The sequence below is a fragment of the Pseudoalteromonas sp. S554 genome, from assembly GCF_005930865.1.
In the GTDB taxonomy this organism is placed as follows: Bacteria; Pseudomonadota; Gammaproteobacteria; order Enterobacterales; family Alteromonadaceae; genus Pseudoalteromonas; species Pseudoalteromonas marina.
Genome location: NZ_PNDV01000035.1, coordinates 1 through 57,671, shown reverse-complemented (window position 1 = coordinate 57,671; position 57,671 = coordinate 1). Strand labels below are relative to the sequence as shown.

Here is a 57,671-nt window from a genome sequence, read left to right as displayed (position 1 = left end):
GGTTGTGAGGTACGCAGAACAGCTTGAACCATTACTTAAATTTCAGACACAAAAAAACCTTGGCACTTTCGTACCAAGGTTTTTTTATTAAAGAACTGTTGCTTACTTAGCGGTAAAGCTAACTGGGCGACGTTCTTTACGAGGTCCGCTACGCTTATCACCGCGTGGGCCATCGTTACGTTTTCTATCACCAGATGGGCGTTCGCCACGTGGTTCAGCTGGGCCTTGATCTTGTGTAATTGTCATACCCATTGGGCGTTTACAAATAAACACTTTTTGGAAATGATCCAGTACATCTTTAGGCATGTTTTGTGGTAACTGAACAGTGCTGTGTTGATCGTGTAAACGAATGTCACCAATAAACTTGCTTGAGATATCAGCTTCGTTAGCAATTGCGCCAACAATGTTCTTAACCTGAACACCATGCTCACGACCTACTTCGATACGGTAAGTATCCATAGGGCCTGCATCACGGCTGTTACGCTCGCGCGGTTTACGTTCAGAACGTTCACCACCACGTTCGTTACGACGTCCGCGATCACCACGGTCATTGCGTGAATTGCGTTCATTACGCTCACGTGGTTGAATCTTAACTTCTTCAACTTTAATTGGCGACTGTTGCTGTGCCAAACACAGTAAAGCACCCGCTAAGTTTTCAAGAGGAAGGTCAAGCTTTTCAGCCATGTTAGTAGCCACTTCGTTAAAGAACGTAATGTCTTTGTTTTCAAGCGCAATACTTAATTTTGCTTGTAACGCAGCGATACGTTTTTCTTCAACAACTTTAGCTGTTGGTAATTCAACCTGAGCAATTTCAGACTTGGTATGACGAATGATATTTTTAAGTAAGTAACGTTCGTTATGCTTAACAAATAAAATTGCTTTACCAGTACGACCTGCACGACCTGTACGACCAATACGGTGAACGTAGGCTTCAGAATCTTGTGGAATGTCGTAGTTGATAACTAAGCTTAAACGGTCTACATCAAGACCACGAGCTGCTACGTCTGTTGCAATAACAACGTTCAGCATGCCACTTTTTAAGCGGTCAACAGTGCGTTCACGTGCTTGCTGGTTCATGTCACCATTAAGCGGAGCTGCCGAGAAACCTTCGCGCTCTAATAATTCAGCAAGTTGAACGGTATCGTTACGTGTACGTACGAAAACAATAGCACCTTCGTATTGCTCAGCTTCTAAAAAGCGAACAATCGCTTTGTTTTTATGTACGCTTGCGTTCCAAAACACTTGCTCAACAGAAGATACTGTCGAGTTACGCGCAGAAATATGAACCTGTTCAGGGTTATTCATATATTTGCTGCTGATGTTTTGAATTTGCTTAGGCATGGTCGCAGAGAAAAGACATGTTTGCTTTTCGCGCGGTGTTTTTTCCATGATGTTTTCAACATCATCGATAAAGCCCATACGTAACATTTCATCGGCTTCATCAAGTACAAGTGCTTGAAGAGCATCAAACTTGATAGTGCCACGATTAATATGATCGATTAATCGACCCGGAGTAGCAACAATGATTTGAGCGCCACGACGAAGTGCGCTTAATTGAATGCTGTAGCTTTGGCCACCGTATAGTGCTAATACTTCAACACCACGAGTACCTTTTGCATATTGTTCAAATGCCTCAGCAACTTGGATCGCAAGCTCACGTGTAGGTGTGAGTACAAGGATCTGTGGCTGTTTCACAGACGGGTCAATATTGTTTAGTAACGGCAGTGCAAATGCTGCGGTTTTACCTGTACCCGTTTGTGCTAGTCCCAGTACGTCCTTTCTTTCTAGCAATAACGGTATACATTGAGCTTGGATTTCAGATGGTGTCTTGTAACCCAACTCTTCAACTGCCTTCAAAATTGCAGGAGAAAGATTTAGAGATTCAAACGTGACTGGTTCTGACATTAATACGCCTCAACGAATTTAAAGAGGCGCGCATTATATAGGATTAGCGAGGCAAATGCTTGTATAAATTAAAACTAATTTGTATGTGCTTGATGTTGGTTGAAATTTAACCAGCCCAGTTGTGGGATTATTGAACTGGTTAACAAATTTAATACACGACTACTTGTACAAGCCTAGGTTTTCTTTTGCATAAGCTTCAAATTCGGTAAAACCGCCAATGTGGTTTTGATCAACAAAAATTTGCGGGACAGTAGGGCAAGGTTTACCTGCTGACTTTTCTAAATCGGCTTTGCTTATGCCTTCTTTTATGATGTCGATGTAACGAAATTTAAAATCATCGCGCTCGTTGGCAAGTTGCTCTGCAACATCTTTGGCACGAACACAAAATGGGCAGCCTTCACGGCCAAAAATTACTGTAAGCATAGTGCTCTCCTTTATTTGATTGAATTTAGTTTAAATGATTAAAAAATATAATAAAGCGCAAAAAAGTGATTGTGCCATTCTATTATTGCGATGAACATTAATTTGACCGAGTCATGGACGGCATAATTCACCACGTCCTTGCCGCTATTCCTAATTGGGTTGAATAGCCCATTGCGTGTGCTGTTATCTGTAAATTTGCATTTATTACGTAGTAAGTTGGAAAAGCGCTTACTTTATAATTTGATTGGGTATATTGATTACCAAGAAGTATGGGCATACTGAGGTTTAAGTCATCAATAAATTGAGTAACTTGTTGCTCATTTTTATAATCAAGGGCAATACCGATTACATTAATGTCTGAGTTTATTAAGGTGCTTTGTAAGTTGGGCATGCTGTAGCGGCATATTGTGCACCAAGGAGCAAAGAAATACACAATGGTTGTTCTCCCTTCAAGCTCTGCAATACTAAATCTTTCGTTATTTTTATTTAAAATAGGCAAGTTAAAATAAGGGGCAGGAGTGTGGCTTGTTTCAAGTAAATTACGCGTTTGGTAGGCACTTGCTAAGTAAAACACGAGTATTGCTAAACTTAAATTTATTAACGTGCTACGTATTAATGCCATTGATTTTATCTGACCTATTTATAATTAAAAGCCAACCCTAACATAAATGGCTAAGCAGCCACTGTTATTTGATAGGCAGAGCTTTAGCGTTTGCTTGTGTATCAAGCCCAGTTGCTAATAAAGCCTATGTTAAAGTTTCACTGCTTTACACAAATCAGGCCTTTAGCTAATAAGGTTTGCTGATTACGTTAGAAATTTCCTGATTACATTTTAATGGTTGAATTTATAACTTTAACCCTAAGCTCTATATTTGAGACGAACATATAGAATATGTTTTTTAACTGCAAAGGAGATCAAGATCATGAGCAATTATTTACAACCAGCAATGAAAATGCCTTCACTTAAAGTTAAAGATAATGAGAACAACCTTGCTGACGTGTCGGCTCGACAGACAGATTTACCCTGGAAAATGATAGTAATCTATCGCGGAAAGCATTGTCCATTATGTACTAAACAACTTAATGCACTTGCTAAAATGAATGATAAATTTAAAGATGCAGGGGTAGAGATTGCCGCTGTTAGTGGTGACAGTCACGCACAATTTACAGAGCATCTAAACGATTTACACGTTAATTTTCCTCTTTATAGTGGGTTATCATTAGCTCAAATGACTGATTTAGGCCTGTATATTAGTGAACCACGCAGTGAAAAAGAAACCGCTCACCCATTTGCTGAACCTGCTATTTTTGTAATTAACGAGCATGATCAAATTCAGATACTAGATAAATCAAATGCACCTTTTTCACGCCCTGATTTAAATGATTTGTTGGCTGGCATTGAATTTATTCGCGAAAACGATTATCCAATTCGTGGCACATTAACACACTAATTAGCGATGAATACTTAGCGCTAATCTACAATACTGGACAACCATTTTGAGGAATTAAAAGCATTTGACTTTTTAATGCCTCAAAATGGGTTACTAATTTCACTAGTTTATAAAATGAGGAATTTTTTTAAATATTTTAATTTATTTACTTGAAAACATTTTTACCGTCCATATATAGTTTAGTAGGACGCCTGATGGGTCCTAAACTAAACTTAAACAATTGAAATTTATATTATTAATTTATATTTGTTAGCGCTTGTTCAAATGAAAAGTGCAGACAAAATATCGCTTAAATATGAGGATATTACTATGCGTACAGTAGACTTATCACCACTTTATCGTTCATTCATTGGATTTGATCATTTAGCGTCTTTAATGGATGCTGCGGCGAATACAGACAAACAGCCGAGCTTTCCTCCTTACAACATTGAAGCACTCGATCAAGACAGATACCAAATCACTATGGCTGTTGCCGGATTTAGCGACAACGAGCTAAGCATTGAGTCAGAAAATAACACATTAAAAGTAGCGGGTATAAAAGCTAATAAAGATGAAAACAAAGAACGTAAGTTTATTCATCAAGGAATTGCAGAACGCAATTTCGAGCGAAAGTTCCAGCTAGGTGACCATGTTAAAGTCCTTGGCGCCGACTTAGCAAACGGCTTACTTACTATAGAGCTTAAGCGCGAAATACCTGAAGCATTAAAACCACGCAAAATTGAGATTGGCCAAGGACGCTTACTAGAAGATAGCTAATCTGGTTATTAACAACATTTTTTTCCCTGATTATTTAGCCGCCTCTTTTGAGGCGGCTTTTTTGTGTCATAAAGACTCAATGTTATTTATGTAGTGTGTAGCTTGATTAAGTGTGTCTTCGCGTAAATCATCGCTTTGCTTATCCCAATTTCTATAAACCATGCCTATTCGTGGGTTTTTCTCTAGTTTTTCGCGGTGTGTTTGCATAAAACGCCAATATAAACTGTTCAGTGGGCAAGCTTTATCCCCCACTTTTTGTTTCACGTCGTATTGACAATTTTTGCAATAGTCGCTCATTTTATTGACGTAATTACCACTTGCAGTATAGGGTTTAGTGGCAATAATTCCATCGTCTGCAAATTGGCTCATTCCACGTGTGTTAGGCATTTCAACCCACTCAATGGCATCTATATAGACACCTAAGTACCAGTTATCAACTTCGTCAGGGTTTATTCCGCTGAGTAAACAAAAGTTACCAATGATCATCAAGCGCTGTATATGATGAGCGTAGGCAGTATCTAAGCTTTGCTTTAATGAGTGGCTCAAACAGTTCATTTTTGTATTACCATCCCAAAAATATTGAGGGAGCTTATTATTGGCTTTTAGTTGATTTTTAGTCGCGTAGTCGGGCATGTTTACCCAATAAACAGCACGAACGTATTCTCGCCAACCGAGTATTTGTCTGGTAAACCCTTCAACTTGTGAAAGAGATATTTCGTCAGGCCGTTGCTCGAATTCAGATATTACACGTTTGATTACATACAAGGGGTGAAGAAGTTTAGTGTTTAGGGCAAAAGAGAGCCTGCTATGGTAAAGACTAGTATTGTCTTTACTTTGGTCTGTCATTGCATCCTGAAACTTACCAAAATTGACAAGTAAATGCTCACAAAAGTATTCAAGAGATTCTTTGGCTTGCTTACGTGACGTAGACCATTCAAGTTTTCCTTCTTTAATTTCTCCAAAGTAAGCGATGTTGTGTTTTTTTAAACGAGCGAGGATATGACTTACATCGTTTTTAAATAATTTAGGCTCTGGGATAGATTTTAAGTCTTGCTTAGAGAATTTATTGCGGTTATTACTGTCGTAGTTCCATTTACCGCCAGCTGGTTTATCGTCCTCCATTAATAAATCATATCGTTTACGCATAGCACGATAAAAGTGCTCCATGGTCACATGCTTATCTTTCTTGAATCGATCTTTAATATCGTTAAAGGGCAGTAAAAAATGCTCTGAGTCATATGCTGATACATTTATTTCGGATGATTGTTCAAAATCAGCTAATTGCGATTTTAACCTAAATTCGTCTGGGTATAAGTATTCTATGCAGGAGCAGTTATATTCCTTAGCAACACGATTTAGTAGTGCGGGTAGGTGTTTATCTTCGTGTGTGTCGTCTAGGGTTAAGTGCAATACATTGAAACCTGCAGATTTTAACGCAGTTGCAAAGTTTTCCATCGCATTAAAAAAAGCACAAAGCTTTTGCACATGGTGTTTAACGTAATTGGTTTCTTGTTTTAATTCTGCGATAAGGTAGAGAACACCGTCCTCTTTACTTTTAAACCAAGAATGAGAAGGATTGAGTTGATCGCCTAAAATGAGTCTTAGGGTTTTGTAAGTCGCCATGATTAAACCAAAATTGAAATTTGTACGAGGGTGTCTGCTTAATCGATCGCTGTAATTTTAATAACAAATTGTATAATTTGAGCTTTATTTAAATATTCGCTAATGAGTGTATAAACACTCATCAAGCATCAAATTTGATATGAGTAGGCTCAATTAAAAGCGCCTTAATTATTATTGCTTTGCTTTTGTTTAGAAAGTTGGGTTAAGCAAACTACGTTAGAAACGTTAAACAGCGTATCATTCGTATAGCGTTCAAAGTAAGTAAGCACTTTGCGCCATGCTAAATGACTTTCTTCATTAAAAAACCGACCTAAATGTTCAACTAATGTTACATAAAATATATCAGTCAGAGGTTTAATATCACTCTGCTGAATATTTAATTTTTTTAAAAACTGTAAGTGATGGCTCAGAAATGGCGCAACAGATGATGGCTTATCAATATTTTTGATTATGCGCTCTAAGGTACAATATAAAATATAACTTTTTTCGTTAAACTGTTCAGCTGTTAGCGTGTTCATCGAAATATCTGACTCTACAAGCTTTCTATGAAAACGCGCGGTAAATGCATGAAAGTTTGGTTTTATGATGCCAATACTTTTTAATAAAACAGATTTATGTGAATTCATCAGAGCCTCACAGAAGATTAAAAACTTATTTTTATTATTTTTATTATTATAGCTCGCGTAACAAAAATTACACGTTTTTTGATATAAAAGTATTAATTAATTGATAACTTTTTGAGTTCTATTGTTTTTTTAAATAAAAGTGAGAGTAGTTATTAATTCCATTATTGTGATTTCACTAGGCTTAAACAGCAAATGGTTAGCCGTTTAAAATAGTTTTATACCCATAATAGGTATAATGTTTTATTTCCTTACATCTGATTTGAACTGTATTTCTAAAGTTATTGGTTATTATGGTTGCTAATTATCCCCAACATCCATATAATAGCGGCCATTGTTTAGTCTGTTTTAAAACAGCTAACAGCGATGTTAAATCAAGGTTTGATATCTATTGGCGCGGGATGGAGCAGCCTGGTAGCTCGTCGGGCTCATAACCCGAAGGTCGTCGGTTCAAATCCGGCTCCCGCAACCAATTCTACTAATAAGTGAAAACTTATTATTTTATATCGCGCATTCTATGTAATGCGCGTTTTGCGTTTAAGCTAATGTAGTTTAATTTGGTCAGTTACTGACTCGCAACCAAGCTCGGCCCTAGGCCACACAGTTTTATGCTTTATTGGTGTGACGCCCCGCTTGGTTCGGGGCGTTGTTGTATCTGCACCTTTCTTAATTTATGGCGGTTGTCATTAAATTAAAATTTAAACTCAGTATTTTAGGGCTATAAGCCCTTTTTTTGTTTGTATGGAGGATTTTCGTGACAAAACTTGAACAAGATTTAGTAACCATGTTAACGCCTGCGGTAGAAATGTTAGGCTTTGAGTTACATGGTCTTGAATTTGTACAAGCGGGTCGCCATTCTACCTTAAGAGTATATATTGCTCATGAGGATGGGATCTCAGTTGATAACTGTGCGGACGCTAGTCGCCAAATTAGTGCGATTTTAGATGTCGAAGACCCAATTACAAATGAATATGATTTGGAAGTGTCGTCTCCTGGTGTTGATCGTCCATTATTCAAACAAGATCACTACGAGCAGGCGCAAGGAGAGGAAGTACGCGTGCGTACTAAACTTCCACAAGACGGTCGTCGAAATTTTAAAGGCGACTTAATAGCAGTTAGCAGCGATATGATCACACTATCTAGTGATGGTGTAGAGCATTTGATCATGCTTAGTAATATAGAACGTGCGAATTTAATCGCAAAGTTTTAAATTCGAGTGCGAAGGAATAGGGCAAGCGAGGCATTACCCATGGCAAAAGAGATATTATTGGTTGCTGAAGCCGTTTCCAATGAGAAAGCGGTTCCAAAAGAAAAGATTTTTGAAGCATTAGAGTTCGCATTAGCGACTGCGACAAAGAAAAAACACGATGGTGAAATTGAAGTACGTGTATCAATTGACCGTAAAACAGGTGATTACGATACGTTCCGCCGCTGGCAGATTGCTGAAGTATTAGAGGATGGTTCATTAGAAAATCCTTACAGCGAAATAACATTAGAAGCTGCGCAGGTTGAAGAGCCTGACTTACAGCTAGGTGATTTTGTTGAAGAGCAAATTGATTCAATCAAATTTGACCGCATCACAACACAAATGGCTAAACAAGTAATCGTACAAAAAGTACGTGAAGCTGAGCGCGCTTTAGTTGTTGACGCATATAAAGACCAAGTGGGTGAGTTAGTAACAGGTGTTGTGAAAAAAGCAACGCGTGATTCAATTGTACTTGATTTAGGCAACAACGCTGAAGCAGTTATTTACCGTGATGACATGCTACCACGCGAAAACTTCCGTCCAGGCGACCGTATTCGTGGTCTTTTATACGAAGTTAAGCCAGAAGCACGCGGCGCACAGTTATTTGTAACGCGTTCTAAGCCAGAAATGCTGATGGAATTATTCCGCATTGAGGTGCCAGAAATTGGCGAAGAAATGATTGAACTTCGCGCTGCTGCACGTGATCCTGGTTCGCGCGCTAAAATTGCTGTTAAGTCAAACGACAAGCGCATTGATCCAATTGGGGCATGTGTTGGTATGCGTGGAGCTCGTGTTCAAGCTGTTTCGTCTGAACTTGGTGGTGAGCGTGTTGATATTGTTCTTTACGATGACAACCCTGCACAATTTGTTATCAATGCAATGTCGCCAGCTGAGGTTGCTTCAATAGTAGTAGATGAAGACACTCATTCGATGGATATTGCTGTAGAAGCCGATAATCTAGCACAAGCGATTGGTCGTAATGGTCAAAATGTTCGTTTAGCAAGCCAGTTAACTGGTTGGGAACTAAACGTTATGACTGTTGACGAAATGCGTACTAAAAATGAAGCAGAATCAGATAAGTTACTTAACTTATTTACTGAAAATTTAGATATCGATGATGAGTTTGCAACCTTACTTATCAACGAAGGTTTCTCAACACTTGAAGAAGTGGCGTACGTGCCAGCCTCTGAGTTTTTAGAAATTGACGGTCTTGACGAAGAAACGGTGGATGTTTTACGTTCACGCGCTAAAGATGCATTAACAACTAAAGCACTTAAAACGGAAGAAAGCTTAGAAGGCGCAGAGCCAGCTGAAGACTTACTTGCGCTTGAAGGCTTAGAGCGTCATCTAGCATTTGTAATGGCAAGTAAAGGTGTTGTAACACTTGAAGACTTGGCTGAGCAAGGTATTGACGAGCTAGTCGATATCACAGAGCTTTCATCTGAACAAGCAGGTGAGCTGATTATGGCTGCACGAAACATTTGTTGGTTTGCAGACGAGTAATTTATTAACGGAGGTATTACACACTATGGCAGAAGTAAATGTTGAAAAACTAGCCGGCGATATAGGTACAACTGTTGATAAATTGCTACAGCAATTTTCGCAAGCGGGTATCACTAAGCAGGCAACTGATAATGTAACTGAAGCTGAAAAAGCAACGTTACTTGATCATTTAAGCAAATCACATGGCGGCACGGGCTCTGAAGGCCCTGCACGCATGACTTTACAGCGTAAGAGCAAAAGCACATTAAATGTGACTGGCTCTACAGGTAAAGCGAAGGCGGTTCAGGTTGAAGTTCGCAAAACACGTACATACGTGAAGAAAAGCGCGATGGAACAAGAGCAAGAGCAACAACGCTTAGCCGCTGAAGAAAAAGCCCGTCTTGAAGAGCAGCAAAAAGCTGAACAAGCTGCAGCTGAGTTAAAGGCAAAACAAGAGGCAGAACGTAAAGCGAAAGAAGACGCTGATCGTAAAGCCAAAGAAGAAGCTAAACGTAAAGCAGACGCTGAACGTAAAGCGAAACAAAAGCAGATGACCCCAGAGCAAAGTGCTAAGTCTGAGAAAGATCGCATCGAAGCTGAGCGTCTGCAAAAAGAAGCAGAAGAGGCCGCATTGAAGAAAGCTGAAGAAGAAGCGAAACGTCAGGCAGAAGAAGCAAGAAAACTAGCTGAAGAAAACTCGGCTCGTTGGAAGAAAGAAGAGGAAGAGCGTAAGAAGCGTGAAGAAACAGCAGATCACCACCTTACGACTTCAACTTACGCACGTGAAGCAGAAGATGTAGCTGATGCTCGTGAAGAGCAAGGCTCTCGCCGTGCAAAGAAAAAGAAAAAAGCGCCAGCAAAAGATAAGTTTGCAGCGTCTAAGGGTAAAAAAGGTAAGCTAAAAGCACCTGCATCATTGCAACATGGTTTCCAAAAACCAACAGCTGATGTAAAAAATGAAGTACGTATTAGCGAAACAATTACAGTTGCTGAGCTTGCATCACGCATGGCTGTTAAAGGCGCTGAAGTTGTAAAAACAATGATGAAAATGGGTGACATGGTTACAATTAACCAAGTTATTGACCAAGAAACTGCGCAACTTGTAGCAGAAGAAATGGGCCATAAAGTTATCATCGTTAAAGAAAACGAATTAGAGCAAACAGTACTTAACGACCGCCATGAAGATGGTAAGTCAGAGCCTCGTGCGCCAGTTGTTACTGTAATGGGTCACGTTGACCATGGTAAAACATCAACGCTTGATTACATTCGTTCAGCAAAAGTTGCTTCAGGCGAAGCCGGTGGTATTACGCAGCATATTGGTGCATACCATGTTGAAACAAATGGCAACATGATCACATTTTTAGATACTCCGGGTCACGCCGCGTTTACATCAATGCGTGCTCGTGGTGCTAAAGCAACTGATATTGTAATCCTAGTAGTTGCAGCCGATGATGGTGTAATGCCACAGACTAAAGAAGCGGTACAGCATGCTCGCGCAGCGGGTGTTCCTTTAATCATTGCTGTGAACAAAATGGATAAAGAAGGCGCAGATCCAGATCGCGTTAAGAACGAGCTAGCACAGCTTGACGTTATCCCAGAAGAATGGGGCGGCGACACGCAGTACGTTCATATCTCAGCTAAAACAGGCTTGGGTATTGATGAACTACTTGAAGCAGTACTTATGCAATCTGAGCTATTAGAACTAACTGCACCAAGTCAAGGTATGGCTGCAGGTGTTGTAATTGAATCACGTCTTGATAAAGGCCGTGGTCCAGTAGCGTCTATCCTTGTTCAGTCAGGTACACTTAACCAAGGTGACATTGTATTATGTGGTCTTGAGTACGGCCGTGTTCGTGCTATGCGCGATGAAAACGGTAAAGATATCAAGTCTGCAGGTCCTTCTATTCCAGTAGAGATTTTAGGCCTATCTGGTATCCCTGCAGCCGGTGATGAAGCAACGGTAGTTAAAGACGAGCGTAAAGCGCGTGAAGTTGCATTATACCGTCAAGGTAAATTCCGTGATGTTAAATTAGCACGCCAGCAAAAAGCGAAACTTGAAAACATGTTTACTAACATGGCTGAAGGTGACGTTTCTGAAGTTAACGTGGTACTTAAAGCAGACGTTCAAGGTTCTATCGAAGCGATTTCTGATTCACTAACTAAGCTTTCTACTGACGAAGTAAAAGTGAAGATTGTGGGTTCTGGCGTTGGCGGAATCACAGAAACAGATGCAACGCTTGCTGCGGCGTCTAACGCGATTGTTGTTGGCTTTAACGTTCGTGCTGATGCATCTGCACGTAAAGTGATTGATTCTGAGAACCTAGACTTACGCTACTACAGCGTTATTTACGCCTTAATCGAAGAAGTTAAGCAAGCGATGTCAGGTATGCTTGCACCAGAATTTAAGCAAGAAATTATTGGTCTTGCTCAGGTTCGTGACGTATTCAAATCACCAAAAATTGGCGCAATTGCAGGTTGTATGGTGACTGAAGGTGTTATTAAGCGCAGCGCGCCTATCCGTGTACTACGTGATAACGTGGTTATATACGAAGGCGAACTTGAATCGCTTCGTCGCTTTAAAGACGATGTGCAAGAAGTGCGTAATGGTATGGAATGTGGTATCGGTGTTAAGAACTACAATGACGTACGTGTTGGTGACCAAATCGAAGTATTTGAAACAGTTGAAGTACAACGTACTTTATAACTGTTAGCTCACTAAACAAATAAATGGGGGCTTAGCCCCCATTTGTGTATCTATCACTTAATTAGCTTATTATTAAATTTCAATAAGTTACATTTTTAGGACAAGTTTCATGAGAGAATTTTCTCGCACTGATCGTGTTGGCCAGCAAATCCAAAAAGAAATTGCTGTGATTTTACAACGCGAAATTAAAGATCCGCGCTTAGGCATGGTGACAGTGTCTGCGGTAGAAGTATCGCGCGATTTATCTTATGCAAAAATTTTCATCACTGTGTTTAACACAAAAGATGAAGATGCAGCAAAGCAAAGCGCAAAAGTACTTAACGAAGCTACGGGCTATATTCGTTCGCTTTTAGGCAAGCGTATTCGTGCTCGTATTATGCCAGAGCTAAAGTTTGTGGTTGATAATTCATTAATGGAAGGGATGCGTATCTCTAACTTAGTGGACACAATCATCAGAGAAGATAACGCAAAACACGTCAATGAAGACGATAGTAGTGTTGATGATGCGTCGAACTCAGATGACAACATTAAACAAGCAGATGATAAAGATAGCTAAGAAGGCATATAGCGATGGCAAGACGCAGTAAAGGCCGTGCAATAGACGGGATTTTGTTGTTAGATAAACCCAAAGGTATTTCGTCAAACAAGGCATTACAGCAAGCAAAAGGTATCTATTTTGCCCAAAAGGCGGGGCACACAGGTGCACTCGACCCGCTTGCTACCGGTATGCTGCCAATCTGTTTTGGTGAAGCGACTAAGTTTACTCAGTTTTTACTTGATACCGATAAAACCTATGTTGTGCGTGCTAAGTTAGGTGAAAGAACAACAACATCTGACTCTGATGGTGAAATAGTTCAGACACGAGATGTAAACGTAACTGTTGATCAATTAAAGCAAGAAATTTCAGCGTTTTTAGGTGAATCTGATCAGTATCCATCGATGTATTCTGCGCTTAAGTACGAAGGGAAACCTTTGTATAAATATGCGCGTGAAGGGATTGAAGTTCCTCGAAAATGCAGAAAAATAAATGTATTTAGCTTAACGCTTGATGAGTTTGATGAAGCGAATAATGAAGTACAAATGACAGCTCACGTTTCTAAAGGGACTTACATTCGTACTATTGTTGATGACTTAGGTGAAAACTTAGGCTGTGGTGCCCATGTGATCATGCTTCACCGCTCGGCTGTTGGCCATTACCCCGCAGATAAAATGGTATCGATAGAGCAGTTAGAATCGTTATTAGCTAAAGCAAAAGACGAAGAAACCGTTCCGTCAACCTACCTTGACGAACTGCTTTTGCCAATGGACACCGCTCTAGTTGATTTACCGGTTGTGGAAATCACTAAAGAGCAGGGTGTTTCATTTAGCCACGGGCAAGCTGTAGTTCTTGGTAAAGAATTACCTGATGGTGCAATAAAGGTATTAGCCGATGGTGTGTTTATAGGCACAGGCGAGAAAAACCCTGATGGCCATTTAAAATCAAAACGCGGTCTATCAAACCAGCAGGCGGAGTAAAGTTTAACTTGTAGTTATTATTATACTTGGTAGAATACGCCCGCTTAATCGTTTTGGCTGAATTAGTGATCGGCTAAGACACCTTTTAAATTTAATTTTTGGAGTTACTATGTCACTAAGCAATCAAGAAAAAATCGATATCATTGCTAAATTCGCACGTGCTGAAGGCGACACTGGTTCACCTGAAGTACAAGTAGCACTACTTACTTTTGATATCAACAAGCTTCAAGGTCACTTTGCTGATCACAAGCATGACTTCCACTCACGTCGTGGTCTGCTTCGTAAAGTAAGCACTCGCCGTAAATTGCTTGATTACCTTAAAGGTAAAGATATCTCGCGTTATACTGCACTAATCAAAGAACTTGGCCTACGTCGCTAAGAACTTGATTACGAGAAAAGGAGCTTTTTAGCTCCTTTTTTTGTGCCTGAAATTTAACAAATTACATCGCAAAGTCACCTTTAAAGCTATCTGTAGTCGCTCTCATTAATTCGAGCCAGTCAGATGCCAAACACACAAACTAAAACTGTTTGCTGGACTCGCATTTTTACGTGGCTTTGGTATATACTGTGCGCGTAGATAAAAAGGTTTATCTACGGTTATTAACATCATTGCCAATTGTAGTACTTAATTGATTTCCAACTGAATACAATTATGTACTGTAATTGGTACTTTGATGGAACACTTATTTAGATTTAAAGGATATTTTAAGTGCAAGCAATTATAAAAGAATTTCAACTAGGTCAACACACTGTAACCCTAGAAACAGGTGCAATCGCACGTCAAGCAGACGGCGCAGTACTAGCAAGCATTGGCGATACGTCAGTACTAGTAACGGTTGTTGGTAAGCGTGAAGCACAGCCAGGTCAAGACTTCTTCCCACTAACAGTTAACTACCAAGAGCGTATGTACGCTGCAGGTCGTATCCCAGGTGGTTTCCTTAAGCGTGAAGGTCGTCCTAACGATGGCGAAACACTAATTGCACGTCTTATTGACCGTCCAATTCGTCCACTTTTTCCAAATGGTTTCGTAAACGAAGTACAAGTTATTGCAACTGTTGTATCTGTAAACCCTGAAATCCAACCTGATATGGTTGCGATGATTGGTACATCAGCAGCACTTGCTATCTCTGGCATCCCGTTCAGTGGTCCAATTGGTGCAGCTCGTGTTGGTTACATTGGTGGTGAATACGTTCTTAACCCAACGTTAAAAGAACTTGAAGAGAGCCAACTTGATTTAGTTGTTGCTGGTACTGATAACGCAGTACTTATGGTTGAATCAGAAGCAGACGTACTTGCTGAAGACGTAATGCTAGGCGCGGTTGTATACGGTCATGAGCAATCACAGTCTATCATCAATGCTATTAACGAATTTAAAGCAGAAGCAGGCAAGCCTACTTGGGATTGGACTGCACCTGAGAAAAACGTATCGCTTGAAGAGAAAGTAGCTGAACTTGCTGCTGATAAAGTAGGCGAAGCTTACCGTATTACTGATAAAGTAGCGCGTAAAGAAGCACTTGGCGTAGCTAAAGATGCAGTTATCGAAGCACTTTCAAGTGAGCTTGCTGAAGGCGAAACGCTTGATAAGCAAGAAGTGGGTAAAGTATTCGGTTCACTTGAGAAGAAAATTGTTCGTGGCCGTATCGCTGCAGGCGAAAAACGTATCGATGGTCGTGAACCAGATATGATCCGTGCACTAGACGTAATGACTGGCGTATTACCGCGTACTCACGGTTCTGCTATCTTCACACGTGGTGAAACACAAGCATTAGTAACAGCAACGCTTGGTACAGAACGTGATTCACAGTTAATCGACGATTTAACGGGCACGCACAAAAACCACTTTATGCTTAACTACAACTTCCCTCCATTCTGTGTAGGTGAAACTGGTTTTGTTGGTTCTCCTAAGCGTCGTGAAATTGGCCACGGTAACCTAGCTAAGCGTGGTATCCAAGCAGTAATGCCAACATTGACTGACTTCCCATATTCAATCCGTGTTGTATCAGAAATCACTGAATCAAACGGTTCATCTTCAATGGCATCTGTGTGTGGTACATCACTAGCACTTATGAACGCGGGTGTTCCAATTAAAGCTTCTGTTGCAGGTATTGCGATGGGTCTAGTTAAAGAAGACGAGAAATTCGTTGTTCTTTCTGACATCTTAGGTGACGAAGATCACTTAGGTGACATGGACTTTAAAGTAGCAGGTACTACTAACGGTATTACTGCATTGCAAATGGATATCAAGATTGAAGGTATCACACAAGAAATCATGCAAATTGCGCTTAAACAAGCAAAAGCAGCACGTTTACACATATTAAAAGTGATGGACGAAGCGATTTCTGCTCCTTCTGAAGAGCTTTCAATGTTTGCTCCGCGCATTTACACAATGAAAATTCCACAGAAGAAAATTGCTGAAGTTATTGGTAAAGGTGGCGCTACTATTCGTCAACTTACTGAAGAAACAGGCACAACAATTGAAATCGGTGATGACGGTACAATTAAAATTGCCGCTACTGACGGTGAAAGCGCTGCAAATGCAATCAGCCGTATTGAGCAATTAACAGCAGAACTTGAAGTAGGTACTATCTACGAAGGTAAAGTTGTACGTATTGTAGATTTCGGTGCGTTTGTAAATATTCTTCCTGGTAAAGATGGTTTAGTGCATATTTCTCAAATTAGCACAGAGCGCGTTAATAACGTTGCAGATCACCTTAGCGAAGGTCAAGAAGTTAAAGTTAAAGTACTAGAAGTAGACCGTCAAGGTCGTGTACGTCTTAGTATTAAAGAAGCAATGGAATCAGCTGCACCAGCGGCAGATGCGTCAACTGATGCTTAATTGCTAATACTTAATCCAGATATTTTCTGGATAATATAAAAGGGGGCTGTTTAGCCCCTTTTTTTATGCTTTAATGAGGGACTTGAATTTAAACAAAGATTATTCAAGGAAGCTAAATTACTTACGATGATACACAACAGTGTATGTGCAACTATGAACCAAATCATTCGTCGTCAGTCATAAGGCTACCAACCTTGGTATTAAGGATTTTAATGATTTTCAAACACATTGCTTTGGCGTCTTTTGCTATTTTGTCTTTAAGCGCTTGCCAAACAACAACCCAATCAGAATCAGCACCTGTAGTAAACGTGCCTTTCACTGCGCCCTTAGCGTCTGATTTTCGCAGTGAAATAGCTATTGCACGTTATTCAGAATTACTTAATAGAGCTGATTTAACGCCAGAGCAACAAGCAAAGTTATATTACGATCGCGGAGTGCTGTTTGATAGTTTAGGCATGACCACTTTATCGCGCATTGACTTTAACCGTGCGGTAAAACTTAAGCCTGACTTAGCTGAGGTGTATAATTTTTTAGGTATTCAACACACATTAATGCAGCAATATGAAAAAGCATATGAGCTTTTTGATTCTGCGTTAGAGCTAGATGAAGAACACGAATACGCTTACTTGAACCGCGGTATTGCGCTTTATTATGGCGATAGGCCCAGTATTGCAAAAACAGACTTCAGTCAATTTTTAGCGCGTTCTCCTAACGACCCGTATCGCGTTTTGTGGGTGTATTTAGCACAAGCTAAATTAGACAAAGATTCAGCAGTTGCTGAGCTAAAAACTAACTCTAAAGCGCTTGATGACTCGCAATGGGCATATCAGTTAATCTCACTTTTTGCGGGTGATATGAGTGAGCATACATTTTTATCTGGTGTAAGCGATGGCGTTAAGTCAGAGCAAGAATATGCCCAGCGTTTGTGCGAAGCTTATTTTTACTTAGCAAAGCTACACCAAGCAGCGGGTGATACCTATGTTGCCGCTGATTATTTTAGATTGGCACTATCTACTAATGTACATGAGTTCATAGAATACAAATATGCTCGCTTAGAGCTTGAACTTTTAATGGAAGCAGACGCAAGTTAGTGTGTTAAAAACAACATTAGCATTACTTTTTAGCTTGTTGGTTGCAGGGTCGAGCAACAGCTATGGTGGTATTGGCTTTTGGCAGGTATTAAATGCCAAAGCCGAACCGCTACAATTATATTGGCAGTTTCCTCGCTACTTTTTAGCAAATATAAATAAACTGCCTAAAAATACTCTTGGCCTACTTGCTAGGCATCACATACCTTCTGCTCAATACGAGTATTCTTTACACCTGATCAAAAAAGACCAAGCTGAAGCAGCGAAGTTATTTTGGCGACTGAGTTTACCAAAAATAAGTAATTTTCAGCTGGCCAAGTTAGCCCAGCAATTACTTGTTACTAAGCAATGGGACGATCTTAAACTATTAAACACGTTAGGCTACCTAGAGCCTGGTTTTGTATTAAATCACCTTAACTTACACAATGGTGTTATTCACACACAGATCCCCGAACCATTTTTGCACTCATTGGACTTTTTATCGTTAAATTCTACTATTGCCGTAAATAAAAAATGCCAGTTTAATGTTTTAACGATGAGCGATCATCGAAGTGGACTTTATAAGTTATCGGCATTAATCAAAACTTATAATAAAAATCCGGAGCCAAGACAGGACGCTTTTTGCTTTAGTAAGCCAGTGTATGTGGGTGGTGCTTTAAAGTGCAACAATAGCATGAGCAAAGCGGCTAATTGTGATTGGCAATCTTCTTTAATAAATAAACAATTTTTAAGAAAATTCGATTTTGTTGTAATGATGCCCAAATATGGAAGTGCTAATGTTAGCCGCGGCATTATGCAATTAAATTCAGACGCCAATTATGGGATTTTTTTGCATGAGCTAATGCACTTTAATGGCTTTGAAGATGAGTATGTTTTACCCAAAGCTAAGCAGGCTTGGTTGTGTAAAATGAGAGGCTTAGTTGCTCCTAACTTGTATATTGCACAAAAAGATGAAAAATCACCAAAAGGTTGGCATAGAAGTAAAAGCTGCCAGAGTGGCGGTGTAGCCTACAAACCAAGTAAAGACTGGTCAATTCTAGAATATCAACAGATAAAGCTCTCTGATCAATACAGGGCCCTTTGGTTAGCACATATAGATAAAATTAAGCGTTAATATGTCTATAACCATTGGTTTTTAAGTCCCTATTTTCTCACTTAAAATTAACTCAACATGCTTCGCTTTTTATAGACAAAATATCTGTTATTGAGTATAACTATTACCATTAATGTCGTTTAAAAACAGGCAGTAAAAGCATCACTTAATGTATAAAAGTGGCGCCCTGATAAACTTATGATTATAAAAGGCCCTACATTATGACTTTGCTCTGGATACCCTTGTTATCCTTGATTGGCAGTGTTATTTCTGCATTCACAGGCAAACTTTCTCGCAATCAAAGTACATTTGCTACTGTGCTTGCACCGTTAACCGCTTTGGGGATTACTTTATACCATGCACCAGCGGTTCTTGCCGGTGAAACTATCCGCTATTCCTTAGCGTGGATCCCCTCTATTGGTCTAGATTTATCGCTTCGTATAGACGGTTTAAGCCTCTTGTTTATGTTTATGATATTAGGCATTGGTTTGCTTGTTATTGTATATACACGTTATTATCTCAGCGCCAATGACTCAATGGCTAAGCTTTATAGCTACTTAATGTTATTTATGACTGCAATGCTAGGCATTGTTATGTCTAATAACGTTATACAGCTATGGCTATTTTGGGAATTGACCAGTATCAGTTCTTTTTTATTGATAAGTTATTGGTGGCATAAATCTGAAGCGCGTAAGGGCGCGCGAATGGCTTTAGCCGTAACGGGTGCGGGTGGTTTAGCACTACTTGGCGGGTTAATGTTACTAGGTGATATTGTTGGCAGTTATGACTTAGATGTTATTTTGGCAAGTAAAGCCATTATTCAATCCCATGATTTATACGAGTTAGCACTTGTTTTAGTATTGCTGGGTGCATTTACTAAATCGGCTCAGTTTCCGTTTCATTTTTGGTTACCTCATGCAATGGCGGCCCCTACGCCCGTTAGCGCTTACTTGCACTCAGCAACGATGGTTAAAGCCGGTATCTTTTTACTTGCGCGCTTTTATCCAGCTTTAGCTGGAACCGAAATGTGGTTTTTATTAGTTGGTTTAACTGGTTTAGCTACATTGTTATTTGGTGCTTACATAGCGTTATTTAAGCACGATTTAAAGGGGTTACTTGCGTATTCGACAATTAGCCATTTAGGTTTGATCACGCTATTGCTTGGCCTTGATACCGAGCTTGCAACGGTTGCAGCCATATTCCATATAATTAACCACGCAACATTTAAAGCGTCGTTATTTATGGCTACTGGTATTATTGACCATGAAACAGGCACGCGTGATATGCGTAAACTTAATGGTATGTGGCGGTTTATGCCTTATACCGCAACTCTTGCAATGGTTGCTGCTGCAGCTATGGCGGGCGTACCTCTACTCAATGGTTTCTTATCTAAAGAAATGTTTTTTGCCGAAACACTACATCAGCAAGTACTTGGATCTATGTCATGGTTAATACCTGTACTTGCAACGGTGGCAGGTGCATTTGCAGTCGCCTATTCAGCACGCTTTATTCACGATGTATTTTTTAACGGCGACCCAATAGACTTACCTAGAACACCGCATGAACCGCCACGTTATATGCGTGTGCCAATAGAAATACTGGTTGTGCTATGTATTTTGGTGGGTATTTTCCCAAGCTTTACTGTTGATAGTATTTTATCTGCGGCGTCATTAGCGGTGTTAGGGGAGGCGATGCCAGAGTACAAGTTAACAATTTGGCATGGTTTTAATCTACCGTTACTGATGAGTGCAATGGCCGTTGTAGGTGGTTTGTTTATTTACGTGAATCGCAAATATTTATTTCAATTTCAGGCTTCACTGCCCACATTAAATGCTAAAAAAACCTTTGAACGTGCAGTGCTGAGTGTAGTTGCATGGTGTCAGAGTAAGATTAACAGCACTGAAAATGGTTCTTTACAGCGCTATTTGGTTATTATGCTGGGTGTCGTATTACTTTGTGCCGGTTGGCCATTATTTGAAATGCAACAATTAGCTGGCAGTATGCCGCGCACACCTGTTGATGTGCATAATGCGATTGGTGCTGGTTTATTAATAATTGGCGCAATAGCCACCGTTATTTGGCACAGATCGAGAATGGTCGCACTGTTGATGCTGTCTATAGTAGGCTTGATGGTGTCGGTTTTATTCACTCGTTTTTCTGCGCCAGATTTAGCGTTAACTCAGCTTACTGTTGAGGTGGCCACTATTATATTGCTTATGCTTGCGTTGTTCTTTTTACCTCAGCATACGCCTAAAGAGTCTAGCTCGTTGCGAGTACTGCGCGACTTAGGAATTGCCTCTACTATTGGTGTAGTGGTTGCGAGTATTTGTTATGCGATATTAACGCGTCCGTTAAATTCTATTTCTGATTACTTTGTCGCTAATGCCAAAACAGGTGGTGGCGGTACAAACGTGGTTAACGTTATTTTGGTCGACTTTAGGGGATTTGACACCCTAGGTGAAATAACGGTACTGGGTATAGCTGCATTAGGTATATTTAAAGTGCTTTCACGTATCCCATTATTTATGCCTGCCAGTGATAGCGAAGGACGTCCATGGGCGCGTGAGCGTTACCCAATATTACTTGCAAGTATTTCACAAAGCTTATTGCCGTTGGCGTTGTTAGTATCAGCGTATATATTCTTGCGTGGTCACAACTTACCAGGTGGTGGTTTTATTGCTGGTTTGGTTACGTCAATTGCTTTCATATTGCAGTACATGGCACATGGCTCTAACTGGATCACCGAGCGTTTTGACATCAACTACCGTAAAATTATTGCCTCGGGGATTGGTATCGCTATGTTTACCGGTGTAGGTAGCTGGTTCTTCGGTCGGCCATTTTTAACCACGTGGTTTGATTACTTTGATATTCCGTTTGTAGGTAAAACAGAGCTTGCTAGTGCAATTGTGTTTGACCTTGGCGTGTACCTCACCGTAGTAGGTGCAACATTAATGATTTTAGCTAGTTTGGGTAATATGACTTCCGATGCCCCTAAAAAAGAGGTGAATATTTAATGGAGCTATTATACGCATCGTGCGTTGGTGTATTAGTTAGCTGCGGTATATTTTTACTGTTGAGAGCACGGACGTTTCCTGTAGTGCTGGGTCTTACCATGATTTCGTATGCAGTAAACTTATTTTTATTTTCATCGGGGCGTTTAACTATAAATAAAGCAGTGGTACTTGGTACCGGAGCAGATTACGCCGATCCACTTCCTCAAGCCTTGGTTTTAACCGCAATTGTAATTGGTTTTGCAATGACAGCATTTGTGGTTATTTTGGCTATTCGTGGACGTGCTGATTTAGGGAGCGATCATGTTGATGGAAGCCCAGTTAAATCAGCTGCTGTAGTTAAGGAGCAAAAATGATTCAACATTTAGCATCCTTACCTATTTTATTACCTATGCTTGCAGCGGTTATTTTGTTACTTCCACCGTGTGGTAAAAGTGTAAAAATTCGCCGTTACGCATCAAATGCTATGGCGCTTATTACGTTTGCCGTTAGTGTGTTTTTATTAATGCATATTTACAATACGGGTATCAGTGTTTATGCAATTGGTGATTGGTCGGCCCCTTTTGGGATAGTACTTGTGGCCGACAATTTATCAACATTACTCGTAGCGCTAACCTCGTTTTTAGGACTTGGGGCCATTTTATATGGCAGTGCGGGCGATGATGAAAAAGGGAGCTTTTATCACCCCCTAGTTCATTTTTTAGTATTGGGTGTTAACGGTGCTTTTTTAACGGGTGATTTGTTTAACCTGTTTGTATTTTTTGAAGTTTTACTTATTGCATCGTATGCATTACTTATGCACGGTGGCGACAAACAAAACACACGTGCAGCGCTACAGTATGTCATTTTAAATTTAGTGGGCTCAAGTGTATTTTTAATAGGTTTAGGTATTTTATATGGCGTATTAGGTACATTGAATATAGCTGATATGGCGCAAAAGGTATCACAGCTTAATGGTGACGATGTATTTATTGCTAAAGCCGGTGGTTTATTACTACTTATTGTATTTGCTTTAAAAGGCGCATTATTGCCCCTACATTTATGGCTTCCAAATACCTATGCAAGCGCTAAACCTGTTGTTGCAGCCTTATTTGCTATTATGACTAAGGTGGGCGTATATGCCATGCTGCGTGTTTACACCGTTATATTTGGTGAACAGGCGGGTGCACTTGAGCACATGGTACAACCTTGGCTTTGGGGATTAGCAATTGCCACTATTATCGTCGGAGCTATGGGCGCAATAGCCGCGCAAGACTTGCGTAAGTTAACTGCTAATTTAGTGTTAGTGTCGGTAGGTACATTAGTTGCGCTAGTGGCTTTACAAAATGTAAATGCAACGGCTGCATTATTATATTACTTAGTGCATTCAACATTAGTGAGTGCCGCGTTATTTTTATTAGCCGACTTAATTGCTAAGCAACGTGGAAAAGTTGCCGACAGGCTTGTTGGTGGGCGTGCAGTTAAACAGCCGCTTTTACTTGGGGCATGTTTTGTTGTTGCCGCTTTAACAGTAGTAGGTATGCCGCCGTTATCTGGCTTTGTTGGTAAAATATGGATACTAAAATCAACTTTAAATAGTGAGCAGGCCTTAGTATTTTGGCCCGTTTATTTAATAACAAGCTTTGCATTGCTAGTTGCACTTTCTCGTGCGGGTACAAGCTTGTTTTGGGAAAGAAAAGATAAACGCAGCGAAAGCCCAGACTGCGCTGATGCAAACCCATTACAAGTTACGGTAATTATAGGGTTACTCGCATGTTCGCCATTATTAGTTATTTTTGGCGGGCCGATTAGCGAATACATGATAGGTGCTGCTACGCAATTACATGATATTAGCGGTGGCATAAATGCTGTACTAAAAGGAGGCATGTAATGAGACTGCAAGCCCGTTTTCGTTGGTTACCAACACCATTTCGTAGCTTATTTTTGTTTATAGTATGGTTGTTGCTCAATAATAGTGTGTCGGTTGGTCATATTGTACTGGCAACATTTTTTGCTATTTTTATTCCTATTTTAAGCTTCTCGTTTAGAGATCCTCAGCCGCTTATATTAAAGCCAGGGCTAGCTCTAAAACAATTTTTAATTGTACTTTACGATATTATTGTAGCTAACTTACAGGTTGCGTTATTAATTGTTGGGCCTTCCAAAAAATTACGCCCCGCATTTATTAAAGTCCCCTTAGACTTAACACATGATATGCCGATTACAATTTTAGCAAGCAGTGTGTCGTTAACACCCGGTACTGTAAGTGCGGAGGTGTACCCTATTCCTGAATCGTTAGCACAGGGCGAGAAAATGACACAGCGTTATTTGCTCATACATGTACTTGACCTTGATAACGAAGCCGAGCTTATCAAGCATATTAAAAAGCGTTACGAAGCTCCACTAAAGGAGATATTTCAATGTTAGATACCGTATTACTTATCGTTTTTGCCATGATAGGGCTCTCTTTATTACTTAATTTGTGGCGCCTTATTATAGGGCCTTCGATTCCTGATAGAGTTTTAGCCCTTGATACTATGTATATTAATGTTATTGCACTTATTGTTTTATACAGCATAAGTATGGGAACAGGCTTGTATTTTGAGGCTGCATTGTTGATAGCCATGTTAGGGTTTGTAAGCACTGTTGCGGTGTGTAAGTATTTACTACGTGGCGATATAATTGAATAGGGTGGCAAGATGATTAGTGAGTGGGTTGTATCAATTTTATTGTTATTTGGCGGCACGTTTATTTTAATTGGTTCGTTAGGCTTATTAAAACTGCCCGATTTTTTTATGCGTTTACATGGCCCAACAAAGGCCACCACTTTAGGTATGGCAAGTATATTAATTGCCGCCATGGTATTTTTTGCAAACTCTGAAACGGGTTTAAGCGTTAAGGAAATATTGATCACTATATTTCTATTAATTACTGCCCCAATAAGTGGCTATATGTTAATTAAGTCGGCTATTCATCACAAACTCAAGCCAAAAGAGGGAACCAAAGGCCTAGACAATATTGAAGATGATTAAGCTTTATTAATTATTACACTATCTAGGTAGTGCCATAGCAATGATGGTTCTTAAACCGAATAAAGAAATTTATTCGGTTTTTTGTTACTAGAGAAGTCGTTAACGCTTTTATTTAAGAGTGATTAATTGAGCTTGAGAACATGATTGTGCGTATTAAGCCTTACAAATTGACAAGAAACTTTAAATTTTATGAATAACATAAACCCAAAAAAATTACTCAATAGCAAATGGACTGCAACGCCTGCCATTAATAAAGAAAAGCATTTTGTAATTGTGGAGGTAGAGTACGATGAAGATGCTAACGTGATAGCGTGTGTTACTGAGTCTGTGTTTTCTAAAAACCAATACCCCATTAGTTGGCGCGATCTCAAAAACACAGAAAAATGGCGTCAAGGTTGGAAGTAGCTTTAATAAATTTATATAAATTAATGGATTGAAATTTAAACATATAGTTAAAGTAGTTTAAAGCCATCAATTTTAGGGAAGATCAGATTGATAAAAAATAACACCAACAATAAAAAACCAGCATTTAGCTGGTTTAAAAAAGTGTTTAGCTAACAGCTATTTTTCATCTGCGTATTTTACGCGAATCTTACTTTTATCAACGGTTAATTGATTAAGTGCTTTAATAGCGCTTTTGCTTTCAATATCGTTTGGCATTTCTACAAAGGCAAATCCTTTAGATTGGCCAGTTTCTTTATCGAGTACTAAGTTACAGGTAGTCACTTTGCCGTGCGCTGAAAACAATGTACGAAGATCTTGCTCTGATGTAGTGCGAGATAAGTTACGAACTAATAATTTCATATTTAACCTAAATAATGGTATCGGGTAGATTATCTCAAGTAACTTGGTTTTAACCTAATTATATTTTTAGCATTGTTATTGCTGTTAGTTTAAAACACTTAACTAGCCCTGAAAGCGAATAATGAGTTATTGGTAATAAATAACTAGTTATTAAAATTAATAATTGGTAAGTTATATTTTTAAAAGTTTACTTACCATTAATGTGTTGGGCTGGTTTGTTATGTCGATATTTCGTTTGAGTGTATTAAATATCTATACAGTGTGCTTTTTAAGTTTTTCATTATTGGGCTGTGGGAGTTCGAGTTCGAAAAATGAGTTAGTCAGCACTGAGCTGTCGGTACAATCTGCCGCAATTATCAGAAGGGAAATATCAGCAAATATAGAAAGCAATCGTCAAAGTGCAGTCGTGGGTGAGCTTTCTATAACAGATGAGCAAGCTGGTGAGGCGGTGTTTATTACTCAGACGAGCAGTCAAACACGTTATGGTATATTTAATCTTTCAAGCAATGGTAGTTGGTCTTACACCCTGGACCTCGCTGACACAAACGTGACCGCATTAGATATAGGTGACACATTACTTGATGAAATAGTAATTAGCTCTGCGGATGGCACTAAAGCGACAATAAGCATTACCGTTGTTGGCGTAGTACAGCCAGATAATTTTGTAGTAAGCGATGAAACAACCCTAAATGCTGATGGCGTTAATTTAGGCCTCAGCGCTTATACGTTAATAGAAAATGTATTTAGTGAAGGCTCAATTGAATCGCCTGATATGTATAGCGGTAATCATGAAGGTGTTATACATATAGTGGAAGATACAGACGATATTGTAGGTAATCACTTTGTATTTTTAGCTCATCGCGATGAAGACCAAGATAAAGACAAAGGCCCGAGTGATCGTCAGCGTAACGAAATTAAGTCCTATGATAAATCACCCCCGGCAACGCTTGCTTTTGAAAATGAAACCGTACAATACAACTGGAAGTTTAAAGTAAGTAGTGAGCTTGAGTTAACGAGTAAATTCAGTCACTTTTTCCAAATAAAAGCCCGTAACGATACCAACGACAATACCAATGGCAACGACGATCAACCTATCATTACGCTCTCTGGTGCTCAAAAAAACAGTACAGGGAACCAGTTACAATTAAGGTATAGCGCAGGTTTTGATGAAAACGGTAACAGTACAGGGCTTGATAAAAACCTTTTAGAAACAGATTGGTCACTTATAACCGATGAGTGGATACAGGTTTTTGTTCAAGCCACATTTAGCGAGGAGGGGCAATTTGAGATGACCCTTACCCGCTTAAGCGACAATGAAGAGCTATTGAATATAAACGAGCAAAATATAGATATGTGGCGAGGCGTAAGAGATGATGACTTTGCACGCCCTAAATGGGGAATTTACCGCTCAATAGTAGAGACCGATAGCCTTCGCGCTGAAGAAGAGCAGGTACGATTTGCTGATTTTGTGATTAAGAAAGGTTCTTTAATAAAGTAATCGACATAATACAATTATAAAATCCACAAAAAAGCCCTTAGTAATTTAATTACCAAGGGCTTTTTTAATGCATTTTAAAAGTAATTATTTTACTTCTTTACCCGCAGCTTGTTGGTCAGCGTGGTAGCTTGAACGAACGAATGGGCCAGAGGCTGCATGTGTAAAGCCAATTTCATCAGCGTATTCTTTCAACGCGTCAAACTCTGCAGGCGGCACGTAACGTTTAACTGGCAAGTGATGCTTAGAAGGTTGTAAATATTGACCAACTGTTAGCATGTCAACGTTATGAGCACGTAGATCACGAAGTACTTCTTCTATTTCGCTAATCTCTTCACCTAGACCAACCATTAAGCCAGACTTAGTTTTTACTTCTGGGTGTGCTTCTTTAAAACGACGAAGTAATTCTAACGACCATTTGTAATCGGCACCTGGGCGCGCAAGTTTGTATAAACGCGGTGCTGTTTCTAGGTTGTGATTAAACACATCAGGTGGCGTTTCAATTAAAATTTCAAGAGCACGGTCCATACGGCCACGGAAATCGGGTACTAAAATTTCGATGGTAATGGTTGGGTTATGCTTACGAATTTCACGGATACAATCGGCAAAGTGCTGTGCGCCGCCATCACGAAGATCATCACGGTCAACCGAGGTAATTACAACGTAGCTAAGCTTCATGTCTTTAATAGTTAGTGCAAGTTTTTCAGGCTCTGCTGCATCAGGTTTTAATGGGCGACCATGAGCAACATCACAAAATGGGCAACGACGCGTACAAATAGCACCTAAAATCATAAAGGTTGCTGTACCGTGGTTAAAACACTCTGATAGGTTTGGGCACGATGCCTCTTCACATACTGAGTGTAAGCCGTGCTTACGCATGGCTTGTTTAATACCGTCAATACGCTCTGTTGACTTTGGTAAGCGAATTTTAAGCCACTCTGGCTTACGCAACATTTCAGTTTTTTCTGTTGGTAAAACTTTAACGGGGATCAACGCCATTTTTTCTGCGTCGCGTAGTTTTACACCTGGTTCCATTTTGACTGGTTTATTCATTCGTTTTCAAACCCTTCAGTATGCTTAACCTGTGCTGCATTAAGCTTTTTAATCATGTGTTTTACGAGTCCTTCACCTGCGCTTTGTAGGTTTTGAGGACCCTCTAATTCTTTTGTTTGCACCATATTCATACCGGCATAACCACACGGGTTGATGCGTAAAAATGGACTTAGGTCCATGTTAACATTTAATGCTAAGCCATGAAATGAGCAGCCGCGGCGAACTCTTAAACCTAATGATGCAATTTTGCTGTCGTTAACGTAAACACCCGGGGCGTCGGCTTTAGCGTATGCTTCAATATTGTATTCAGCAAGCGACTCTATAATGCACTCTTCGAGCCAAGTAACAAGTTCACGCACACCTATCTTTAAACGACGTAGGTTAAATAATACGTACATCATTTGTTGGCCAGGGCCGTGGTAGGTAACTTGGCCACCGCGATCAACTTTAATTACTTCAATGTCGCCAGGGGCAAGTAAATGCTCGTCTTTTCCTGCTTGGCCTTGAGTAAATACACTTTCGTGCTCTACAAGCCAAATTTCATCAGGGGTGTTTTCATCACGTGTATCGGTAAAGTCTTGCATTTTTTGCCAAATAGGCATGTAACGCTGGCGACCTAATTGGCGTACGATTAAAGTGTTTTCGCTCACATCAAATCCCAACTATGGCTTAAAGCATATGGCGTACGTCATCGATATTACTGATCACGTTGTAAATTTCTTCAATGTGTTTACCACTTGTAACCGTAGCTACTAGCGTAACAGACTCATAATTACCTTTACTGCTTGGTTTTACTTTTGGTGCGTAGTCGCCCGGAGCAATAGGTTGTAATTTTGCTAATATTTGATCTGTTAAATTAACGTTGGCTAAACCCATAATTTTAAATGTAAATGGGCAAGGGTACTCTAGGTACTCATCAAATTTAGTATTTTTAACTGGTTGAACCACGTTAGTGACTCCTCATACAAAAGTGTGAACTCTATGTAAAGCACGAAGCTTAATACAGATAGGCGTTTAGCAGTGATGCATATATGGGGCGCATTCTAGCATTTTTCAAGCAAAAAAAAACGCCCCACATGGAGGCGCTTAAATTATATATACTTAGTCATTTACAAGTTATTGCATGATCTGTAAACGTAAGTAGTCATAAATTTTACTAAAGAAGCTGCCTTCTTCCACTTCTTCAAGTGTCACTAGTGGGTATTGCGCAATGTCTTCCCCCTCTAATTGCAAGAATAAAGTGCCTACTTTAGTGCCTTTAGCTAATGGCGCTTCAAGGGTGTTGTCTAGCTCAAAGTTAGCTTTTAGGTTTTTATGCTGACCACGTGGAATAGTGATAGGTGTGTCTTCTAGAATACCTAACGATACATTTTCTTTGTTACCCATCCAAATGCGCTGCTCTGCAAAGCTGTCGCCCGCTTTGTAAGGTGTAATTGTTTCAAAAAAGCGAAAGCCGTAGTTAAGTAGTTTTTTGCTTTCTACTTTACGTGCACGCTCGCTTGAGGTGCCCATAACAACAGCAATTAAACGCATACCATTTTTAGTGGCTGATGTAACTAAGCTGTAGCCAGCTTCAGATGTGTGGCCTGTTTTTATACCATCTACGTCTAAGCTTTCATCCCATAATAGTGAGTTACGGTTGTATTGCTTAATACCATTGTAGGTGTATGATTTTTCTTTATAAATAGCATACTCTTCAGGTACATCTCTGATAAGTGCGGCGCTTAGCGTGGCCATATCACGTGGTGTTGTATAGTGCTCATCAGTATCAAGACCATGGCTATTAATAAAGTGGCTGTTAGTCATACCTAATTTAGCAGCGTGAGCATTCATTAAGTCGGCAAAAGCACTTTCACTGCCTGCTATGTGCTCAGACATAGCAACACAGGCGTCATTACCTGATTGAATAATAATGCCATGATTGAGCTCATCAACACTAATTTGCTTACCCACTTCGATAAACATTTTTGAAGACTCTGGGAAGTTTTTTGCCCATGCTTTTTCGCTAATTGTAACCATGTCGGTAGGGGCTATGTTACCAACTTTAATTTCTGTACCAATTACATAACTGGTCATCATTTTAGTTAAGCTTGCTGGCGCAAGTTTAGTATCGGCTTCGCCTTCAGCAATAACTTTACCTGTTGTAAAGTCTACTAAAAAATAACCCTTTGCATTAACTTGAGGTGGAGCCGGAATAATTTGGGCGCTGGCTGAAAATACGGCGGCTGAACAAACTAAGCCACATACACCTTTGAGGATTTTATGTTTAATTGATTTCATCATACTCATTAATGGTTAAAGTTAAAAATTCGCGTTACGCCATTCTATACCCAAACACCCCCGAGATGCGAGTGTCGTTAGGCTGGTTTGGGTATTTGTCTTACTGAGTGTAAAGCAAGAACGCGTTTTGAAATTGATTTTGTTTTAATTTTTTTAATACTTTTTCTGCATGTTGGGCGTTTTGTATTGGCCCCAAATGTAATCTGTAAATAGTGTCTTTTTTCACAATGTTTGTTGGTAATTTATATTGTTGGCGTAAGCGTTGTGCAAGGGCTTCAATATTTGCCAATGTACTGCCTGCAGCTACTTGAATATACGTTTTATTCGCAGCAGAATTCGAAAGCGTAACCGCCTCAAGCTTAACCTTTGCTGTACCGTGAGTATAGTAGCCGAGCTTGTATGCAGCCGCATATGACAGGTCAATAATTCTGTCATCATGAAAAGGCCCACGGTCGTTTACGCGTACAATTACTGACTTACCATTTTGCGTGTTTGTAACACGAACAAAACTAGGTAAAGGTAATGTTTTATGCGCGGCGGTCATGGCAAACATATCGTATATTTCACCATTTGAAGTGTGGTATCCGTGAAACTTTCTGCCGTACCACGATGCAATGCCTTCTTCTTTGTAACCCGTTTCGTCAAGCATTGGGGTATACCGTTTACCTAGCACCTCGTAGGGGCGAGAAGCACTAGCACTTTTTTGCACCTCAGTAACAATAGCATCCTGCATTTCAAGCGCTGTGGGTGCTCTAAGAGGGGCTGAATCATGGCGCATATGGTAACGCCCACTCGAACCACTACTACAGGCACTGACAGTGATAGCGATTAAGATGATTATTAGAGTCTGAGCGTAACATTGCATTATTTTAAAAGCATCCTTTTGTCTGTCGCAATCGACATAATAATACCAAAGCCGGCCATTAGCGTAATCATCGATGTGCCACCATAACTTATCAGGGGTAAGGGCACACCAACAACAGGTAGTAGTCCTGATACCATGCCAATATTTACAAATATATAAACAAAAAAAGTTAAAGTCAGTGCGCCAGCTAACAGCTTTCCAAATGCGTCTTGTGCATTTACTGCAATATATAAGCTGCGGCCAATTATAAACAAGTACAAGCTAAGTAAAACGCAGACACCAAATAAGCCAAACTCCTCACTTAATACCGAAAAAATAAAATCGGTATGCCGTTCAGGTAAAAACTCAAGTTGTGACTGTGTACCTTGCAACCAGCCTTTACCTTCGACACCGCCAGAACCAATGGCTATTTTAGATTGAATAATATGATAACCCGAGCCAAGAGGGTCGCTCTCCGGATCTAAAAATGTTAGTACGCGTTGTCGTTGATAAGCATGCATACCGTACTGCCAAAATGGCCATGCTGCTAAGGCAACCGCAGCACTTAAAAAGCTAATTAATCGCCAGCTCAACCCTGATAAAAAAAGTACAAATATGCCAGAGCTTGCAATCAGTATTGATGTTCCTAAGTCTGGTTGCTCTTTAATTAATAATGTAGGCAGCATCACTATCGCAAAGCCAAAAATTAAGTGTAGTGGTCGTGGTGGTAAATGTTTACGGCCAATATACCAAGCTACCATCATAGGTACTGCTAGCTTCATTAATTCTGAGGGTTGAAAGCGAGTTAACCCTAAATCAAGCCAACGTTGCGCGCCTTTAGAGCTCACACCAAATAACAACACACCAACCAGCATTAATAACCCAACGCAGTACATCGGTATAGTGAGTCTTTTCAGTGTCGCGGGAGGAATTTGTGCAAGTACTACCATGGCAATGATGGCCACACCCATCCGCGTCATGTGTCTTACCATCATCGCTGACTCTTGGCCACTTGCGCTGTACACAACCGTAATGCTTCCAGCCATCATAAGTAAAATGGCAATAAGTAAAGGCAAATCTAAATGCATGCGCATCCAAATAGAGCGCTTGTCATGCAGGGCGGTCATAGGGTGTTATTCCTTGCCAGTTCAACAGGGTTAGCTGCAAAGTAATAATCCATTAACTGTCTGGCAATAGGTGCGCCAACCGTGCTGCCACCACCATTATTTTCAACAACAATAGACACAACTATTTGAGGATTATTGTAAGGGGCAAACCCCACATAAATGGCATTATCGCGTTGTCGCTCTTTAAGTGATTCTGCATCGTACTTTTCACCTTGTGCAATGCTCACAACTTGTGCCGTGCCCGTTTTACCTGCAGGGTCGTAGTTTACGCCCTTAAACGCTTTGTGGGCGGTGCCTGTGACTTTAGTTACGGTATTGTGCATAGCATCAATGGCTATACGCCAATTGTCAGGATTGTTCAGTACTACAGGTGGCTTTTCTTCATTATTTATTTGCGTCACATCGTCCTCTTTTTTAGCCACTTGCGCTAAGTGAGGAGGGTGGTTAACCCCTTTGTTAACAAGTATGTTAGTTGCATTAGCAATTTGAATCGGTGTTGCGGTCCAATATCCTTGGCCAATGCCTACAGAAATTGTATCGCCACGCCACCATGACTCTTTAAATCTGTTTTCTTTCCATTCTTTTGAAGGCAATATCGCGGTGGTTTCTTCGTGTATATCTATACCCGATAGGTCGCCAAAACCAAAGCGCGCCATAAAATTACTAATTTTTGTAATGCCTAATCGGTACGCGGTATCGTAAAAGTACGTATCGCACGACTCTTCAATGGCTTTGTATACATCCACATGGCCATGGCCCCAACGTTTCCAGTCGCGCCATTTGTGCTCTACGTTTTGAATTTGGAAAAAGCCCGGGTCCCACATGGTTGTCCCTTCCGTCACCATGTTTTCTTCAAGTGCTAAAATAGCCATATGCGGTTTAATGGTGGATGCTGGTGCGTATCGGCCTTGGGTAGCCCTATTAATGAGTGGGCGATCTGGGTTAAGAAGTGCCTTATAATTTTTACTGCTAATACCGTGTACAAATAAATTGGGGTCGTAGCTTGGGTTCGAATATAGCGCAAGTATTCCGCCATCTTTTGCATCCATTACGACAACCGCACCGCGCATGTCTTTGAGTGCATGTTGGGCTATTTGTTGCAGGCCAATATCGAGCGTTAACACTAAATCACTACCTGGCTGTGGGGGAAGCATACTCAGGGTGCGGATAACACGACCACGGTTATTAACTTCTACACGTTGCGAACCGACTTGACCATGTAAAAGTTGCTCGTAGTATTTTTCAATACCGAGTTTGCCAATATCGTGGGTTGCACGATAGTTTGTGGCTTGGCCTTCTTGTTCGAGCTTGTTCAGCTCTTTTCGGTTTAGCTTTGCAACATAACCTAGGGCATGAGTAAGCGTGTCGCCGAATGGGTAATAACGTGCTAAACGGGCTTCGATACTAAACCCGGGGAATTTATGCTGGTTAACCGAAAATGTAGCAACATCGGCTTCATCAAGGCGCGCTTTAAGTACTTGCGATTTAAAACGGCGCGTGTTTTTTATATCTTTTAAAAAATCTTGTTTTTCTTGTTCTGTAATCGTGATTAGTTGGCTTACTTGCTCAAGTGATTTTTCAAGGTTATCAACCTCCTCGGGGATCACCTCGAGATTATAAACGGGTTTGTTCTCAGCAAGCAGTACACCGTTTCGGTCGTAAATTAAACCGCGATTAGGTGCAATAGGAATAACTTTAATACGGTTGTCGTTGGAGCGGGTTTGATAATCTTGGTGGTCTTTTACTTGAATATTGTAAAGATTAGTAATTAAAACAGCTACTAACCCTAATACAAAAACAAAACCCACAAATGCACGCCGTGCAAACAAATTTGCTTCTGCGGAGTGATCGCGAATAGTGGGTCTTTGTTTTAGCATAGCAAGGCGTTACTCGCGATGATAGGGATGATTGTTATTTAAGCTCCAGCCTCTATATAGGCTTTCTGCAACAATAATTCGCACCAAAGGGTGTGGTAATGTTAGGTTCGATAACGACCACTTTTGCTCCGATGCAGCAATGCATTCTGGAGCAAGTCCTTCTGGGCCGCCAATAAGTAAACTTACATCGCGGCCATCGAGTTGCCATTTTTCCATGTTTTTAGCAAGTTGGTGAGTATCTAGCGCTTTGCCAGTGACTTCTAGCGTAACAATACGATTGCCTTTAGGAATAGCGGCTAATGTTTTTTCGCCTTCAATATGTAAAATACGCTTTATATCGGCATTTTTGCCACGTTTACCGGCGGGTATTTCAATTAGCTCTAAAGCCATATCCTTGGGAAAACGGCGCTGGTATTCAGCAAATCCCGTTTCTACCCACGCTGGCATTTTTGTACCAACAGCAATCATTTGTATTTTCACGAATAACTTCCAAGCGTTGCTTTTAACAAGTGGGTGGTTAGCCCCACAGTTTTTCTAGATCGTAATAGCTACGTGCTTCAGTTTGCATCACGTGTACAACCACATCGCCTAAATCAACCAGTGCCCATTCGCCGTCATTTTCGCCTTCATAGCCTAATGGCTCTGAATCTGCATGACGTGCTTCTTTTGCTAAGTGGTCGGCGATTGATTGAACGTGGCGTTTAGACGTGCCAGTACAAATTACCATGTAATCGGTAATGTCTGATTTATCAGTTACGTCTATGTCAACGATGTCACGCGCTTTCATATCGTCAATTTTATCCATTGCAAAGGCGAGTAGTTGTTTTGAATCCAAGGTTTTGTCTCAATTTAAAAATTTAATGGCGCGTATTTTAACACGCTAGGCATTTTTAAGCATCAATTTGATATAGCTGATGCATTTGTATGTAATGACTCACGGCATCGGGTAATAGTTCATTCTTTTTGTTACTTTTTTTAAGATCATCACGAATAGAACTAGAAGCTGCATCAAGCATTTTACCCGGTAAAAAGTAAAGTTTACCACCTAAATGCTCTGTAATAAGAGCGGGGTCATCGACGAGGGCATGTTGCATGTAGTGCTTAAGCTCACCTGTTACCTGACAACTCTGCGCTGGTCGTTGATATACCACAATATGGCAAAGCTCTGTAATTGTTTGCCATTCAAACCACTTATTTAGTGAATTAAATGAATCCATTCCAATCAAAAATAAAATAGGTGTACTTGGGTACTCTTTACGTAGTTCTTGCAGGCTAAGTAATGAGTATGATGGGCCTGAACGATCTAGCTCTCTTAAATCGAGTGCAAAATGAGGGTACGGTTTAATTGCCGCATTGAGCATATTAACACGATGTTCTGTGCTTATACCTGGTGCTGTTTTGTGAGCCGGTAGTGCGCAGGGCATAAAATACAATGTGCTTAAATTAAATGCGCTTACACATTGCTGAGCCATATTAATATGGCCTAAATGAACGGGGTCGAAGGTGCCACCAAAAATAGCAATCATTTTTTTGTCCAACAGGTTAAGCAACTAATTAAGGCTGTGACACGGCATAGGAATATCGAGCGGTTGACAAAACTTAATACAAATATGTGCAAGTGCCTGATAAGGAGCAATTAAGTTGCCTTGTTTATAGCTTGCATCAAATAAAGCAATGTCACTATTAATTTGCTCAAGTACAGTAATATTTAGGCGATTAACGGCATTTTGCACCGGCCCTTGCTGATTTTTCCAAATGGCATTTTGTTTAAATAAGCTGGCTATTGGCTCACCATTTAACAATCCCAATTGCACATTCATCAAGGTGTTGAGTTCTTTTGTAATCGCCCACAATATACTCACAACTTCAGTGTTGTCACTGGCTAATTTGTTTAAAACTTTAATAGCTTGCTTGGCATGACCATTTAATAAGGCATCGCTTAAATCAAAAATATCAAATTTGGCTTGATTTAATAGCCCTTGCATAACCAATTGCTGGGTAATAAGTGCGTTGCCATGCAGTAAAGAGAGCTTTTCAAGTTCCTGAAAACACGCTAATAAATTACCTTCTGTTGCATTGATAAGGCTTAATTTGGCATCATTTTGCATGTTAAGAGCCAAGCGTTGACATTGCTCATCAAGCCATCGTTTTACGTGCGAGCCAGTCAGTGGATAACAAGGTACAAATACACCTTGTTTGTCGAGTGCTTTAAACCAGGCACCGCGTTGTACTTCTTGGCTCGCTTTTGCACCTTTAATAATTAGTATCGTGTCGGGGTTAACAAGCTCAACGACACGCTTAAAGGTATTACTACCAATTACACCGGGCTTTTGCTGGTTTAGGTCAAACTCAATAATAGTGCGTGCACTAAATAACGACATGCTTTGATATTGCGCTATTATTTCCTGCCAATCAAACCCCTGCATTAAAGTAAATTTAATTACTTCATCAAAGCCTTGTGCTTTGGCAGTATCGCGAATTAGCTGAACACACTGTGCTTCTTGAAAAGGCTCTTCACCAAAAACTAAGTAAAAAGGTTTTAAGCCTTTGTTTAACTCGTTAGGTAATTGATTAGCGTAACAGCGCATTACAGTTGCGACAGCTCTCTAACAATACGGCGACTTGCTTGTTTACGAATTTCGTTAATTAGCAGCTCTAGCTCTTTGGCTTTGGCAAGTGCGTTATCGGGGTCGTCTTGATAATTTCTATAAAGCTCAAAGCGTTTTTCTATAGCATCTTTATTGGGGTGTTTTAGAACATATGAAACGCCATAGGCAAGTTCGTATTCAGCAACCTGGCCATTTTTAAATAACGACAACGTTTGGCGTTCTATGGTTTCTTTACGTAAATACAGCTGCGCTACGTTTTTAGATGAAGAGGTAAGTTCAACTTCACTTGCTAACAGCTCTTTTTGTAGCTGTTCAAATAAAGCTGATTTTTCGTCATCACCAATTAGCGTAATGAGTTTTAGATTATCAGGCAGGCTTGACGCTTGCTTTAAGTGAAACCCACAACTAGATAACAAAAAACAGACTAGCGCTAAGGCTAGCCCGTTTTTAACGGCCTTAAATACAGCCATATTAGTTAGCAACCACGTTAAGTAGTTTACCTGGCACGTAAATGATCTTACGAATGGTTTTACCATCAGTAAATTTAGTTACGTTAGCTTCTGCAAAGGCAAGTGTTTCTACTTGTTCTTGCGTTGCATCTGCTGCCACAGTTAGCTTAGCGCGAAGTTTACCGTTTACTTGAACGATGATGAGCTTTTCATCTTCAACCAGGGCTGATTCGTCAACTGTTGGCCATGCTGCATCTAAAATATCACCGTCTTTACCTAGTTCTTCCCACAACTCATGAGATAAATGCGGCGTAATAGGGGCAAGCATAATAATTAACGCTTCAAGTGCCTCATTTGCAATGGCAATGTCTTGTGCATCGTTAAGTGGCGCTTTAATTAACTTATTAGACAGCTCCATGATGGCAGCAATCGCCGTGTTAAACGTTTGACGACGTTCAACATCATCACTTACCTTTGCAATGGCTTTGTGTAATTCGCGACGAAGTACTTTTTGTGGGTTAGTAAGCGCAGACTTTTCAAGTGCTTGGTAACCTGCCGCTTTCACGTCTACTGCATATTTCCATACACGTTTTAAGAATCGGTGTGCGCCTTCAACGCCAGAGTCTGACCATTCGAGTGTTTGTTCTGGTGGTGCAGTAAACATCATGAATAAACGCACTGTATCAGCACCGTATTGTGCAATTACTTGTTGTGGGTCTATACCATTATTTTTAGATTTAGACATTTTGCTCATGCCTGAAGAAAATACTGGTTCGCCATCTTCCTTGTGCCATGCTTTAGTAACTCGACCTTTTTCGTCAGTTTCTGTTTCAACATCGCTTGGTGAAATCCAAATATCACCACCTTTTTCATCTTTACGATAGAACGTTTCAGCCAATACCATGCCTTGACATAGTAAACGGTCAAATGGCTCGTCTGAATTTACTAAACCAAAGTCGCGCAATAGTTTATGGAAAAAACGTGAGTACAATAAGTGTAAAATTGCGTGTTCAATACCACCTATGTATTGGTTTACAGGTAACCAATAGTTAGCGGCTGCTGGGTCTAACATGCCCTCGTCGTAACGTGGGCTACAGTAACGTGCGTAATACCAAGACGATTCCATAAAAGTATCGAAGGTGTCAGTTTCGTGAGTAGCAGGTACGCCGTTTACCGTTGCTTTTGCCCATTCTGGGTCTGCTTTGATTGGCGAAGTAACGCCATTCATAACTACATCTTCTGGTAAACGTACTGGCAGCATTTCTTCGGTGGCGGCTAATTCGTTGCCGTTTTCGTCGCTCAGCATTGGAATTGGAGAGCCCCAATAACGTTGGCGGCTAACACCCCAGTCACGTAAACGGAAGTTTACTTTACGCTCACCCACGCCTAGTGCTTCTAGTTTGTCGGCAATCGCATTAAACGCTGCTGAAAAGTCTAATCCGTCAAATTCGCCAGAGTTTACTAATACACCTTTTTCGGTGAATGCTTCTTGCTCTAGGTTTACTTCAAGGTCTGAGCCTTCAGCTGGCGCAATAACTTGTTTAATATCTAGGCCGTATGCATTTGCAAACTCAAAGTCACGTTGGTCGTGGGCAGGTACTGCCATTACCGCGCCTGAGCCGTAATGCATAAGCACAAAGTTAGCCACCCAAATAGGCACTTGCTTGCCTGTTAATGGGTGAGTTGCGTAAAAGCCTGTTGCAATGCCTTTTTTCTCCATTGTTGCCATATCTGCTTCGGCTACTTTGGTGTTTTTGCATTCTTCAACAAACATTGCAATCGCATCGCTGTTTTTAGCTGCTTCTTGGGCAATAGGGTGGCCACCGGCAACGGCGAGATAAGTTACACCCATGAAGGTATCTGGACGTGTAGTGTATACGCTAAACTTTTCGTTGTTATCGGTACGCGTAAATTCAATGTCTAAACCTTCAGAGCGGCCAATCCAATTGCGCTGCATGGTTTTAACTTGCTCAGGCCAGTCTTCTAATTTGTCTAAATCGTCTAAAAGCTCTTGTGCGTAGTCGGTAATCTTAATAAACCACTGTGGAATTTCTTTTTGCTCAACCACAGCGCCAGAGCGCCAACCGCGACCGTCAATAACTTGTTCGTTAGCAAGTACAGTTTGATCAACCGGATCCCAGTTTACGGTCGACATTTTTTTGTACACTAAGCCTTTTTCGTAAAGCTTAGTAAAAAACCACTGCTCCCACTTATAGTACTCTGGGTGACACGTTGCAATTTCACGATCCCAATCGTAACCAAAACCTAATTGCTTAAGTTGGTTACGCATGTAATCAATGTTTTCGTAAGTCCACTTTGCAGGCGCTGTTTTATTTTTAATAGCGGCGTTTTCTGCTGGTAAACCAAACGCATCCCAACCCATAGGCTGCATTACGTTTTTGCCTTGCAGGCGCTGGAAACGAGAAACAACATCACCAATGGTGTAGTTACGCACATGACCCATATGCAGTCGACCACTCGGATAAGGGAACATAGAAAGACAGTAATATTTTTCTTTGCTCTCATCTTCAGTGACTTTAAATACTTGGTTTTCTTCCCAGTAGCTTTGTACTTTTGACTCTATATCTTGCGGGTTATATTGCTCTTGCATCTACGATTCCAGACTTCTTGCAAACTAATAAAAAATTGCCGATAGGATAACCCAAATAAAGCACTATTCACAGCGTCAAAAACACCGTTTTGCTAAATTGTAACCTTCATGTCAGGTTAACCTATACTTATCTATGTTAAACGTCAGGCGTGTTGACCTGTGTAGATTGAAATTTGCTCAGTTTAGGGTTTTCTAATCACATTATAAAATGTTACCTAGTGGCCTGAGTAAAGATTCATAAATATTGCGTCAACCCAACTCGTTTATTAGCAATTTTGAAGGAGTACATAATGGCAGATTATAAAGCATGGCTTAGTGATTTAAGCGCGTGGCTAAAAGACATCAAAGATCATGAGGTAAAAGATGCGGTAACTCGTTTTGTTGAATCAGAGCAAGCACTTAAAAATTTAGGTGAGGAAAAGTATCAGCTTTACCGCAACTACTTAAAACGCGACATAGCGCACCTTAGCGAGAACGATTCCCACTATAATTCGCTTGCATGGCAAGAACTTAAAGAGTCTTTATGGTTTGAACTTTCACATATAGAAGACAAAACTCAACTGGAATGGCAATCCCTAAACCAAGATTTTAAACATAATGGGGTGTATCACGCAGGTGAATGGATAGCCATGGGCACATTAGTATGTAAGAATTGCACTCATAGTTACGATGTTTATCACGCCACACAAATTTTACCGTGTATTGAGTGTGATGGAATCTATTTTAGTCGTAAGGCACTGCACCCTTAAGCATATGTATTAAGTGGCTGCTGGCCACTTAATACGCCCAAAAGCCAGCGATTATGCTGGTATATAAAGAAGTTAGAATGACGAAAAAACTGCTGCCACTACCTGTATCAACGCTTGCACCTAGTATTTCTGCTAATCACGTACTGACGTGCATGAATAATCCCTACCCAGAGCAACTCAATTTTATTGGGCAACAACGTGCACAAAGTGCGCTGGACTTTTCGCTGGGGATGGAATTACCTGGTTATAACGTTTACGTTATGGGCGAAGCCGCACATGGGCGTTACACACTCGTAAAGGACAAACTAAAACAACATGCCAAAGGCCGAGTAACCCCAAACGAATGGTTGTATGTTAATAACTACGACGACCATCGCGAGCCAATAGCATTGTTTATGCAGGCAGGGCAAAGCAAGCAATTGAGTGACGACATAGACTCATTTTTAGACGAAGTGCTCGACACGTTTCCAGCCGCATTCGATAACCCTGCTTATCAGCGAAAGAAAAAATCAATTGATCGTGAATTTAATGATGCTTACGACAGCGCAATTACCGCCGTTGAAGTGGCTGCGCTTGAGCAAAGTGTTGCACTTGTTGAAGAAAAAAGCTCAGTGGGCTTTGCGCCGCTTATAGATGGCAAGCAGTTGAGTGATAGCGAGTTTGCAGAACTAGAAGATGAACTTCGCGAAGCGTTTTTTGAGAAAATAGAAAAACTAGAAGATGCGTTAATTGAAGCACTGATAGAGTTGCCGCGTTGGAAACGTGAATCAAAAGAAAAACTCCGCAACCTTAAAAAGTCGACCGCTGAGCAAGCAACTAAACCACTGTTAAAAGATTTAGAACATAAATACGCCACACATATTGGCGTGCTTCGCTATTTAAAAGACATACGTGTAGAAATTATAGATGCTGTACTTGAATGGCTAGACGATGAAGACGAAAACGAAGAAAATAAAGAAGACTTTGATCGTAAAGGCATGCTCACTGACTTTTTTGCACCCAATATTTTAGTCGAGTTTAAAGAAGACGATGCAGCTCCTGTGGTGTACGAGCCTAACCCTACCTTTGGTAATTTATTTGGCAAAATAGAGTATGCCACTTCACAAGGTACACTAATCACCAGCTACCGCTCAATTCAGCCCGGTGCATTACACCGTGCAAATGGCGGTTATTTGATAATGGATGCTGAAAAAGTAATGGCTAACCCGCAAGTGTGGGATGGGCTAAAGTTATCGCTGAAAATGCACCAAATTAAAAATGACTTACCATATCAAGATAGTACAGTAGGCACGAGCTTTACGCTTCGCCCGCAATTGATCCCACTTGATGTAAAAATTATTTTATTAGGCTCGCGCGATTTGTATTACACCATAGGTGAATACGATGAAGAATTCGCAGAGCTATTCAGAGTACTAGCTGATTTTGATTACTACTTACCAAGCAGTGATAAGTTACAGTATCAGTTTATTACTAAAGTGACAGAGTACTGCGAAAAAACGCTTAAGTGCACTACAACGCAAGCCGCTATGGTGAGATTGCTTAAATTTAGTTATCGCCAGGCTGAGCATCATAATAAGCTGTCAGCGCGTTTTGCTGATGTGTTAGAGCTGGTGGCTGAGGCAAGTTACTACGCAAAACAAGATAAGCTAACGGTTATTGATGCGCATCATATTGATGAAGCCATTGAGGGTAAGCAATACCGCACCGGTCAAATTAGTGAAAATATGCTCAGTGATATCAAAGAAGGTCATACGTTAATTGCTACAACCGGACAAGCCATTGGTAAGGTAAATGGCTTAACGGTACTGCACATTGGTGATACGTCGTTTGGTACACCGGCGCGAATTACAGCCACGGTATACGCCGGCGCTGATGGCGTAATAGACGTGGAACGTGAAGCGGAACTGGGTAAAGCCATTCACTCTAAAGGCGTGATGTTACTTACCGGTTATTTAGGTAATAAATATGCCCAGCAGTTTAGCCTTACGCTCAGCGCAAACATTGCAATAGAACAAAGCTATGGCTACATAGACGGCGATAGCGCCTCGTTGGCTGAGCTTTGCGCGTTAATTTCGGCTATTACAAGCTTACCAATAAGCCAATCAATTGCGCTTACGGGGTCTATAAATCAACATGGTGATGTACAAGCCATTGGTGGTGTAAACGAAAAAATAGAAGGCTTTTTTAAGCTGTGTAAAATGCGCGGCTTAACGGGTGAGCAAGGCGTTATTATTCCTAAGTCAAACCAAGTTAATTTGGTTTTAGACGACGAAATACTCAATGCAGTAGAGCAAGGTAAATTTAATATTTACGCAGTAGAGACGGTCGATCAGGCGCTAAACTTACTGATGGATATTGAAGCGGGCGAACTCATCGACGATGTATACCCTGAAAGTTCAGTAAACGGTATCGCCCTTGCGCGTTTAAAAGAGATTGCCGATATTGTTAATGGCGATAACGACGACGATGCGGATGACGAGCTAGAAAACGAAAAACGAGAAGACGAGAAAAACTAATTATGATCAATATTATTTTAGCGGTTGTGATCGCTATTTTGTGCGTTTTAATATTTAAAAACAGTAAAAAGGCCAAACAACAGGCGATTGCTAATGCGCAAATTGAAAGCGACTATTTAGTGGCAAACGCTAAAGTAGATGGTGTATTAGAAACTGCATCTGGCCTGCAATATAAAGTATTACACAAAGGAGAAAACAGCAACACACCTAGCCCAACAAGTATGGTCAATGTGCATTACCACGGTACGCTCATCGACGGTACTGTGTTTGATAGCTCAGTAGAGCGCAAGTCACCTATTAGCTTTGGTTTACACCAAGTAATTAAAGGGTGGACCGAGGGGTTACAGTTAATGAGCCCGGGAGATAAATTTCAGTTTTATATACCGCATCAGTTGGCTTATGGCGAAAAGCGGGTAGGGAGCATTCCACCAGCATCACTGCTTATTTTTGAAGTAGAATTGCTTGCAATAGAGTCGTAAAGTTACTGTGTTTGCTCACTTTTAACCGATTAAAAGTGAGCATGACGTACTAACCTGCAAATTCAATGTGTGCTATTTCAAGCTTAAATTTTCCCGCCTGTTTTCCTGCAATCATAAAACCAAGTTGTCTAATATCACTAAAATCAATCACTGGTTGCTGGGTTAGCGTGCGACCACGAAAAGTAAGCGTAAAATCGCTTGGGGTAAAATTAATGTTAGTCCATTCATTTTCTATTGTTTTAAATGAGTGTGTATACGCAGGTCCATCAAGGTAGTTGGATGTACGCAGCCTTAGTTGATACGTTTGACCGTCACCTTTAACACGTAAATTAATAGTATTTGCGTTTTGGCCCTGTGTATTGAGCTCAGTGCGGATAGAAGCAAACCCTCCGTTATTTTTAAGCGATACATTACCTTCAAATACCAATGCCTCTTTTGTATGGCTTACTTGGCTATTAGACACGCCCCCCATGACCGAATCGTTTACAACGTACCAACGCTGATTGGCGTTAACCTCTGCGCTTAGCGGCAAAGTATTAAATATAAAAAGAGAGGCTAATTGTTTAGTGGTCATTGGGGTTGCTCCTAAAGGCTTTGATTAACTAATACGATCACACATATAAATTGTTCACTTAACCTAAACTAATTTATTAATAACGCGCAGGGCTTGCTGGCTTTTAAGGATAAAATATGTGAAATCTAGGGTTATTTAGTCACTGCGCAAAGTTTGTAACCTAGTGGACTAAATAAAAATCGAGTAAAGCTTCTGCGTCCCGCTTACCCTTTTACCTTCACCTTGAAGGCAACAAACAGTAAATAGCGCTTGTTTGAATTAGCTTGAGCAAAAAATAAAAAGCGCGTAAGTTAAACGCGTTACCTATTTTAATAACAAGAATTAAAATGAAAGCAAAAGAAATAGAACAATTAGAATTATCTAAAACCGAAACTAGAGAAGTCATTACCCCTTATGCATTTAAGGTTGATAACGCTCTGTTAGGCATACCTCTAGCAACACCTCTTAAACGAGCTTTAGCAATAGTAATAGATGTTGCCCTAATATTTGTAGCTGCAAAGCTTAGCGCCACCTTAATTGCGTTTGTTGCTGCTATGGCTTTTTATAAAGGCACTGCGCAGCAATATCTTCCTAAAATGTCGAGTGTATGGCGAAGAATATTAAAAATAATGGCGGCGAGTATTTTATTTGTAAGCGCTCTTGCAGTGCTTTCAATTGGCATAGACTACTTAGAAGACGATAACAGTGAAATCGCCTCAGTTATTCAAGGTGTAAAAATAGAAGACGAAATACAGCTTACTGAGTCAGAAAAACACCGTGTAAATGCCTATTTAATTGAAGTAGTAGGCGAGAGCTGTGAGCAGTCTTGCCAACAAAATGCGCTTGATAATTTGATAGGACAAGTACCCAAGTTAGCAGAAATGGACGACCTTCAAAGCCCACAACTTGCTAGAGCACTTTTACAATTATTAGTACTCAGTGAAAATAACGAAATAAAGCCTGCACAGTTAATAGAAGAAAAACCTGCGCAAACAACTACAAACAGTATTTTGCAGTGGGGTAAAGGTATTATCCAAGACTTAGGCTTAGGTTTTGGGTGGGCTGCTGTTTATTTTACGCTATTTTCTTTACTTTGGCGTGGCCAAACTCCCGGTAAGAAGGTGTGCAATATACGTGTTGTTGCCTTAAATGGCGAACCACTTGGTTTGCTTGATTGCTTTGGCCGCTACGGTGGTTATGGCGCGGGTTTTGCCACTGGGTTGCTAGGCTTTTTACAAGTATATTGGGACCCAAATAGGCAAGCCATTCAAGATAAAATATCAGCGACTGTGGTTATTCAAGGTAGCGTAAAGCAAATTGTGAATATAGAAACAGTAGAAGAAACCGTAAAAGCTAAATAATTAATAGTTATAGGAACGCTAGTGAAGTTTTTAATGTTGACGATTATCACTTTATTTTTTGCAATCAGTGCAAGTGCTTCCGAGTCGGTTGTGTTAGCAAAGAATAACCATATTGAGTCTCGAATTTTAAAAGAGAGGCGATTTTATAGCGTTTACTTACCACCTAGTTATAGCCAAAATACTGATAAAACATACCCTGTAGTTTACTTACTTGATGGTGATAGCACACATTTAAAAGCAGTTGCAGGGCTGGTGGAAGCGTTAAGTACAGAGCGTTTAGAGCAGCAAATACAGCAAGCAATTATTGTAGCTATTCCTAGCAGCCAAAATGCAATAAGAGAGCGCGACTTTACCCCAACCAATGTTGACTGGACGTTTAACGGAAAATTATTAGAAAGGTTTGAAAATATCGGCAATGCCGCAAACTACAGTGCATTTTTTGAAAAAGAACTTATTCCACATATTAATAAAAATTATCGCACATCAACTAAACGGGTATTAATTGGTGAGTCTTTTGGTGGCTTGTTTGCAAGTTACGTACTGTTGACTAATCACACATTATTTACAGATTACTTAATAATTGATGCTACCTACATTTGGGATAATAATTATTTAAACCGTTATTTTAAAAATAACCAACTTGAAAACAAACAGATGTCAGGAGATGTGTATTTTACCTTTGCGAATAACGCAACAGTATTTGGTGATATAGGTAAAACAAATTATCAGTGGGGATTGGCGTTTGCAGATAAATTAAGGAATCACCCAAGTAAAAAATTAACAGTGAAACAGCGTTATTTTGAAAACGAAACACACGGTACCGTTGCAGCACTTAGCTGGTATTATGGATTGAGAAAATTACTTCAACAATCAGTTGTAATTGAGAATCGATAAAAACTATAAATTAAAGCCCAATAACTAGCTAAAGTTTTAGTTAATTGTTGGGCGATCGAAGACTATTTTACTATTGTATTTAACAAGACAATAGGAGTTAAAATATGCTTAAGTATTTGCTCATATTTATCGTTATCAGTTAAGTCAGGGGCATGTAGATCTAGGCCAACCTCATGAAAATTATTTTTTTCAACGTCATTATAATATTGTAAGGCGATACTAATTGCAGGCCTGAATTCGACTGAGTCTCTTGATCTTGTCAATACGTGCTGCTCAACACCATTCCAAGTTGCAGTGCCATCTACTATTTTAATTGAATTTTCTTTTGGGTGGATAACCAGCAAATTGCCAATATTTGGATACGTTTGCTTAATGCTGTTAAACGTAAATTGTATAGCTGCTTGCACTCGTTCTGATTCGAGTTTGCCTGTTTTTGTGTTAAAAGCACCGCCTTGTTCAATAATAAAGTTATCAAACATGGGTTGAACTTTAGGGTTTAGGTTAGTTAAGTTATATTTTTTTGAAAAGTTAATTACGTTATTATCAAATGCTTCTCTATAGAGTGCTTTGTTACCGGTATTGGCTGTTGGTAACCATATATAGGCTAGGTTACTATGTGTTGCCGGTTTAGCGATTGTAATTCCATTCGCTATCACTTTAGGGTCGCTATTGTATTGAAATAGTTTGCAACCGACTAAATTGAGTAAAACGATGATGACAACCATGTGTTTAATCATTTTTTCGTCTTCCAAGTGTCGATTGTTTTTAATGCGAACTGTAAAGCACTATCCAATTTTGCAGGGTCTTTAAATAATTTATCGGCATCTTTCACAATAATTTCTTCATCACTGTTAAATTGTGCCACTAACTCAATACCTCCAGAGCCCATAGTTAAGAGTGTGTCTTTCTCATCTCTAATTCTGATATACACTCTGCTTCCTGGCACATAACCTTGTTCGTTTTGAAATAACGATACGAATATATCACCCCCATCGGCACCACCTTCAAGGTAAGACTCTTCTTGGCCATACCACTTGGCTACGTGGCCTAATAAAATACTGTTTGTAAAATGTGCGCGTACAGTATCAACACCTGCAAACACAAAAGCATTTACACCGAGGTTTGTTTTTGTAGTGGCAAGCGCTTCTTTCCAGAGTTCATTACGTAGGTTTTCATTTGCTTGTCCTGTAAGCGGGTCGTATAAGTTCTCAGCGTTATCTAATAATTGATTAAATACCGTATAAACTTCGCTGGCGTCTACTACTTTAAAACCACGCGCTTCAAGTGCTTTTTTTATTGGCGCTTTATAATGGTTTTTTAATTGTTTTTCAAAATAAGTGAGATCTTCTTCAACATAAAAACCGCCAAATCCAAGTACCTGATAATTTGCTTTTAGTTGTCCCGTATTCATGTAGTTTGGTGAGGATTTACATCCACTTAATATGACAAGGATAATAATAGTAAAAATATATCTCATAAAAACTCCTGAAAATTAAAGTAATTTGATACCAATTTTAGCGAACGATGTAAGGGTAAGTTGCCTATATTCACTTCCACCAACTTGTGAGCGCCAATTGATTGTTGTTTTTTTATTATTCAAACTGCTATCAGTATAAAAAATTAAGTATTTGGCTTCCTCTGGTAGAGTAAATTGAGTTTTGTAATATAGGTTACCAGCTAAATCTAATGTTGTTGGTAAACCATTTTCCCACGCCTCATAAGGTTTAAGGTGTTTTATAACCTGCTTTGATTTATCTAACAGTATTAACTCAGGGTAAACAAGCGTTGCTGTTTGAACAAATGCGCCATTGGCGTAACTAAAAACTTGAGCGAAGCGACTATTATTTGGTTTTTCAATTGCAATGAATGGGCTTTTGGCTTCATTAAAAATTCTAATAGGCTGGTTTTTCAAATCAAAAGAGGTCAGCTTGTTTATTTGCTGTGTTGCAAATGCAATGTCGCTTAAGTTGGTACAGCAGGCGGGATTACTTTTTAGCCTTGATAGGTCACTTTTAGCTGAATTAGCGCAGCCAAACAATAATATGACTAAGGTTGCTATGCTTATTACTTTTTTCATAAATATTTTAATTATTATTAGTATATTGATAGTAACTAATATGAAATAAGACTAAAACACATAAATTTATAATATGTAACTCAATGTAAATAAAATTAAATATGAATTGTTCACACAAGTTTATTCTCTAATTTGACCCATAAATATTGAGTACTTTTAGTTTTTAAATCGCATTAGAGTCCCACCAATCCCCAATAACGTCACAATTCCCCATACAAACACATTGCCATATTGGCTATACACACTATTACCTTGTATCAATTTTACATCGGCTTTTAATACAGCGGCTTCAAACTGTGGCATGGTTTGTTGTGTATTGCTTAGCGGGTCGTATACGGCGCTTACACCGTTGTTGGTAACACGTACCAGCGGGCGTTGTAACTCAAGGGCACGCATGCGGGCAATTTGCATGTGTTGCAATGGCCCAATTGATTGACCAAACCACGCGTCGTTACTGACAGTAAATAATATATCTGAGTTAGTTTTATAATTGCCGCGTACTAAATCGGCAAATACTATTTCGAAGCAAATAGCAGGGAGCAGATTAAAGCCATTGGCGCGCAAGTTATTTTGTATTCTGTCGCCACGCGTAAACGACGACATAGGTAAATCAAACAAAGGCGCGATTGGGCGCAGAATATCTTGAAACGGTACAAATTCTCCAATCGGCAGTAACTGGTGTTTTTGATAGCGGTTTTTACCTAGGTATTCATAATGGCCGTGCTCGTCGCTGCGCTCTTTGTTACCCAGCACTATAAGTGTATTAAATATGGTTTTAGTATCGATTTGGTAGTCAACAATGCCCGTAATAAGGGCGGTTTCATTAAATGAGGCTGCGCTATCTAGCCCAGCTAAGTAGCTGTCGGCAAGGGCTTCTATTTCAGGAACTGCGGCTTCAGGCCAAACAATTAAATCAGCATCCCAATGTGGGCGAGTCATATCTTGGTATTTGCTCATGGTGGTCCAAAACTCGCTCGGCTCAAAGCGAAGGTGCTGCTTTATATTGCCTTGTACTAGTAAAGTCGACATTGATTTACCTGAGTACTCAACGGTGTTTGTTGCACGCGAACCAATACACAAAACAGTAAATACAGAAAGCGTAACCAGCGGGGTCTTTATGTCTTTTTGTGTTATCCGGTACAGTGCAAAGCCAATGGCAATACATACTAAAGTCAATCCAAATTCACCAATGTAAGGGGCCAGTATATTTAATGGTCCATCGGTTTGGGTATACCCAAAACTTAACCACGGAAACCCGGTAAGGACCACCCCCCGTAAATATTCACTAAGAGCAAAAAAGCTAATAAGCAGCAAACCAAAGCTATTTGGGCTGGTGGCAAAACGAGTTGTTAAGTAGAGCGCTAAGGCGGGATAAAGCGCTAAGTAGCCGCACAATAGTGCCATTAACGAAAAAGAGGCTACAAGCGGCATACCGCCAAAGGTAGCTATAGACACATGTACCCAACTAATACCTGCACCAAACCAGCCTAAACCAAATATAAAACCATATTTAGCGGCATTCTTCGCATGGGCTTTTCCGGTATTGTTTGGATTAATACAAAAAATGACAGCTGCAATACTAATAAATGCAATTGGCCAAATTTCAAAAGGGGAGTAGCTAAAAGTTAAAATAAGGCCCGCAATAAATGCGAGCCATGATTTTATATCTTTTGCTAATAGGGTCAGTCTAGTTAGCAGTTTCTTCACTGTCGGTGTCATCAGCCTTAGGAACGGTGACTTGCAGTTGCAAGATACGACGATTGTCGGCATTGGTTACTTTAAATTGGTAACCATCTATGTCTATTGTTTCACCACGGCTAGGCATATGGCCAAATGCATGTAAAACGGTGCCACCAATAGTGTCGGCTTCTTCTGTGCTATATCCTGTGCTGAAGTGCTCGTTAAAGTCATCTACTGGCGTTAAGGCCTGAACAACATGAACGTGTTTTGCAAGTTGACGAATATCTTGTTGTTCTTCTTCTTCGTCGTGCTCATCTTCTATTTCCCCAACAATGGTTTCAAGAATATCTTCAATTGTAACGAGTCCCGATACACCGCCGTATTCATCAATAACGACAGCCATATGATAGCGTTGCTGACGAAATTCATTAAGCAGAGTGTCAACACGTTTGCTCTCAGGTACGACCATGGCAGGGCGTAAGTAATCGCGTATTGAAGGTAAATGCTCGTCTTTATTTAAGATAAGCGGGAGCAAATCTTTAGCAAGTAAAAAACCTTCTACGTGATCTTTGTCTTCAATCACCACAGGGAAACGTGAGTGAGTTGAGTCAACCATCATGGGTATTAGCTCTTCAAGCGGGCTGTCGATCTCAAGAGTGACCATTTGTGAGCGCGGGATCATTATGTCTCGCACTTTAAGCTCAGATACACTAAGCACACCTTCAATCATTTCTTTTGTTTCTGGATCGATTACGTCTCGTTCTTGCGCATCGGCAATCACTTCGACCAGCTCTTCTCTATTCTGGGGTTCCCCTTGCAGCATTTGGGTTATTCTACCCAACCACGTTTTGCCAGAAGAACCCTGGCTAGATTGCGAGTTACCGTCGCTCATTGCGTCTAATTGCTCCGTTAATTTAAATTTCGTCCCGGTATGGGTCTGCTATATTTAGTTCTGCAAGTAATTGCTTTTCTATGCTTTCCATTTGCAAAGCGTCTTCACTCTTTATATGGTCAAATCCAAGTAAATGCAAGCACCCATGAATGACCATGTGGGCAAAGTGGTCATGAAATGACTTCTCTTGCTCCACTGCTTCAGCCAATACAATGGCTGGGCAAATAACTAAGTCACCAACAAGGGGAAGCTCTATTCCTTGTGGCGCTTCAAATTCAAACGACAATACATTAGTAGGTTTGTTTTTACCCCGGTAGTCGTTATTAAGCTGTTGTGATTGCGCTTCGTCGCTAATTACTATGGTGAGTTCTGACTCATCACGATATTGGCTTAACGCTTTATCAGCCCATAATGCAAATTGGGCTTCACTAGGGAGGTTGTCAAACTCACAGGCTATTTGTAAATCAAGTTCGGTTGTCAAAGTATTACTCTTTAGTAGTAGAGTTAAGTTGAGCAGCTAGCTCGTCTTTTGCTTTTTGCTTTTCAATTCGCTTCAAGCGCTCGCTCTCATCGTTACGCTCATATGCTTCAACAATGCGCGCAACAACAGGGTGGCGCACTACATCGTGTGCTTTGAAGTAGTTAAAACTAATTTCATCTACGCTATCGAGCACTTCTATAGCATGGCGTAGGCCAGAGCGTGTACCGCGCGGTAAATCAACTTGGGTTATATCACCAGTGATCACCGCCTTTGAATTAAACCCTATACGGGTTAAAAACATTTTCATTTGTTCTGCTGTGGTATTTTGACTTTCATCTAAAATAATAAACGCATCGTTTAATGTACGACCACGCATATAAGCAAGGGGTGCAACTTCAATGATGTTTTTTTCTATTAGCTTTTCGACTTTTTCAAAACCGAGCATCTCGAATAGCGCATCGTAAAGCGGGCGCAGGTATGGGTCAATTTTTTGGCTTAAGTCACCAGGTAAAAAACCAAGCTTTTCACCAGCTTCTACAGCGGGGCGCGTTAACAAAATACGACGAATTTCTTGTCGCTCAAGGGCATCAACTGCGGCAGCTACTGCTAGATAGGTTTTACCTGTACCAGCAGGGCCTATACCAAAAGTAATGTCGTGGTTTAATATATTGGCAACGTAAAGGCCTTGGTTGTCGTTTCGCGGCTTAATAACACCACGGCGGGTTTTTATAACCATTTCTTTGCCGTATGCACTGCTTGAAGCATCTTGCTCTAGGGCTTTAGATTCGGTAATTGCCAAGTGAACATTATCGGGTTCTATTTCACCAATAACACCGCGTACAGGTTGAGTATCAACATATAGATTTTTTAAGATTTCGACCGCAGAGGCACTATTGAGTAGTTTTCCCGTTACTTTAAAAAAGTTGTCACGGTGAATAATTTCAACAGCTAGGCGGCGTTCAATTTGTTTGATGTTTTCGTCAAACGGGCCACATAAAGAAGATAGGCGTTTGTTATCGGCAGGTTCTAAATAAATCTCTAATGTTTTTAACTGATTACTCAAAATTGCTTCCTATAGAACGGCGCCAGTATTTACTGGCGCTAGGTATATTGACTAAGGAACGAAAGTAGCTACGCCAATTTCGTTAACAGTCTCTGGTTTTGGCTCACTGCTTGCTGCTTTGGTTAAAATAGCTGATGGAGCGATATCGCGTCGTAAGTTCATTTCTGATTCTGTACGAATTAAGTCACCACGTAAAGAGTTAGGCAGTGCTTCAGTGATACGTACATCAACGAACTGGCCGATCACCGAATGTGGACCAACAAAGTTAACAACACGGTTATTTTCGGTACGACCGCGTAATTCCATTGGATTCTTTTTCGATGGGCCTTCAACCAAAATACGCTGTTCTGTATCGAACATTTGGCGGCTAATATGCTGTGCCATTTGTGTAATACGGTTCTGTAACAGGTATAAGCGTTCTTTTTTCTCTTGCTCAGTTACGTCGTCTGGTAAGTCGGCCGCAGGCGTACCAGGGCGTGCGCTGTAAATAAAGCTAAAGCTCATATCAAACCCAATATCGTTGATAAGGTTCATCGTGGCTTCAAAATCAGCTTTACTCTCACCCGGGAACCCGATGATGAAATCTGACGACATGCTTAAGTTAGGGCGAATTTTACGCAGCTTTCTAATTGTTGATTTGTATTCAAGTGCTGTATGGCCGCGTTTCATTAGGTTTAGTATACGGTCAGAGCCACTTTGTACTGGTAAATGTAAATGATCTACAAGCTCTGGTACGTCAGCATATGCATCAATAATATCTGGTGTAAACTCTACTGGATGCGATGTGGTATAACGAATACGGTCAATACCATCAATTGCAGCAATTAATCGAATTAAATCTGAGAAGTAGCAAATGTCGCCATCGTGAGTATCACCACGGTATGCGTTTACATTTTGCCCCAATAGATTTACTTCACGCACGCCTTGCTCTGCAAGTTGTGCCACTTCAAGGAGTACGTCATCAACTGGGCGGCTAACTTCTTCGCCACGGGTATAAGGTACAACACAAAAGGTACAATACTTAGAACACCCTTCCATTATTGATACAAACGCAGAAGGGCCCTCGGCTTTTGGCTCGGGTAAGCGGTCAAACTTTTCAATTTCTGGGAACGAAATATCAACAACTGACGAACCTTTATTACCTTGCACTTGCTTAATCATTTCAGGTAAACGGTGCAGTGTTTGTGGGCCAAAAATAACATCTACAAATGGAGCTCGCTGGCGAATAGAATCACCTTCTTGAGAGGCAACACAGCCACCTACACCAATAATTAGCTCAGGCTTGTCGTCTTTTAACAACTTCCAACGGCCTAATTGGTGAAATACTTTTTCTTGTGCTTTTTCACGAATTGAACAGGTGTTAAGTAAGATTACGTCGGCATCTGTTGCATCTTCAGTTAGCTGGTAGCCATTGGTGGCATCTAAAAGTTCAGCCATTTTCTGAGAGTCGTATTCGTTCATCTGACAACCCCAGGTTTTGATATGCAGCTTTTTGCTCATTGAAATTTAGCCTCGTGTTCAATTCGATAATGGCACAAATATGTGCTTGAAACAGAATTAAGGAGCAAGCTTGCTCACTTAAAGGACGCGTATTTTAGCTGGATACCCGCCCAGATCCAAGTATAGTTTTCATGTTTGTGATCTCAAATCAAACTCAGACGAGTTTAATAGCTTGATAGTTATATACTCTCGCACTATAGCGGCGAGTTACGGTACAATTAAAATAGATTAACGTATTAACAAAATGATGATAAACATGACTCAAAATAATGTGATAGTGGTTGGCGGCGGCATGGTTGGTGCGGCAATGGCAATAAAGTTAGCACAACAGGGAAAGTCAGTGCGCATTATCGAAAAACACCTAATCGATCCGCCTCATGTTTTGAGTAATGACAACGTTGATATAAGAGTATCGGCTATTAATCGTTTTTCTGAAAAGTTACTCGATGGTTTAGGGGCTATGCCCATTTTAAGAAGAGGCCGGATTGCGCCATACCAACAGTTAGAAGCTTTTGAACGCGGCGACGATAAATTGTTATTTGATTGCGCCGACATTAATACCACGCATTTGGGCCACTTAATCGAAAACAGTTTAATACAAGCCAGTTTATGGATGCAGTTTGAGCAATACGATATTGAAGTCATCGAGCAAAAACAGGTTGTTAGTAAAATTGAACAAAATGCCGATTCGATTACCTTGGTATATGGCGAGCAACGTTATACCGCAAGCTTAGTGGTTGCAGCCGATGGCGGACAATCACAATTACGAACTAAAGCAAATATTGGTGTAACCGGTTGGCAGTACCAGCAGCAATGTATGGGCGTACTTATTAAATTGGACGCACCTCAACAAATAAAGACATGGCAGCAATTTACGCCATCAGGCCCGTTGGCTTTTTTACCTATGCAAGCACCATACGCTAATTTAATTTGGTATGACGATGCCAACACATTAAACACATTTAAAGGATTAGATGGAGCACAATTAAAAAGTCATATTTTGGCTAAGTTCCCTGGCCTTGTAGGCGATTTTGAAGTGCAAAGTCATGCTGTGTTTCCAATTACTCGTCAACATGCTAATAATTATTCTTATGGTCGTTTGGTGTTAGTAGGCGATGCTGCGCACACTATTAATCCATTGGCTGGGCAGGGCGTTAACTTGGGTTTCCAGGACGTGGTCGCCTTAGCCACTATATTAAATGATGCAACCGACGTCGGATGCGCGTTAAAGCTGCAAGAGTACGAACGCACTCGCCGAAAAGCTAACTTATTAATGATGAGTATGATGGATGCCTGCTATTTTGGTTTTTCAAACCAAATAGCCCCACTAAAATGGGCGCGTAGCCAATTTTTAAAAATGGCTAACAATACTGGGGTGGTAAAAAACTGGGTATTAAAGTACGCAATTAGCGGTGAATTTAGCTAAGAATATGCGTTTACATTTAAGATATGCATTTTACTCATTAAACCAATTTGTAATCCTTTGACTATTCAGCCCTTAAAATGAGAGCTTAAAAGTTATTTTAAAGCTCTTAATCCTAATTTTATTTCCCTTTTACGTATATTTGCCATACTCAAGCAATAAGAAGTCTTTAGTTTGAGGGCCTATGGAAAGTTTATTAATTGTAATCTTATTTGGTATTTTACTTTTAGGTTTTAGCATTCAGCCAATAATAACAATATGCAAAAAGACTAAAAATATGGCATGGAGTTTACTTCTTGCTTTAGTTGTCTTATTTATTTTTGGGTATTGTTGGATATTACATTATTTTGCAAATAACACTTTAGATAACTTGGTCTTAATTAGTATCTCACTCATTTTATTAGGAGGGGGTATTTTTGTATTTCTAATAATGCGCCTCAGCTTAAAAAGTATTTTAGAAATAGAAAAGTCTGAAAATCATCAACGATTCCTAGCAGAGCATGACAGCTTAACAAGCCTCCCTAATCGCAAGTGTTTTTTTAATCTATTGATTCAGCATATTAATAATGAGCAACCATTTAGTTTATTTTTATTTGATTTAAGTAATTTTAAACGTGTAAATGAGCTCTACGGTAATAGCTTAGGAGATGAATTGTTGTGCATATTCTCCAAAACGTTAAATCTAAATTTATTAAACATAGGTGAACTGCACCGAATTGGCGGTGATGAATTTGCGTTAATTTTAGATTCAGCAAATGAGCAAGATATTTATGATTGTATAGAAGTCATAAAGGGCTCTGTTGAAGAGCCTTTTTTCATTAATGCGCAAAAAGTATGGTTAAAGCTAAAAGTCGGCGTTAGCTCATATCCTCAAGATGCGTTTTATGCCAATGAGTTATTTAAAAATGCAGATTTAGCTTTACTTGAAGCTAAAAGCACACAGCAATTATTTGTTAATTATTTTGAAGGATTGAGTGAAAGGGCTGATAACTTTATTGATATGACTACAAAAATAAAAAACGCCCTTATAAACCATGAATTTGAGCTTTATTTTCAGCCAATATTTTGCACTCGTTTTGACGAAATACATGGTGCAGAAGTATTAATTAGGTGGCCCCAACAAGACGGTTCGTTTATTACTCCTGATCAATTTATTAAAGTGGCAGAGCGTACGGGGATGATTCTTAATATCACTCAATGGGTTGTAATTGAAACAATAAAAAATTTACAGCGTTTAAAATCGTTAGGTTTTACTGGCACCATGCACGTAAATTTATCAACACGAGACCTTGAAAGTGAGAGCTTTGTGCAGTTTATAGAAGAGCTCCTTAAAGAGGACCCTACGTTAAGTAACTACATTGTTTTTGAAATTACAGAAGGTGCAATGATGACTGACTTGGAGGCCGCTCGTGCAATGATGTACAAGCTTAACCGTCGTGGATTTGAATTTAGTGTAGATGACTTTGGTACCGGGTTTTCTTCCTTATCTTTACTGCGAGAGCTACCTATAAATCAAATTAAAGTAGATCGGTCTTTCATTAATAATATGCTTACTAAAATAGCTGATTATGCAATTGTAGAATCGACGTTATTTTTAGCACATAGGCTCAATTGTAATGTGGTTGCAGAAGGTATAGAAACGAAAGAGTTACAAGAAGCACTTAAATCAATGAATTGTGAATTTCTTCAAGGCTATTACTTTAGCAAGCCACTACCTTTAGAGCGTTTTATAGAAAAATACTTAAACAAAGACGCTAAAGCGTAATGTAGTTATAGCAATGCGCCATAAAATTTAAGAGACTAAACTTGATGTTAGTAGTATTGAGATTTTTAATAAAACGACTAAGTAACTAAATTGTCACTATGAATCGGCAGTATTGTGATTCACAGAAGAAAATTATAAAACGTAATATTTTATCAATCAGCTTCAGCACAATTGAATTACGGTATGTTTAGCGACTAATCTTGAACTATGGAATTAGTAAATAATTGGATGATTTTTACAGAAAATTACTTTTTTACTGATGGAATTGGTTATAAATAATAACATGGAAGAGAAATAGAAAATTGGCTGGGATACCAGGATT

Annotated in this window: 54 protein-coding genes and 1 tRNA gene; 27 read left to right on the top strand and 28 right to left on the bottom strand. The window is 40.0% G+C overall.

All coding sequences use genetic code 11. The features are described 5' to 3' along the window. Positions 1–102: 102 nt before the first annotated feature. The 3 genes from CWB65_RS09165 to CWB65_RS09155 form a co-directional block, all read right to left on the bottom strand. Complete coding sequence (locus CWB65_RS09165) at positions 103–1,905, bottom strand: DEAD/DEAH box helicase (protein ID WP_006793364.1); 1,803 nt, start codon at positions 1,903–1,905, stop codon at positions 103–105. Positions 1,906–2,064: 159 nt separating this feature from the next. After that, positions 2,065–2,328, bottom strand: coding sequence for a GrxA family glutaredoxin (locus CWB65_RS09160; RefSeq protein WP_006793365.1), 264 nt, complete (start codon positions 2,326–2,328; stop codon positions 2,065–2,067). Between the two features lie 127 nt (positions 2,329–2,455). Continuing rightward, the gene (locus CWB65_RS09155; protein WP_006793366.1) at positions 2,456–2,950 is read right to left on the bottom strand and encodes a TlpA family protein disulfide reductase; all 495 of its coding nucleotides are present in this window, start codon (positions 2,948–2,950) and stop codon (positions 2,456–2,458) included. Positions 2,951–3,251: 301 nt separating this feature from the next. Here CWB65_RS09155 and CWB65_RS09150 point away from each other — a divergent pair, with 301 nt between their 5' ends. Together CWB65_RS09150 and CWB65_RS09145 are read left to right on the top strand one after the other, a co-directional pair. Continuing rightward, positions 3,252–3,779 carry a redoxin family protein gene (locus tag CWB65_RS09150; protein ID WP_008128082.1) on the top strand — a complete coding sequence of 176 codons (528 nt, stop codon included), beginning with the start codon at positions 3,252–3,254 and terminating at the stop codon, positions 3,777–3,779. Between the two features lie 309 nt (positions 3,780–4,088). Then, entirely contained in the window at positions 4,089–4,535 is a 447-nt protein-coding gene (locus CWB65_RS09145) for an Hsp20 family protein (protein ID WP_010555978.1), read from the top strand. Between the two features lie 66 nt (positions 4,536–4,601). Here CWB65_RS09145 and CWB65_RS09140 read toward each other — a convergent pair whose 3' ends face one another. Further along, entirely contained in the window at positions 4,602–6,158 is a 1,557-nt protein-coding gene (locus tag CWB65_RS09140) for a cryptochrome/photolyase family protein (RefSeq protein WP_008128086.1), read from the bottom strand. Positions 6,159–6,322: 164 nt separating this feature from the next. Further along, a complete protein-coding gene (locus CWB65_RS09135; protein WP_138740439.1) occupies positions 6,323–6,784 on the bottom strand; it encodes a globin in 462 nt (153 codons plus the stop codon). A 392-nt stretch (positions 6,785–7,176) separates the two neighbouring features. Between CWB65_RS09135 and CWB65_RS09130 the strand changes: the two genes are divergently transcribed. From CWB65_RS09130 to CWB65_RS09050, 17 genes are all read left to right on the top strand, one after another. Further along, positions 7,177–7,253, top strand: a tRNA-Met gene (locus CWB65_RS09130). A gap of 282 nt (positions 7,254–7,535) precedes the next feature. Beyond that, positions 7,536–7,991, top strand: a complete 456-nt coding sequence (gene rimP, locus CWB65_RS09125; protein ID WP_006793371.1) for a ribosome maturation factor RimP — start codon at positions 7,536–7,538, stop codon at positions 7,989–7,991. Between the two features lie 39 nt (positions 7,992–8,030). Further along, positions 8,031–9,530 carry a transcription termination factor NusA gene (gene nusA, locus CWB65_RS09120; protein WP_008128091.1) on the top strand — a complete coding sequence of 500 codons (1,500 nt, stop codon included), beginning with the start codon at positions 8,031–8,033 and terminating at the stop codon, positions 9,528–9,530. Between the two features lie 25 nt (positions 9,531–9,555). Further along, positions 9,556–12,213: a translation initiation factor IF-2 gene (gene infB, locus CWB65_RS09115; RefSeq protein ID WP_006793373.1), complete on the top strand. Its 2,658-nt coding sequence runs from the start codon at positions 9,556–9,558 to the stop codon at positions 12,211–12,213. 109 nt (positions 12,214–12,322) lie between these two features. Continuing rightward, positions 12,323–12,769, top strand: a complete 447-nt coding sequence (gene rbfA, locus CWB65_RS09110; protein WP_008128093.1) for a 30S ribosome-binding factor RbfA — start codon at positions 12,323–12,325, stop codon at positions 12,767–12,769. A 14-nt stretch (positions 12,770–12,783) separates the two neighbouring features. Then, complete coding sequence (truB, locus tag CWB65_RS09105) at positions 12,784–13,728, top strand: tRNA pseudouridine(55) synthase TruB (RefSeq protein ID WP_006793375.1); 945 nt, start codon at positions 12,784–12,786, stop codon at positions 13,726–13,728. 109 nt (positions 13,729–13,837) lie between these two features. Then, a complete protein-coding gene (gene rpsO, locus CWB65_RS09100; RefSeq protein WP_006793376.1) occupies positions 13,838–14,107 on the top strand; it encodes a 30S ribosomal protein S15 in 270 nt (89 codons plus the stop codon). A 330-nt stretch (positions 14,108–14,437) separates the two neighbouring features. Further along, positions 14,438–16,564 carry a polyribonucleotide nucleotidyltransferase gene (pnp, locus tag CWB65_RS09095; RefSeq protein WP_008128098.1) on the top strand — a complete coding sequence of 709 codons (2,127 nt, stop codon included), beginning with the start codon at positions 14,438–14,440 and terminating at the stop codon, positions 16,562–16,564. 212 nt (positions 16,565–16,776) lie between these two features. Further along, complete coding sequence (gene nlpI, locus CWB65_RS09090) at positions 16,777–17,655, top strand: lipoprotein NlpI (protein WP_010555983.1); 879 nt, start codon at positions 16,777–16,779, stop codon at positions 17,653–17,655. A gap of 1 nt (position 17,656) precedes the next feature. After that, complete coding sequence (locus tag CWB65_RS09085; RefSeq protein ID WP_138740438.1) at positions 17,657–18,766, top strand: hypothetical protein; 1,110 nt, start codon at positions 17,657–17,659, stop codon at positions 18,764–18,766. A gap of 200 nt (positions 18,767–18,966) precedes the next feature. Beyond that, positions 18,967–21,759: a monovalent cation/H+ antiporter subunit A gene (locus tag CWB65_RS09080; RefSeq protein WP_033025209.1), complete on the top strand. Its 2,793-nt coding sequence runs from the start codon at positions 18,967–18,969 to the stop codon at positions 21,757–21,759. Continuing rightward, positions 21,759–22,112, top strand: a complete 354-nt coding sequence (locus CWB65_RS09075) for a Na+/H+ antiporter subunit C (RefSeq protein ID WP_006793383.1) — start codon at positions 21,759–21,761, stop codon at positions 22,110–22,112. The genes CWB65_RS09080 and CWB65_RS09075 overlap by 1 nt, the downstream gene beginning before the upstream one ends. After that, the gene (locus tag CWB65_RS09070) at positions 22,109–23,626 is read left to right on the top strand and encodes a monovalent cation/H+ antiporter subunit D (protein WP_008128112.1); all 1,518 of its coding nucleotides are present in this window, start codon (positions 22,109–22,111) and stop codon (positions 23,624–23,626) included. The genes CWB65_RS09075 and CWB65_RS09070 overlap by 4 nt, the downstream gene beginning before the upstream one ends. Beyond that, positions 23,626–24,162 carry a Na+/H+ antiporter subunit E gene (locus tag CWB65_RS09065; RefSeq protein WP_008128114.1) on the top strand — a complete coding sequence of 179 codons (537 nt, stop codon included), beginning with the start codon at positions 23,626–23,628 and terminating at the stop codon, positions 24,160–24,162. Before CWB65_RS09070 ends, CWB65_RS09065 begins: the two co-directional genes overlap by 1 nt. Further along, positions 24,156–24,425 (top strand): K+/H+ antiporter subunit F, encoded by a 270-nt coding sequence (locus CWB65_RS09060; RefSeq protein WP_006793386.1) that lies wholly within the window; start codon positions 24,156–24,158, stop codon positions 24,423–24,425. The genes CWB65_RS09065 and CWB65_RS09060 overlap by 7 nt, the downstream gene beginning before the upstream one ends. Before the next feature lie 9 nt (positions 24,426–24,434). Further along, a complete protein-coding gene (locus CWB65_RS09055) occupies positions 24,435–24,767 on the top strand; it encodes a Na+/H+ antiporter subunit G (RefSeq protein WP_006793387.1) in 333 nt (110 codons plus the stop codon). Positions 24,768–24,956: 189 nt separating this feature from the next. Beyond that, entirely contained in the window at positions 24,957–25,172 is a 216-nt protein-coding gene (locus CWB65_RS09050) for a TIGR02450 family Trp-rich protein (RefSeq protein ID WP_008128120.1), read from the top strand. A gap of 156 nt (positions 25,173–25,328) precedes the next feature. Here CWB65_RS09050 and CWB65_RS09045 read toward each other — a convergent pair whose 3' ends face one another. Beyond that, positions 25,329–25,571: an RNA recognition motif domain-containing protein gene (locus tag CWB65_RS09045; RefSeq protein WP_006793389.1), complete on the bottom strand. Its 243-nt coding sequence runs from the start codon at positions 25,569–25,571 to the stop codon at positions 25,329–25,331. 220 nt (positions 25,572–25,791) lie between these two features. Here CWB65_RS09045 and CWB65_RS09040 point away from each other — a divergent pair, with 220 nt between their 5' ends. Then, positions 25,792–27,069, top strand: coding sequence for a VCBS domain-containing protein (locus tag CWB65_RS09040; RefSeq protein WP_033025217.1), 1,278 nt, complete (start codon positions 25,792–25,794; stop codon positions 27,067–27,069). 84 nt (positions 27,070–27,153) lie between these two features. On the opposite strand, the gene lipA is transcribed toward CWB65_RS09040, so the two are convergent. From lipA to leuS, 13 genes are all read right to left on the bottom strand, one after another. Next, the gene (gene lipA, locus CWB65_RS09035) at positions 27,154–28,119 is read right to left on the bottom strand and encodes a lipoyl synthase (protein WP_004585911.1); all 966 of its coding nucleotides are present in this window, start codon (positions 28,117–28,119) and stop codon (positions 27,154–27,156) included. Next, the gene (gene lipB, locus CWB65_RS09030; RefSeq protein ID WP_006793391.1) at positions 28,116–28,769 is read right to left on the bottom strand and encodes a lipoyl(octanoyl) transferase LipB; all 654 of its coding nucleotides are present in this window, start codon (positions 28,767–28,769) and stop codon (positions 28,116–28,118) included. The genes lipA and lipB overlap by 4 nt, the downstream gene beginning before the upstream one ends. A 19-nt stretch (positions 28,770–28,788) precedes the next feature. Continuing rightward, positions 28,789–29,067 carry a DUF493 family protein YbeD gene (gene ybeD, locus CWB65_RS09025; protein ID WP_006793392.1) on the bottom strand — a complete coding sequence of 93 codons (279 nt, stop codon included), beginning with the start codon at positions 29,065–29,067 and terminating at the stop codon, positions 28,789–28,791. Between the two features lie 168 nt (positions 29,068–29,235). Continuing rightward, positions 29,236–30,399 (bottom strand): serine hydrolase, encoded by a 1,164-nt coding sequence (locus tag CWB65_RS09020; protein WP_008128128.1) that lies wholly within the window; start codon positions 30,397–30,399, stop codon positions 29,236–29,238. A gap of 100 nt (positions 30,400–30,499) precedes the next feature. Next, entirely contained in the window at positions 30,500–31,264 is a 765-nt protein-coding gene (locus CWB65_RS09015; protein ID WP_033025211.1) for a septal ring lytic transglycosylase RlpA family protein, read from the bottom strand. Continuing rightward, a complete protein-coding gene (gene rodA, locus CWB65_RS09010) occupies positions 31,264–32,370 on the bottom strand; it encodes a rod shape-determining protein RodA (protein WP_138740437.1) in 1,107 nt (368 codons plus the stop codon). Before rodA ends, CWB65_RS09015 begins: the two co-directional genes overlap by 1 nt. Next, complete coding sequence (gene mrdA / locus CWB65_RS09005; protein ID WP_033025212.1) at positions 32,367–34,247, bottom strand: penicillin-binding protein 2; 1,881 nt, start codon at positions 34,245–34,247, stop codon at positions 32,367–32,369. Before mrdA ends, rodA begins: the two co-directional genes overlap by 4 nt. 9 nt (positions 34,248–34,256) lie before the next feature. Then, positions 34,257–34,727 (bottom strand): 23S rRNA (pseudouridine(1915)-N(3))-methyltransferase RlmH, encoded by a 471-nt coding sequence (rlmH, locus tag CWB65_RS09000; RefSeq protein WP_002958522.1) that lies wholly within the window; start codon positions 34,725–34,727, stop codon positions 34,257–34,259. A 37-nt stretch (positions 34,728–34,764) separates the two neighbouring features. After that, the gene (gene rsfS / locus CWB65_RS08995; protein WP_006793397.1) at positions 34,765–35,082 is read right to left on the bottom strand and encodes a ribosome silencing factor; all 318 of its coding nucleotides are present in this window, start codon (positions 35,080–35,082) and stop codon (positions 34,765–34,767) included. Positions 35,083–35,137: 55 nt separating this feature from the next. Further along, positions 35,138–35,773 carry a nicotinate-nucleotide adenylyltransferase gene (gene nadD, locus CWB65_RS08990; protein WP_008128145.1) on the bottom strand — a complete coding sequence of 212 codons (636 nt, stop codon included), beginning with the start codon at positions 35,771–35,773 and terminating at the stop codon, positions 35,138–35,140. A gap of 24 nt (positions 35,774–35,797) precedes the next feature. Next, on the bottom strand, positions 35,798–36,835 hold the full coding sequence (holA, locus tag CWB65_RS08985; protein ID WP_008128152.1) for a DNA polymerase III subunit delta: 1,038 nt from the start codon (positions 36,833–36,835) through the stop codon (positions 35,798–35,800). Continuing rightward, positions 36,835–37,326 carry an LPS-assembly lipoprotein LptE gene (locus tag CWB65_RS08980; RefSeq protein WP_008128156.1) on the bottom strand — a complete coding sequence of 164 codons (492 nt, stop codon included), beginning with the start codon at positions 37,324–37,326 and terminating at the stop codon, positions 36,835–36,837. Before CWB65_RS08980 ends, holA begins: the two co-directional genes overlap by 1 nt. 1 nt (position 37,327) lies before the next feature. Continuing rightward, positions 37,328–39,916, bottom strand: coding sequence for a leucine--tRNA ligase (leuS, locus tag CWB65_RS08975; protein WP_008128157.1), 2,589 nt, complete (start codon positions 39,914–39,916; stop codon positions 37,328–37,330). 290 nt (positions 39,917–40,206) lie between these two features. On the opposite strand from leuS, the gene CWB65_RS08970 reads away from it, so the two are divergent. From CWB65_RS08970 to bamJ, 3 genes are all read left to right on the top strand, one after another. Beyond that, a complete protein-coding gene (locus CWB65_RS08970; protein WP_006793402.1) occupies positions 40,207–40,665 on the top strand; it encodes a zinc ribbon-containing protein in 459 nt (152 codons plus the stop codon). Positions 40,666–40,742: 77 nt separating this feature from the next. Next, the gene (locus CWB65_RS08965; protein WP_248518434.1) at positions 40,743–43,181 is read left to right on the top strand and encodes a Lon protease family protein; all 2,439 of its coding nucleotides are present in this window, start codon (positions 40,743–40,745) and stop codon (positions 43,179–43,181) included. Between the two features lie 2 nt (positions 43,182–43,183). Continuing rightward, positions 43,184–43,660 carry a BamJ family beta-barrel-assembly machinery protein gene (bamJ, locus tag CWB65_RS08960; RefSeq protein ID WP_010555997.1) on the top strand — a complete coding sequence of 159 codons (477 nt, stop codon included), beginning with the start codon at positions 43,184–43,186 and terminating at the stop codon, positions 43,658–43,660. A 49-nt stretch (positions 43,661–43,709) separates the two neighbouring features. On the opposite strand, the gene CWB65_RS08955 is transcribed toward bamJ, so the two are convergent. Further along, on the bottom strand, positions 43,710–44,234 hold the full coding sequence (locus CWB65_RS08955; protein WP_138740435.1) for a CIA30 family protein: 525 nt from the start codon (positions 44,232–44,234) through the stop codon (positions 43,710–43,712). 326 nt (positions 44,235–44,560) lie between these two features. Here CWB65_RS08955 and CWB65_RS08950 point away from each other — a divergent pair, with 326 nt between their 5' ends. Both CWB65_RS08950 and CWB65_RS08945 read left to right on the top strand, forming a co-directional pair. Beyond that, complete coding sequence (locus CWB65_RS08950) at positions 44,561–45,574, top strand: RDD family protein (protein ID WP_138740434.1); 1,014 nt, start codon at positions 44,561–44,563, stop codon at positions 45,572–45,574. A gap of 33 nt (positions 45,575–45,607) precedes the next feature. Beyond that, complete coding sequence (locus CWB65_RS08945; RefSeq protein WP_423811172.1) at positions 45,608–46,468, top strand: alpha/beta hydrolase; 861 nt, start codon at positions 45,608–45,610, stop codon at positions 46,466–46,468. A gap of 62 nt (positions 46,469–46,530) precedes the next feature. Here the strand turns inward: CWB65_RS08945 and CWB65_RS08940 are convergent, their stop codons facing one another. The 8 genes from CWB65_RS08940 to miaB form a co-directional block, all read right to left on the bottom strand. Continuing rightward, positions 46,531–47,205, bottom strand: a complete 675-nt coding sequence (locus CWB65_RS08940) for a hypothetical protein (RefSeq protein WP_138740432.1) — start codon at positions 47,203–47,205, stop codon at positions 46,531–46,533. Then, positions 47,202–47,945: a hypothetical protein gene (locus CWB65_RS08935; protein ID WP_235420593.1), complete on the bottom strand. Its 744-nt coding sequence runs from the start codon at positions 47,943–47,945 to the stop codon at positions 47,202–47,204. The genes CWB65_RS08940 and CWB65_RS08935 overlap by 4 nt, the downstream gene beginning before the upstream one ends. A gap of 15 nt (positions 47,946–47,960) precedes the next feature. Further along, positions 47,961–48,545 (bottom strand): MalM family protein, encoded by a 585-nt coding sequence (locus CWB65_RS08930; RefSeq protein WP_039036654.1) that lies wholly within the window; start codon positions 48,543–48,545, stop codon positions 47,961–47,963. A 156-nt stretch (positions 48,546–48,701) separates the two neighbouring features. Beyond that, the gene (gene lnt / locus CWB65_RS08925; protein WP_138740431.1) at positions 48,702–50,252 is read right to left on the bottom strand and encodes an apolipoprotein N-acyltransferase; all 1,551 of its coding nucleotides are present in this window, start codon (positions 50,250–50,252) and stop codon (positions 48,702–48,704) included. Further along, positions 50,233–51,117 (bottom strand): CNNM family magnesium/cobalt transport protein CorC, encoded by an 885-nt coding sequence (corC, locus tag CWB65_RS08920; protein ID WP_006793412.1) that lies wholly within the window; start codon positions 51,115–51,117, stop codon positions 50,233–50,235. Before corC ends, lnt begins: the two co-directional genes overlap by 20 nt. 22 nt (positions 51,118–51,139) lie before the next feature. Beyond that, positions 51,140–51,598: an rRNA maturation RNase YbeY gene (ybeY, locus tag CWB65_RS08915; RefSeq protein ID WP_138740430.1), complete on the bottom strand. Its 459-nt coding sequence runs from the start codon at positions 51,596–51,598 to the stop codon at positions 51,140–51,142. A 4-nt stretch (positions 51,599–51,602) separates the two neighbouring features. Continuing rightward, positions 51,603–52,661 (bottom strand): PhoH family protein, encoded by a 1,059-nt coding sequence (locus CWB65_RS08910; protein WP_006793414.1) that lies wholly within the window; start codon positions 52,659–52,661, stop codon positions 51,603–51,605. A 51-nt stretch (positions 52,662–52,712) separates the two neighbouring features. Beyond that, positions 52,713–54,161, bottom strand: coding sequence for a tRNA (N6-isopentenyl adenosine(37)-C2)-methylthiotransferase MiaB (gene miaB / locus CWB65_RS08905; protein WP_010556002.1), 1,449 nt, complete (start codon positions 54,159–54,161; stop codon positions 52,713–52,715). 256 nt (positions 54,162–54,417) lie between these two features. Between miaB and CWB65_RS08900 the strand changes: the two genes are divergently transcribed. Both CWB65_RS08900 and CWB65_RS08895 read left to right on the top strand, forming a co-directional pair. Beyond that, positions 54,418–55,587: an FAD-dependent monooxygenase gene (locus CWB65_RS08900; RefSeq protein WP_249365029.1), complete on the top strand. Its 1,170-nt coding sequence runs from the start codon at positions 54,418–54,420 to the stop codon at positions 55,585–55,587. A 427-nt stretch (positions 55,588–56,014) separates the two neighbouring features. Then, positions 56,015–57,349, top strand: coding sequence for a putative bifunctional diguanylate cyclase/phosphodiesterase (locus tag CWB65_RS08895; RefSeq protein WP_249365028.1), 1,335 nt, complete (start codon positions 56,015–56,017; stop codon positions 57,347–57,349). Positions 57,350–57,671 lie beyond the last annotated feature (322 nt).

What these genes read in the sequence shown, in the direction of transcription:
- CWB65_RS09165 (WP_006793364.1), bottom strand. Translation starts at nt 1,905, where the DNA reads ATGTCAGAACCAGTCACGTTTGAATCTCTAAATCTTTCTCCTGCAATT.
- CWB65_RS09160 (WP_006793365.1), bottom strand. Translation starts at nt 2,328, where the DNA reads ATGCTTACAGTAATTTTTGGCCGTGAAGGCTGCCCATTTTGTGTTCGT.
- CWB65_RS09155 (WP_006793366.1), bottom strand. Translation starts at nt 2,950, where the DNA reads ATGGCATTAATACGTAGCACGTTAATAAATTTAAGTTTAGCAATACTC.
- CWB65_RS09150 (WP_008128082.1), top strand. Translation starts at nt 3,252, where the DNA reads ATGAGCAATTATTTACAACCAGCAATGAAAATGCCTTCACTTAAAGTT.
- CWB65_RS09145 (WP_010555978.1), top strand. Translation starts at nt 4,089, where the DNA reads ATGCGTACAGTAGACTTATCACCACTTTATCGTTCATTCATTGGATTT.
- CWB65_RS09140 (WP_008128086.1), bottom strand. Translation starts at nt 6,158, where the DNA reads ATGGCGACTTACAAAACCCTAAGACTCATTTTAGGCGATCAACTCAAT.
- CWB65_RS09135 (WP_138740439.1), bottom strand. Translation starts at nt 6,784, where the DNA reads ATGAATTCACATAAATCTGTTTTATTAAAAAGTATTGGCATCATAAAA.
- nusA (WP_008128091.1), top strand. Translation starts at nt 8,031, where the DNA reads ATGGCAAAAGAGATATTATTGGTTGCTGAAGCCGTTTCCAATGAGAAA.
- infB (WP_006793373.1), top strand. Translation starts at nt 9,556, where the DNA reads ATGGCAGAAGTAAATGTTGAAAAACTAGCCGGCGATATAGGTACAACT.
- rbfA (WP_008128093.1), top strand. Translation starts at nt 12,323, where the DNA reads ATGAGAGAATTTTCTCGCACTGATCGTGTTGGCCAGCAAATCCAAAAA.
- truB (WP_006793375.1), top strand. Translation starts at nt 12,784, where the DNA reads ATGGCAAGACGCAGTAAAGGCCGTGCAATAGACGGGATTTTGTTGTTA.
- rpsO (WP_006793376.1), top strand. Translation starts at nt 13,838, where the DNA reads ATGTCACTAAGCAATCAAGAAAAAATCGATATCATTGCTAAATTCGCA.
- nlpI (WP_010555983.1), top strand. Translation starts at nt 16,777, where the DNA reads ATGATTTTCAAACACATTGCTTTGGCGTCTTTTGCTATTTTGTCTTTA.
- CWB65_RS09080 (WP_033025209.1), top strand. Translation starts at nt 18,967, where the DNA reads ATGACTTTGCTCTGGATACCCTTGTTATCCTTGATTGGCAGTGTTATT.
- CWB65_RS09075 (WP_006793383.1), top strand. Translation starts at nt 21,759, where the DNA reads ATGGAGCTATTATACGCATCGTGCGTTGGTGTATTAGTTAGCTGCGGT.
- CWB65_RS09070 (WP_008128112.1), top strand. Translation starts at nt 22,109, where the DNA reads ATGATTCAACATTTAGCATCCTTACCTATTTTATTACCTATGCTTGCA.
- CWB65_RS09065 (WP_008128114.1), top strand. Translation starts at nt 23,626, where the DNA reads ATGAGACTGCAAGCCCGTTTTCGTTGGTTACCAACACCATTTCGTAGC.
- CWB65_RS09060 (WP_006793386.1), top strand. Translation starts at nt 24,156, where the DNA reads ATGTTAGATACCGTATTACTTATCGTTTTTGCCATGATAGGGCTCTCT.
- CWB65_RS09055 (WP_006793387.1), top strand. Translation starts at nt 24,435, where the DNA reads ATGATTAGTGAGTGGGTTGTATCAATTTTATTGTTATTTGGCGGCACG.
- CWB65_RS09050 (WP_008128120.1), top strand. Translation starts at nt 24,957, where the DNA reads ATGAATAACATAAACCCAAAAAAATTACTCAATAGCAAATGGACTGCA.
- CWB65_RS09045 (WP_006793389.1), bottom strand. Translation starts at nt 25,571, where the DNA reads ATGAAATTATTAGTTCGTAACTTATCTCGCACTACATCAGAGCAAGAT.
- CWB65_RS09040 (WP_033025217.1), top strand. Translation starts at nt 25,792, where the DNA reads ATGTCGATATTTCGTTTGAGTGTATTAAATATCTATACAGTGTGCTTT.
- lipA (WP_004585911.1), bottom strand. Translation starts at nt 28,119, where the DNA reads ATGAATAAACCAGTCAAAATGGAACCAGGTGTAAAACTACGCGACGCA.
- CWB65_RS09020 (WP_008128128.1), bottom strand. Translation starts at nt 30,399, where the DNA reads ATGAAATCAATTAAACATAAAATCCTCAAAGGTGTATGTGGCTTAGTT.
- CWB65_RS09015 (WP_033025211.1), bottom strand. Translation starts at nt 31,264, where the DNA reads ATGCAATGTTACGCTCAGACTCTAATAATCATCTTAATCGCTATCACT.
- rodA (WP_138740437.1), bottom strand. Translation starts at nt 32,370, where the DNA reads ATGACCGCCCTGCATGACAAGCGCTCTATTTGGATGCGCATGCATTTA.
- mrdA (WP_033025212.1), bottom strand. Translation starts at nt 34,247, where the DNA reads ATGCTAAAACAAAGACCCACTATTCGCGATCACTCCGCAGAAGCAAAT.
- nadD (WP_008128145.1), bottom strand. Translation starts at nt 35,773, where the DNA reads ATGATTGCTATTTTTGGTGGCACCTTCGACCCCGTTCATTTAGGCCAT.
- holA (WP_008128152.1), bottom strand. Translation starts at nt 36,835, where the DNA reads ATGCGCTGTTACGCTAATCAATTACCTAACGAGTTAAACAAAGGCTTA.
- CWB65_RS08980 (WP_008128156.1), bottom strand. Translation starts at nt 37,326, where the DNA reads ATGGCTGTATTTAAGGCCGTTAAAAACGGGCTAGCCTTAGCGCTAGTC.
- leuS (WP_008128157.1), bottom strand. Translation starts at nt 39,916, where the DNA reads ATGCAAGAGCAATATAACCCGCAAGATATAGAGTCAAAAGTACAAAGC.
- CWB65_RS08970 (WP_006793402.1), top strand. Translation starts at nt 40,207, where the DNA reads ATGGCAGATTATAAAGCATGGCTTAGTGATTTAAGCGCGTGGCTAAAA.
- CWB65_RS08965 (WP_248518434.1), top strand. Translation starts at nt 40,743, where the DNA reads ATGACGAAAAAACTGCTGCCACTACCTGTATCAACGCTTGCACCTAGT.
- bamJ (WP_010555997.1), top strand. Translation starts at nt 43,184, where the DNA reads ATGATCAATATTATTTTAGCGGTTGTGATCGCTATTTTGTGCGTTTTA.
- CWB65_RS08955 (WP_138740435.1), bottom strand. Translation starts at nt 44,234, where the DNA reads ATGACCACTAAACAATTAGCCTCTCTTTTTATATTTAATACTTTGCCG.
- CWB65_RS08950 (WP_138740434.1), top strand. Translation starts at nt 44,561, where the DNA reads ATGAAAGCAAAAGAAATAGAACAATTAGAATTATCTAAAACCGAAACT.
- CWB65_RS08945 (WP_423811172.1), top strand. Translation starts at nt 45,608, where the DNA reads ATGTTGACGATTATCACTTTATTTTTTGCAATCAGTGCAAGTGCTTCC.
- CWB65_RS08940 (WP_138740432.1), bottom strand. Translation starts at nt 47,205, where the DNA reads ATGATTAAACACATGGTTGTCATCATCGTTTTACTCAATTTAGTCGGT.
- CWB65_RS08935 (WP_235420593.1), bottom strand. Translation starts at nt 47,945, where the DNA reads ATGAGATATATTTTTACTATTATTATCCTTGTCATATTAAGTGGATGT.
- CWB65_RS08930 (WP_039036654.1), bottom strand. Translation starts at nt 48,545, where the DNA reads ATGAAAAAAGTAATAAGCATAGCAACCTTAGTCATATTATTGTTTGGC.
- corC (WP_006793412.1), bottom strand. Translation starts at nt 51,117, where the DNA reads ATGAGCGACGGTAACTCGCAATCTAGCCAGGGTTCTTCTGGCAAAACG.
- miaB (WP_010556002.1), bottom strand. Translation starts at nt 54,161, where the DNA reads ATGAGCAAAAAGCTGCATATCAAAACCTGGGGTTGTCAGATGAACGAA.
- CWB65_RS08900 (WP_249365029.1), top strand. Translation starts at nt 54,418, where the DNA reads ATGACTCAAAATAATGTGATAGTGGTTGGCGGCGGCATGGTTGGTGCG.
- CWB65_RS08895 (WP_249365028.1), top strand. Translation starts at nt 56,015, where the DNA reads ATGCGCCTCAGCTTAAAAAGTATTTTAGAAATAGAAAAGTCTGAAAAT.